Source organism: Pseudanabaena mucicola FACHB-723 (genome assembly GCF_014696385.1).
Lineage (GTDB): Bacteria > Cyanobacteriota > Cyanobacteriia > Pseudanabaenales > Pseudanabaenaceae > Pseudanabaena.
In genome coordinates, this window is the sequence record NZ_JACJQB010000003.1 from 57,672 (window position 1) to 115,342 (window position 57,671).

At 44.3% G+C, this 57,671-nt stretch carries 54 protein-coding genes (2 of these 54 cut by a window edge); 26 read left to right on the forward strand and 28 right to left on the reverse strand.

The features are described from left to right. The 8 genes from lpxA to H6F41_RS03130 form a co-directional block, all read right to left on the reverse strand. Nucleotides 1-335, reverse strand: partial view of an acyl-ACP--UDP-N-acetylglucosamine O-acyltransferase gene (gene lpxA, locus H6F41_RS03095; RefSeq protein ID WP_190402020.1) — the 5' portion only. Its footprint begins 484 nt before the window's first position; only the first 335 of its 819 coding nucleotides appear in the window; its start codon is at nt 333-335; the stop codon falls past the left edge of the window. Nucleotides 336-456: 121 nt separating this feature from the next. Next, complete coding sequence (gene fabZ, locus H6F41_RS03100; RefSeq protein WP_190402021.1) at nt 457-963, reverse strand: 3-hydroxyacyl-ACP dehydratase FabZ; 507 nt, start codon at nt 961-963, stop codon at nt 457-459. Nucleotides 964-1,023: 60 nt separating this feature from the next. Continuing rightward, nucleotides 1,024-1,863 carry a UDP-3-O-acyl-N-acetylglucosamine deacetylase gene (gene lpxC, locus H6F41_RS03105; RefSeq protein ID WP_190402022.1) on the reverse strand — a complete coding sequence of 280 codons (840 nt, stop codon included), beginning with the start codon at nt 1,861-1,863 and terminating at the stop codon, nt 1,024-1,026. 2 nt (nt 1,864-1,865) lie between these two features. Continuing rightward, nucleotides 1,866-3,848 carry a BamA/TamA family outer membrane protein gene (locus H6F41_RS03110; protein ID WP_190402023.1) on the reverse strand — a complete coding sequence of 661 codons (1,983 nt, stop codon included), beginning with the start codon at nt 3,846-3,848 and terminating at the stop codon, nt 1,866-1,868. A 287-nt stretch (nt 3,849-4,135) separates the two neighbouring features. Next, a complete protein-coding gene (gene purC / locus H6F41_RS03115; RefSeq protein ID WP_190402024.1) occupies nt 4,136-4,861 on the reverse strand; it encodes a phosphoribosylaminoimidazolesuccinocarboxamide synthase in 726 nt (241 codons plus the stop codon). A 118-nt stretch (nt 4,862-4,979) separates the two neighbouring features. After that, nucleotides 4,980-6,200 carry a bifunctional phosphopantothenoylcysteine decarboxylase/phosphopantothenate--cysteine ligase CoaBC gene (coaBC, locus tag H6F41_RS03120; protein WP_190402025.1) on the reverse strand — a complete coding sequence of 407 codons (1,221 nt, stop codon included), beginning with the start codon at nt 6,198-6,200 and terminating at the stop codon, nt 4,980-4,982. Then, on the reverse strand, nt 6,197-6,913 hold the full coding sequence (locus H6F41_RS03125; RefSeq protein WP_190402026.1) for a hypothetical protein: 717 nt from the start codon (nt 6,911-6,913) through the stop codon (nt 6,197-6,199). Before H6F41_RS03125 ends, coaBC begins: the two co-directional genes overlap by 4 nt. A gap of 64 nt (nt 6,914-6,977) precedes the next feature. After that, nucleotides 6,978-7,481 (reverse strand): hypothetical protein, encoded by a 504-nt coding sequence (locus tag H6F41_RS03130; protein WP_190402027.1) that lies wholly within the window; start codon nt 7,479-7,481, stop codon nt 6,978-6,980. A gap of 127 nt (nt 7,482-7,608) precedes the next feature. On the opposite strand from H6F41_RS03130, the gene H6F41_RS03135 reads away from it, so the two are divergent. The 5 genes from H6F41_RS03135 to crtA all read left to right on the forward strand — a co-directional run bounded on the left by H6F41_RS03135 (nt 7,609) and on the right by crtA (nt 12,899). Continuing rightward, the gene (locus H6F41_RS03135) at nt 7,609-8,325 is read left to right on the forward strand and encodes a pyridoxine 5'-phosphate synthase (protein WP_190402028.1); all 717 of its coding nucleotides are present in this window, start codon (nt 7,609-7,611) and stop codon (nt 8,323-8,325) included. Nucleotides 8,326-8,539: 214 nt separating this feature from the next. Further along, nucleotides 8,540-9,520: a cytochrome c oxidase subunit II gene (locus H6F41_RS03140; protein ID WP_190402029.1), complete on the forward strand. Its 981-nt coding sequence runs from the start codon at nt 8,540-8,542 to the stop codon at nt 9,518-9,520. Between the two features lie 51 nt (nt 9,521-9,571). Next, the gene (gene ctaD / locus H6F41_RS03145; protein WP_190402030.1) at nt 9,572-11,242 is read left to right on the forward strand and encodes a cytochrome c oxidase subunit I; all 1,671 of its coding nucleotides are present in this window, start codon (nt 9,572-9,574) and stop codon (nt 11,240-11,242) included. An 84-nt stretch (nt 11,243-11,326) separates the two neighbouring features. Next, nucleotides 11,327-11,950 carry a cytochrome c oxidase subunit 3 gene (locus H6F41_RS03150; protein ID WP_190402031.1) on the forward strand — a complete coding sequence of 208 codons (624 nt, stop codon included), beginning with the start codon at nt 11,327-11,329 and terminating at the stop codon, nt 11,948-11,950. 61 nt (nt 11,951-12,011) lie between these two features. Continuing rightward, complete coding sequence (gene crtA, locus H6F41_RS03155) at nt 12,012-12,899, forward strand: cyanoexosortase A (protein ID WP_190402032.1); 888 nt, start codon at nt 12,012-12,014, stop codon at nt 12,897-12,899. A gap of 34 nt (nt 12,900-12,933) precedes the next feature. On the opposite strand, the gene H6F41_RS03160 is transcribed toward crtA, so the two are convergent. From H6F41_RS03160 to H6F41_RS03180, 5 genes are all read right to left on the reverse strand, one after another. After that, nucleotides 12,934-13,572 (reverse strand): hypothetical protein, encoded by a 639-nt coding sequence (locus H6F41_RS03160; protein ID WP_190402033.1) that lies wholly within the window; start codon nt 13,570-13,572, stop codon nt 12,934-12,936. A gap of 126 nt (nt 13,573-13,698) precedes the next feature. After that, on the reverse strand, nt 13,699-14,775 hold the full coding sequence (gene rsgA, locus H6F41_RS03165) for a small ribosomal subunit biogenesis GTPase RsgA (protein ID WP_190402034.1): 1,077 nt from the start codon (nt 14,773-14,775) through the stop codon (nt 13,699-13,701). A 13-nt stretch (nt 14,776-14,788) separates the two neighbouring features. Continuing rightward, nucleotides 14,789-15,022, reverse strand: coding sequence for a sulfurtransferase TusA family protein (locus H6F41_RS03170; RefSeq protein ID WP_190402035.1), 234 nt, complete (start codon nt 15,020-15,022; stop codon nt 14,789-14,791). 49 nt (nt 15,023-15,071) lie between these two features. Further along, nucleotides 15,072-16,196 (reverse strand): molecular chaperone DnaJ, encoded by a 1,125-nt coding sequence (gene dnaJ / locus H6F41_RS03175; RefSeq protein WP_190402036.1) that lies wholly within the window; start codon nt 16,194-16,196, stop codon nt 15,072-15,074. 154 nt (nt 16,197-16,350) lie between these two features. Then, nucleotides 16,351-16,650, reverse strand: coding sequence for a 2Fe-2S iron-sulfur cluster-binding protein (locus tag H6F41_RS03180; protein WP_190402037.1), 300 nt, complete (start codon nt 16,648-16,650; stop codon nt 16,351-16,353). A 143-nt stretch (nt 16,651-16,793) separates the two neighbouring features. Between H6F41_RS03180 and H6F41_RS03185 the strand changes: the two genes are divergently transcribed. From H6F41_RS03185 to H6F41_RS03195, 3 genes are all read left to right on the forward strand, one after another. After that, on the forward strand, nt 16,794-17,864 hold the full coding sequence (locus H6F41_RS03185) for an LOG family protein (protein ID WP_190402038.1): 1,071 nt from the start codon (nt 16,794-16,796) through the stop codon (nt 17,862-17,864). A gap of 157 nt (nt 17,865-18,021) precedes the next feature. Next, entirely contained in the window at nt 18,022-18,258 is a 237-nt protein-coding gene (gene rpmB, locus H6F41_RS03190) for a 50S ribosomal protein L28 (protein ID WP_190402039.1), read from the forward strand. Between the two features lie 138 nt (nt 18,259-18,396). Next, nucleotides 18,397-19,266, forward strand: a complete 870-nt coding sequence (locus tag H6F41_RS03195; protein ID WP_190402040.1) for a prephenate/arogenate dehydrogenase — start codon at nt 18,397-18,399, stop codon at nt 19,264-19,266. A 67-nt stretch (nt 19,267-19,333) separates the two neighbouring features. Here the strand turns inward: H6F41_RS03195 and H6F41_RS03200 are convergent, their stop codons facing one another. The 5 genes from H6F41_RS03200 to H6F41_RS03220 all read right to left on the reverse strand — a co-directional run bounded on the left by H6F41_RS03200 (nt 19,334) and on the right by H6F41_RS03220 (nt 24,084). Continuing rightward, nucleotides 19,334-20,038, reverse strand: coding sequence for a DUF1995 family protein (locus tag H6F41_RS03200; RefSeq protein ID WP_190402041.1), 705 nt, complete (start codon nt 20,036-20,038; stop codon nt 19,334-19,336). A gap of 97 nt (nt 20,039-20,135) precedes the next feature. Beyond that, a complete protein-coding gene (groL, locus tag H6F41_RS03205) occupies nt 20,136-21,794 on the reverse strand; it encodes a chaperonin GroEL (protein WP_190402042.1) in 1,659 nt (552 codons plus the stop codon). Nucleotides 21,795-21,918: 124 nt separating this feature from the next. After that, nucleotides 21,919-22,230 carry a co-chaperone GroES gene (groES, locus tag H6F41_RS03210; RefSeq protein ID WP_190402043.1) on the reverse strand — a complete coding sequence of 104 codons (312 nt, stop codon included), beginning with the start codon at nt 22,228-22,230 and terminating at the stop codon, nt 21,919-21,921. Nucleotides 22,231-22,413: 183 nt separating this feature from the next. Next, the gene (locus H6F41_RS03215; protein WP_190402044.1) at nt 22,414-23,007 is read right to left on the reverse strand and encodes a 5-formyltetrahydrofolate cyclo-ligase; all 594 of its coding nucleotides are present in this window, start codon (nt 23,005-23,007) and stop codon (nt 22,414-22,416) included. Nucleotides 23,008-23,019: 12 nt separating this feature from the next. Further along, on the reverse strand, nt 23,020-24,084 hold the full coding sequence (locus H6F41_RS03220) for a D-alanine--D-alanine ligase family protein (RefSeq protein WP_190402045.1): 1,065 nt from the start codon (nt 24,082-24,084) through the stop codon (nt 23,020-23,022). A gap of 230 nt (nt 24,085-24,314) precedes the next feature. On the opposite strand from H6F41_RS03220, the gene H6F41_RS03225 reads away from it, so the two are divergent. The 5 genes from H6F41_RS03225 (at nt 24,315) to H6F41_RS03245 (ending at nt 30,156) form a co-directional block, all read left to right on the forward strand. Further along, entirely contained in the window at nt 24,315-27,032 is a 2,718-nt protein-coding gene (locus tag H6F41_RS03225; RefSeq protein ID WP_190402046.1) for a DNA topoisomerase (ATP-hydrolyzing), read from the forward strand. A gap of 77 nt (nt 27,033-27,109) precedes the next feature. Then, nucleotides 27,110-27,739 carry a precorrin-8X methylmutase gene (locus tag H6F41_RS03230; RefSeq protein ID WP_190402047.1) on the forward strand — a complete coding sequence of 210 codons (630 nt, stop codon included), beginning with the start codon at nt 27,110-27,112 and terminating at the stop codon, nt 27,737-27,739. Continuing rightward, the gene (locus H6F41_RS03235; protein ID WP_199288640.1) at nt 27,736-28,488 is read left to right on the forward strand and encodes a precorrin-2 C(20)-methyltransferase; all 753 of its coding nucleotides are present in this window, start codon (nt 27,736-27,738) and stop codon (nt 28,486-28,488) included. Before H6F41_RS03230 ends, H6F41_RS03235 begins: the two co-directional genes overlap by 4 nt. 32 nt (nt 28,489-28,520) lie before the next feature. Beyond that, nucleotides 28,521-29,762, forward strand: coding sequence for an HD domain-containing protein (locus H6F41_RS03240; protein WP_190402048.1), 1,242 nt, complete (start codon nt 28,521-28,523; stop codon nt 29,760-29,762). A 145-nt stretch (nt 29,763-29,907) separates the two neighbouring features. After that, nucleotides 29,908-30,156 (forward strand): hypothetical protein, encoded by a 249-nt coding sequence (locus H6F41_RS03245; RefSeq protein ID WP_190402049.1) that lies wholly within the window; start codon nt 29,908-29,910, stop codon nt 30,154-30,156. A gap of 59 nt (nt 30,157-30,215) precedes the next feature. Here the strand turns inward: H6F41_RS03245 and H6F41_RS03250 are convergent, their stop codons facing one another. Continuing rightward, nucleotides 30,216-31,283: a pentapeptide repeat-containing protein gene (locus H6F41_RS03250; protein ID WP_190402050.1), complete on the reverse strand. Its 1,068-nt coding sequence runs from the start codon at nt 31,281-31,283 to the stop codon at nt 30,216-30,218. Nucleotides 31,284-31,467: 184 nt separating this feature from the next. Between H6F41_RS03250 and H6F41_RS03255 the strand changes: the two genes are divergently transcribed. The 10 genes from H6F41_RS03255 to trpE all read left to right on the forward strand — a co-directional run bounded on the left by H6F41_RS03255 (nt 31,468) and on the right by trpE (nt 48,348). Further along, entirely contained in the window at nt 31,468-33,654 is a 2,187-nt protein-coding gene (locus tag H6F41_RS03255) for a sigma 54-interacting transcriptional regulator (RefSeq protein ID WP_190402107.1), read from the forward strand. A gap of 247 nt (nt 33,655-33,901) precedes the next feature. After that, nucleotides 33,902-35,146, forward strand: coding sequence for a BMP family lipoprotein (locus H6F41_RS03260; protein ID WP_190402051.1), 1,245 nt, complete (start codon nt 33,902-33,904; stop codon nt 35,144-35,146). A 225-nt stretch (nt 35,147-35,371) separates the two neighbouring features. Continuing rightward, nucleotides 35,372-36,559, forward strand: coding sequence for a response regulator (locus tag H6F41_RS19215; protein WP_190402052.1), 1,188 nt, complete (start codon nt 35,372-35,374; stop codon nt 36,557-36,559). Nucleotides 36,560-36,617: 58 nt separating this feature from the next. Next, nucleotides 36,618-36,983, forward strand: coding sequence for a response regulator transcription factor (locus tag H6F41_RS03270; RefSeq protein ID WP_190402053.1), 366 nt, complete (start codon nt 36,618-36,620; stop codon nt 36,981-36,983). A gap of 13 nt (nt 36,984-36,996) precedes the next feature. Continuing rightward, nucleotides 36,997-37,533: a chemotaxis protein CheW gene (locus H6F41_RS03275; protein ID WP_190402054.1), complete on the forward strand. Its 537-nt coding sequence runs from the start codon at nt 36,997-36,999 to the stop codon at nt 37,531-37,533. A gap of 110 nt (nt 37,534-37,643) precedes the next feature. Continuing rightward, the gene (locus H6F41_RS18735; protein WP_199288641.1) at nt 37,644-39,968 is read left to right on the forward strand and encodes a methyl-accepting chemotaxis protein; all 2,325 of its coding nucleotides are present in this window, start codon (nt 37,644-37,646) and stop codon (nt 39,966-39,968) included. A 135-nt stretch (nt 39,969-40,103) separates the two neighbouring features. Beyond that, nucleotides 40,104-42,707: a methyl-accepting chemotaxis protein gene (locus H6F41_RS03285; RefSeq protein WP_190402055.1), complete on the forward strand. Its 2,604-nt coding sequence runs from the start codon at nt 40,104-40,106 to the stop codon at nt 42,705-42,707. Between the two features lie 32 nt (nt 42,708-42,739). Next, nucleotides 42,740-46,144 (forward strand): hybrid sensor histidine kinase/response regulator, encoded by a 3,405-nt coding sequence (locus H6F41_RS03290; RefSeq protein WP_190402056.1) that lies wholly within the window; start codon nt 42,740-42,742, stop codon nt 46,142-46,144. Between the two features lie 94 nt (nt 46,145-46,238). Beyond that, on the forward strand, nt 46,239-46,709 hold the full coding sequence (locus H6F41_RS03295) for a chemotaxis protein CheW (RefSeq protein ID WP_190402057.1): 471 nt from the start codon (nt 46,239-46,241) through the stop codon (nt 46,707-46,709). Between the two features lie 115 nt (nt 46,710-46,824). Further along, nucleotides 46,825-48,348, forward strand: coding sequence for an anthranilate synthase component I (trpE, locus tag H6F41_RS03300; protein ID WP_190402058.1), 1,524 nt, complete (start codon nt 46,825-46,827; stop codon nt 48,346-48,348). Between the two features lie 38 nt (nt 48,349-48,386). Here the strand turns inward: trpE and H6F41_RS03305 are convergent, their stop codons facing one another. Next, a complete protein-coding gene (locus H6F41_RS03305; RefSeq protein WP_190402059.1) occupies nt 48,387-50,165 on the reverse strand; it encodes an ABC transporter ATP-binding protein in 1,779 nt (592 codons plus the stop codon). Between the two features lie 110 nt (nt 50,166-50,275). Here H6F41_RS03305 and H6F41_RS03310 point away from each other — a divergent pair, with 110 nt between their 5' ends. Beyond that, a complete protein-coding gene (locus H6F41_RS03310) occupies nt 50,276-50,962 on the forward strand; it encodes a diacylglycerol/polyprenol kinase family protein (protein ID WP_190402060.1) in 687 nt (228 codons plus the stop codon). Nucleotides 50,963-51,020: 58 nt separating this feature from the next. Here the strand turns inward: H6F41_RS03310 and nuoK are convergent, their stop codons facing one another. From nuoK to H6F41_RS03335, 5 genes are all read right to left on the reverse strand, one after another. Then, nucleotides 51,021-51,326, reverse strand: a complete 306-nt coding sequence (gene nuoK, locus H6F41_RS03315; RefSeq protein ID WP_009627748.1) for an NADH-quinone oxidoreductase subunit NuoK — start codon at nt 51,324-51,326, stop codon at nt 51,021-51,023. A gap of 60 nt (nt 51,327-51,386) precedes the next feature. Then, a complete protein-coding gene (locus H6F41_RS03320; protein ID WP_190402061.1) occupies nt 51,387-51,998 on the reverse strand; it encodes an NADH-quinone oxidoreductase subunit J in 612 nt (203 codons plus the stop codon). Between the two features lie 65 nt (nt 51,999-52,063). After that, the gene (ndhI, locus tag H6F41_RS03325; protein ID WP_190402109.1) at nt 52,064-52,651 is read right to left on the reverse strand and encodes an NAD(P)H-quinone oxidoreductase subunit I; all 588 of its coding nucleotides are present in this window, start codon (nt 52,649-52,651) and stop codon (nt 52,064-52,066) included. An 85-nt stretch (nt 52,652-52,736) separates the two neighbouring features. Next, the gene (gene nuoH / locus H6F41_RS03330; RefSeq protein ID WP_190402062.1) at nt 52,737-53,855 is read right to left on the reverse strand and encodes an NADH-quinone oxidoreductase subunit NuoH; all 1,119 of its coding nucleotides are present in this window, start codon (nt 53,853-53,855) and stop codon (nt 52,737-52,739) included. Next, a complete protein-coding gene (locus tag H6F41_RS03335) occupies nt 53,855-55,036 on the reverse strand; it encodes an NAD(P)H-quinone oxidoreductase subunit H (RefSeq protein ID WP_190402063.1) in 1,182 nt (393 codons plus the stop codon). The genes nuoH and H6F41_RS03335 overlap by 1 nt, the downstream gene beginning before the upstream one ends. 414 nt (nt 55,037-55,450) lie before the next feature. Between H6F41_RS03335 and H6F41_RS19315 the strand changes: the two genes are divergently transcribed. Further along, nucleotides 55,451-55,519 (forward strand): hypothetical protein, encoded by a 69-nt coding sequence (locus tag H6F41_RS19315; RefSeq protein WP_408962528.1) that lies wholly within the window; start codon nt 55,451-55,453, stop codon nt 55,517-55,519. A 13-nt stretch (nt 55,520-55,532) separates the two neighbouring features. Continuing rightward, on the forward strand, nt 55,533-55,739 hold the full coding sequence (locus H6F41_RS03340) for a hypothetical protein (protein ID WP_408962529.1): 207 nt from the start codon (nt 55,533-55,535) through the stop codon (nt 55,737-55,739). 45 nt (nt 55,740-55,784) lie between these two features. Here H6F41_RS03340 and H6F41_RS03345 read toward each other — a convergent pair whose 3' ends face one another. The 3 genes from H6F41_RS03345 to H6F41_RS03355 all read right to left on the reverse strand — a co-directional run. Continuing rightward, a complete protein-coding gene (locus tag H6F41_RS03345) occupies nt 55,785-56,129 on the reverse strand; it encodes a type II toxin-antitoxin system RelE/ParE family toxin (protein ID WP_190402065.1) in 345 nt (114 codons plus the stop codon). Then, nucleotides 56,126-56,380: a hypothetical protein gene (locus tag H6F41_RS03350; protein ID WP_190402066.1), complete on the reverse strand. Its 255-nt coding sequence runs from the start codon at nt 56,378-56,380 to the stop codon at nt 56,126-56,128. The genes H6F41_RS03345 and H6F41_RS03350 overlap by 4 nt, the downstream gene beginning before the upstream one ends. Before the next feature lie 162 nt (nt 56,381-56,542). Next, nucleotides 56,543-57,671 carry the 3' portion of an ArsB/NhaD family transporter gene (locus tag H6F41_RS03355; protein ID WP_190402067.1) on the reverse strand. It continues 215 nt past the right edge of the window, so only the last 1,129 of its 1,344 coding nucleotides appear in the window; the start codon falls outside the window, past its right edge; its stop codon occupies nt 56,543-56,545.

Sequence of the window (57,671 nt, forward strand, 5' to 3'; positions counted from 1 at the left end):
GTAACTTCATGGGCTTCATTGGCTCGATTGATGGTGACATACTCACGGATGCGATTATCATTACCGATACTGACCAAGCTATCGGCTCCCGCATACTTTAAGTCTTGAGAATCTAAACCGATCGCCGCCCCAGGATAAATTTGGTTGCGATCGCCGATTTCTGTTCTTCCTTCGATGATGGCGTGGTGTCCAATGACAGTATGAGCGCCAATTTTTACCTGTTCACCGATGACAGCATAAGCTCCAACCTTAACCGTCGGATGTAGTTGGGCATCAGGATGCACTATGGCTGTCGGGTGAATAAATTCAGACACAGGCGCATGAGACACAGGCATAAAAAGTTTGGCTCGCTTGATACTAAGTTAGATCGCTAGATTTGCGATCGCTTGGATCGCCAGATAACAAAAGATGTTTACATAGAGCGCAAGGCTTTCTATATAAATTTAGATAGTAAGTTTAAAGATTAACTAATGAAAACATTAATTCGCCCTCACAGGCTAATTGACCATCGACTTCAGCACGTCCATGCATTTTACCAAAGCGTTTACGTGAAACTAGCAATTCGGTAGTAATTGTGAGCCGATCGCCAGGGACAACAGGACGACGAAACCGCACTTTATCAATACCCGCAAACAGGGACAATTGATCCTCCATGCCGGGTAAATGCCTTAACACGATACCGCCAACCTGTGCCATTGCTTCAACAATTAGTACGCCTGGCATAATCGGGCGTTCAGGAAAATGTCCTTGAAAAAATGGTTCATTGAAAGTGACATTCTTAATTCCTGTGGCAGACTTATTCGGAACAAAATCAATGATGCGATCGACGAGCAGAAATGGATAACGGTGGGGTAACAATTTCTGAATGTCTTCGATCATCAAAATTTGACTAGGCGTGCTATTAGCTGAGTCAGCATTAAGATCAGGACTATTGATAGTGGTTTCTTCGGTCAAGGTTGACATATTTGGATATTAATTGGCGGTGTTGGAGAACTATCACAGGAAAACAAAGCCTGCACCATCCTAGCTTTGGGCAACTTGCTTAGCAGCCAGTGCGATCGCAAATTCGGCATGGAGTTGGTGACTAGCTTTGTAGGCAAGAATATGCGCTCTTGGTAAAAATCCTAGCAAGCTTAGGTCACCAATGAGATCTAAAAGTTTATGACGACATGGCTCATTATCAAAACGCAAGGGTGGATTTACCCACCGCTCATCATCACAGACCAACGCATTGTCAAGGCTTCCACCCTTAATTAACCCTGCGGCTCTTGCTTGATCAATAAATGCGGCAAGGGTAAAAGTTCTCGCAGGAGCAATTTCCTCTGCAAACTTGTCACTCAAATTTGCGATCGCAGGTGACCAGCTAAACCACTGCTCACCGATCGCTTTAGTGGGGTATTCAATACCATAGGTAAATCGCAAAGTATCCGCAGGAACAGCAGTCACAAAACTATCACCTTTACGGACTGTAACCGCATCGGCAATATCAACCAAGCGATCGCCCTCAGTTTGCAGCTCAATCCCCACTTGGGCGATCGCCTCCACCCAAGGCAACGCCGAACCGTCGAGAATTGGCAATTCAGGGCGATCAAGCTGAATACAAGCATTATGTACACCCATCCCAAACAAAGCCGATAGCAAATGCTCAACAGTACGCACACCTGAGTCCATATGGCGTAATTCTGTCGATAGCTGTGAGGCTCTCACCACCGTTGTATCGGCAGGTATCCTCGCATCACCATAGATAAAATAGCGACCTGAATTAATGGGTGCAGGACTAACTGTCACAGAAACCTGCTCACCACTATGTAGCCCAATTCCAGACAGCGAAAATGGCGCTGCGATTGTTTGTTGACAAAGCATGGTTAGAACTTCTCTCCAAGCCCAAAGCTGAACTGAGTTCCGCCATTAGAAGAAAGTCCATAGTCTACTCTGATCGAGCCAAGGGGAGACTGTACTCGGATGCCAATGCCATAACCAGCACCACTGCCGGGTTTATTTCTTGCACCCGCGGGGTTGCCTGGTACAGCCGATGCCGAGCCTAGATCTGTACCGTAGTCAAAGAACAACACGCCACCGACAATATTGAACACAGGGAATCTATATTCTGCGGAGAAAATTCCAAAGCTGCGACCACTACCGATTTTGCCCTCATCCCAACCACGGACTGAGTTACTACCGCCAATTTGAAATGCTTCGTAGGGAGGTAAAGTACCAAAAACAGTCCCACCTTGGAAGTTAAAAGCCAGTGCCTGTGTGCCTTCCGAGAAATTCAAGAATTTAACAGGGATAAAATAGCTGTAACTGGCACGGATACGGTTTAAAAATACAGAGCCTAAACCGATAGGAATTGACTGCTCGGTGGCAACGCGAAATACCGAACCCGATGAGGGTTGCACAGGGTTATCACGTTGATCAGTTGCATAGGCAAACTGCAACAGTAACAAGTCGTCTTGACCAATGCCACTAGCCGATAGGGGGTTGCCAAGGGAATCCGTGGCAGTAATTGCATTGTTGCTGCTGTTGGTAATACTAACGCGCTCATAACGCAAACCGAGGGAAGCAGTGGTGGACTTGTCTAGGGGGCGCGAGAAGCTAAATCCAGTTCCTAGACGATTAATTCGAGGGCTAACATTATCAACACCAATACCAACTGGCTCATCAAATATGAAGCTAAATAAGCTGCGGTTAAAGATGTTGGCAGTGAAGGAGGTGCGATTTGGATCACCTGCTAGCCAAGGATCGGTGAAGTTAAGGTCAAACAATAATTCTCGTTCACCAACTTGAATGTCAAGACCGAGCTTTTGGTTGTTGCCACCAAGGTTTTGTTGCTGGAAACTAACCGTACCAAATAGTCCTGTCGATGAGCTGAGACCTGCACCTGCGGCAATCGAGCCTGTGTTGCGCTCTTTGACGTTGACGGTCACGACTACTTTACGGGGATCGGAACCAGGAGCAAGACCAATGTTGAGATCTTCAAATAGACCGAGGGCAAAGACTTTTTGGAGATCAGCTTGGACTTTATCGCGATTGAAAACATCACCTTCTTTGATAGAAAGTTCACGGGTAATGATGAAGTCGCGGGTCGTTCCCGTCACAGGTTTACCTTCATTGTCTACGGTTTTGCCTTCTTCATTGATAAAGGCAACCTTGATGCCTTCGATCGCGCCCTCCGAAACAACTAAATTAATGTCGCCTTCGGGAGTAGCCTTGATGTCAACGACTTGGGCTAATACATAGCCAGCATCTTGATAGTATTTCTCAAGTTCTTTAACCCCTGTTTGGATATCCTTGAGGTTGGTGATTTTGCCAATTTGGGAGCCAAAAATACGATCAACGACACCCTCTTCAAGTACCTGAGCGCCCTCAGTATTGACTGATTTGAGGATGGGGTTAGGCAATACAAAGAAGGTAACACGCACGCCGATATCAGTGTCTTCTGGCTCTGCTTGCACATTTGAGAAAAAGCCAGTGGCAAATACCGCATTGATGTCTGATTGCAGTTGCGTCCGCGTTACTGTAAGTCCGGGCTTAGTTGCGATCGCATCATAGATCTTCTGCTCTAGCTCTGGGGGTAAAGGTGGCTGCCCCTCTGGGGTCTTAATGGCAACTTCTCCCACTAATACCTGTGGTTCTGGCGCGGCAGTGGGCGCAGGTATACTAAACGAGGGGGCAGATGGAGTAGGCTCAACGGGAGGTTGTGGTGTACTCGGCTGAGCGGGTTCTTCAGTTGGGGTTGGTGCTTGAGCAATCTCTTGCTTTGCAGGATCAGCCTTTGCCATCAAAGGATTGGTCAGGAACGTGCTGGATGCGGCAATGGCTGTGAATACGAGCAAGTTTATACGCATAAAGTCTTCCAAACACCTACAGAATATTTAAATAGAATACTGAACAAGAGAGTAATGACGAACAAATACGGGCAGAAAGTTTCTGAAAATATTAATAAGTAACTATAACTTTCAACCCCTACATATTGCTAGCAGTAATTTAGTAAACCGACACTTTTGGACGCAGTAAAGGATGTTCAATCCTGTAGATAAGATTGGCTACAAGCATTATTTAGCAATACTTATAGCCGATCCTATGACATTTGTTTTTATGTCAATATCGAGTGGCATATAATTTAGCCAATTGTTTAGCCGATCGCAGCTAAAACTCTTTGCATTACTTCCTGATAGGCTTCGGCAACATTGCCGAGATCTTGCCGAAATCGATCTTTGTCCATAATTCGAGCAGTCGGATCGGCGATTGTATTGTCCCAAAGGCGACAGGTGTCAGGACTAATTTCATCGGCTAGAATCAATTTGCCGCTAGCATCAACACCAATTTCGATCTTGAAATCCACAAGGGTCAAGTTGCAGCGATCAAAAAATGCTTGCAGGTGTTGATTAATTTCTAGCGCCATCTGTTTTAGTTGAGCAACCTGATCGATTGTTGCCAGCTCCAGCATGGCGATATGGTCATCGGTGATTAATGGGTCACCAAGATCATCATTTTTGTAAAAGAATTCAACGAGAGGCTGCTGAAGTTGTTTGCCTTGCTCTAATCCCAGCCGTTTGCAAATACTACCTGCGGCGATGTTACGTACCACAACTTCGATCGGCAATATTTTGACGGCAGCAACTTGCATCTCGGTAGGTGAGACTTGCTTAATGAAGTGAGTTGGAATGCCTTTGGTTGCTAAATATTGAAAAATATGTGACGTAACCGCACAGTTCACTTCCCCTTTTTTGGTGATTGTGCCTTTTTTGAGGGCGTTGAAGGCAGTGGCATCGTCTTTGTAGCGCGACAATAGAATATTGGGGTCATCTGTTGTAAATAGAATCTTGGCTTTGCCTTCGTAGAGCTTAGTTCCACTCATGGATATATTGCGATATTGGTTGTGGGGCTATTTTACCGCTTTTTGCAGGTAAACAGGAAAGGCTTGGCTTCGCAAGTCTTTCCTGTTTAGAGTGAGATGTGGCAAGTCACACCACATCTCACTGCTTAGGGTTTGATTTGTTGTCAAGCAGAAAGTCAAATAGTCGATGACCTAGCTCTAGCTTGGAGCAGAGCGGCGTGGACTGGGTTCTACCATTTTTATCAATAAATGTGGCTTGATTGGTCTCTGTCCCAAATCCAGTTTGCATGGTATTTACAGTATTCGCAGCGATCGCATCTAGCCCTTTACGCTGCAATTTATCCTGTGCCGCCGCAAATACCTCCATCTTTGTGCCAGTCTGGGCGGCAAAACCCACCACAATCTGATCTTTGCATTTACGAGTTGATAGATCCGCCACAATATCGGGGATATATTCCAATGCTAGATTCAGGGGCAGTTCAGATTTAGGTAATTTGGACGTACTTTGTAATTGCGATCGCACATCCCCCACTGCGGCGGCGGCGATTGTAATGTCTGCCAAGGGAAATACCTCTAACATTGCTGCGTGCATTTCTGCCGCAGTCTGCACTCTGATCACCTTGAGATTGCTATGAAATAACTGGGTATTAGCGGCCGTGACCAATGTTACTTTTGCCCCCCGATGGAGGGCAGCTTGCGCGATCGCAATTCCTTGTTTGCCAGTGGAGGGATTACCGATAAAGCGCACAGAATCGATAAATTCGCGCGTACCACCTGCATTGACCAGTACCGTTTTACCTTGCAAATCTTGCTTGCCTTGGGTAAACAGAAAAGATTCTAAATATCCCAAAATCAATGCTGGCTCTGCCATCCGACCAGTACCCACCGCATCGCAGGCAAGAATGCCATCGGCAGGTGCAATTGCCGTGTAGCGAGGATCTTGTAAAGTTCGATGCCAATTATCTTGGACAGATGGTTGTTGCCACATAGTCGTATTCATGGCAGGCGCGAGCAAAATTGGACAGCTAGATGCCAATACGGTATTGGTCAGCAAATTGTCTGCCATGCCATAGGCTAGTTTGGCTAACGTATTTGCAGTAACAGGCGCAAGCAAAAAAACATCCGCCCATTCTGCTAATTCAATATGCAATGGTCTACCATTGCTGGGTTGCCAAAAATCAGCATCGGTATAGGCGGGCTGTCGCGATAGGGTGGCAAAGGTTAACGGAGTTACAAACTCTGCGGCACTCTTCGTCAAAATTACTTTGACGGCAATGCTAGATTTTGCCAAGCTCGAAACTACTTCGCAGACTTTATAAGCGGCAATACCACCAGATACGCCAATTAGTACATTATTCATGGTTGAGGTCTTAACTCAGTGGTGTTCAGCACTATTTGCGATCGCAAATCTACTTCCGAAGCCTTTAGCTTTTGGTTGGAAATATAAAGTACAGAGATACGATCAGCTTGATCTTTAATGGCGGTAACACCATTAAACCGATCCACCTGCTCAATCAGAACTTTAAACCGAGCGCCCGAAGAATCAGAAATGGCTATCTTTTTTTGATCATCCCGATCGATGCGTTGATCATTATTCGTATCTTGCTCCGCTAGCAAATAGATATAGGCAGTGGTCGGGACTTTACCAGCCTCAAAGTTGCTATCACTCAATTCAGGAAAAGCAGTTGATGATAATATTAAGCCTTTATTTTCAGGTCTTAGCCAAGTCGATGTTTTCTTGACGGCATCAAAAAAAACATAATTCTGAATCGAATTAGACTCCTTAGTACCAGAGAGATATTCATATTCCTGTATGAGGTATAGGGGAGCTTTCACGAACTCTGTTCCCGAAACTCTGGCAAATGTGCCAACTTCGTTTTTTGCCTTAACTTGATCCTTACTAGCAGGATTATTAGACACATTGACGATATCACTGACTTGCCTTGTCCTTGTGAACTGCCAAATTAGACCTACTGCCGTAGCCGCTATGGCAGCGCTAGCAAGGAGTCCTGCCATCAGAATCACGATCGCATTAATTCGCCACACATAGATAAAAAATTGACGTGATTTCATATTTTGCTCTAGCAATTTTCACGATGACTAAATTTAGGACGCAAATTATATTATTAGGACGCAATTAGGGCGCAACGTATCCCTGAATGTTCTCTGGTCTTAAAGGACGCATGATTTGATTGGCGCGAACTACCTGCTGGTCAGATCCTTGAACAACAATTAAATATTTGCCTTCCTCAAGACGATTGCGTAATGGTACAGAGTCACTACTAGTCGCTACTCCAACACCACCGCCCACAAAGATACTGCCCATTGCGCCACCAAACCCACCTAAAATACCGCCAATTAGATGGTTACCAATAGTACCTGCCCAAGCAAAAGTATGGAGATCCGTGACTAGACTAAAGCCAATTCCTGCCAAAAAGCCAAAGGGAACTAGCCAATAGGACATGAAATAAGCTTGTTTGCGACCTTGAACAATGGGATCAATAAATCCAAATTCTTCCGCACTCTTATAACCCTTACCCAAAATTGAGATCGCTTCCATCGGGAAATTTTCTGACTCTAAGCGTGTGTACACTTCCTCCGCCTTCATGCGATCGCTCCAAACACTAACCAAATAATTCATATATTCCGCAATTTGCTAACTTCTATTAGTTCTAGTCTTAAACGATCAATATCTCATCATGGCAATAGCGATACATATCGTAAAGTAAAGAGTAGAAATACTTTTTGAAATTTGTGAGGGGACTACTTTGCCTACGCTCGGAGTAAATATTGATCATATTGCGACTATTCGCCAAGCTCGCCGTGGTAGTGAACCAGACCCAGTGGCAGCAGCAGTAATTGCAGAATTGGCTGGAGCTGATGGCATTACCGTACATTTACGTGAAGATCGTCGCCATATTCAAGAGCGTGATGTGCGCTTGCTGCGACAAACAATTGCCACTCGACTGAACTTAGAAATGGCCGCCACTCCTGAAATGGTGGCGATCGCCCTTGATGTGAAACCCGACTACATCACCCTCGTACCAGAGCGTCGCGAAGAAATTACTACCGAAGGCGGATTAGATGTCAAGACCCAATGCGATCGCCTCGGTAAATTTGTGCATCAGTTACAGGGTGCAGGGATTCCTGTCAGTTTATTTGTTGATGCTGAGCTAGAGCAGATTCAAGCTTCAGCAAGGACTGGCGCAAAGTTTGTTGAATTGCACACGGGAACCTATGCCAATGCTAAAAATGAAGAACAGCTAAATCATGAATTAGATGTATTGAGCAAGGGGGGAGCATTAGCAATTGAGCTAGGGTTAAGACTTAATTCGGGACATGGGCTGACTTATCAAAATACCCGCGCCGTTGCTCAAATCGCAGGGATGGAAGAGCTGAATATTGGACATAGCATCATCAGTCGGTCTGTATTAGTGGGGCTAGACCGCGCAATTCGGGAAATGAAGGCGCTAATAACTGTGTAATCAAAAAAGGAGTGGCAGAGCTTCTCGCCGCCACTCCTTTTTTGATTGATCCCAAATAAATTGCTAAAAGATTCCAAACAATCGCCCTGCATTTAGGAAATAGATGCAATATAGACAGTATGTCAATCTGTCCTAGTTTAGAAAATGAGCTGCTAGTAAGCTGCAATTGACTCAGATCCACTCTATAGGAGCAGCACGATAGGGCAACCTAATCATGAAAAAAAATAACTTAATTTCAGTGGTCGTCATCATTGGGCTAATTGTTGCAGCTAGTATTTGGTACGGGCGTAATAATGGCTTGTTACCAGTTGCCGCAGGTGATGAAGCTATTTTGTATGATGGTCTCTTTAATACGATTTTAGCGATCGCATTTGGCTTTTTTCTAATTGTCGAGGGAGTCTTAATCTACTCAATTATCAAGTTTCGTCGTCGCAAAGGTGATGATACTGACGGCCCCGCTATTCATGAAAATCTGAGCCTAGAAATTGTTTGGACAGCGATCCCCACGGTGATTGTGATGTGGGTCGCTATTTATAGTTTTGATGTCTATACGGCTATGCAAGGCTCTCAAAACCTTGATGGCATGGCTCATGGCGGAATGCATCAAGTCGTTGCAAAGGCTGATCATCAAAGGGGTGGAATGCCAATGGCAAAAGCAACTATGGCATCCGTCAATAATGATGGCGTGATGATGGCTGGCACGTTGCCAACTGGCGGTGATGATACGGTGGCGATCGATGTTAGTGCGATGCAATTTGCATGGATTTTCAATTATCCCAATGAAATTGCGACTGCTGAACTGCATGTGCCTTTAGGCAAAAAAGTGCGCTTGAACATGAATGCCGTTGATGTACTTCATGCGTTTTGGGTTCCTCAGTTACGCATCAAACAAGATGTGATCCCCGGTCGTGAAACCTATCTGGAATTTACCCCCCGCGTACTTGGTGAATATCCTGTAGTCTGTGCAGAGCTTTGTGGTTCTTACCATGGCGGTATGCGTACCACCATGGTGATTGATACACCCGAAGACTATCAAGCATGGTTGAAGGAACAACAAGAAATCGCTAGTACCGATCCTGAAGCAATCGTGGCATCGCGTCCGATGGTTTCTACTTCTCAAATGACTGAACAGGAATATCTATCTGGAAAAGTCTCACAAATGGGCGGCACAAATCATATGGCTATGCACCATTAGTTGACATTAATATCAATCAAAAAACAGCAATTATTTCAAAAATATTCTCCTATGACCCAAACTCTTACACCAACGCAAAGTGCGGGCGCAATGGGATCAGAACCTCAAAAAACACCTTGGTGGGAGTTCTTTACCTTTAGCGTTGACCACAAAGTAATTGGTATTCAATATCTGGTTACTTCCTTTGTGTTTTATCTAGTTGGCGGTGCATTAGCTTCGGCGGTGCGTGTGGAACTGGCGACTCCAGACTCGGATCTGGTTGATCCCGCTTTTTACAACAGCCTGTTTACCATGCATGGCACGGTGATGATCTTTTTGTGGATCGTGCCTGCGGTTACGGGTGGCTTTGGAAATTACCTGATTCCTTTGATGATTGGGGCGCGAGATATGGCTTTCCCAAGATTGAATGCGATCGCATTTTGGCTGACGATTCCTGCGGGATTGTTGCTGATGAGTAGCTTCTTCTTTGGCCCAGCATCTACAGGTTGGACAGCCTATCCGCCTTTAAGCATTTTGACCAATGAACATCTTGGTCAAGCGGTGTGGATTCTCAGCATTATTTTGGTGGGAACATCGTCAATTTTGGCGGCGGTAAATTTCATTGTCACGATTTGGGCAATGCGGATGCCAGAAATGGATCTGTTCAGTATGCCCCTATTTTGTTGGGCAATGATGGCGACTTCGGTACTCGCACTGTTAGCTACACCTGTCTTAGCAGGGGCAATGGTGCTATTAGGTTTTGATCTATTAATTGGGACAAACTTTTTTAACCCGACGGGTGGCGGTGATCCCGTTGTCTATCAGCACTTATTTTGGTTTTATTCGCATCCTGCCGTATACGTGATGGTTCTGCCCGTATTTGGCATTATTTCTGAAGTATTACCTCCCCACAGCCGCAAACCAATTTTTGGATATAAAGCGATCGCTTATTCCAGCATGATGATTTGCGCTTTGGGTCTATTTGTATGGGCGCACCATATGTTTACCAGTGGTACACCCGACTGGTTACGTATTTTCTTTATGGTGGCGACCCTATTGGTTGCCGTACCCACAGGCATCAAGGTGTTTAGTTGGGTCGCGACCCTCTGGGGCGGTAAATTACGTTTAGAAAGCCCTTTACTATTTGCGATGGGTTTCATCTCCACTTTCTTGATTGGTGGCTTGAGCGGTGTCATGCTTGGCTCAGCACCGATCGATATCCATGTGCATGACACCTATTTCGTAGTTGCCCATTTCCATTACGTTCTCTTTGGGGGCAGTGTTTTTGGGATTTATGCAGGGCTGTACCATTGGTTTCCCAAAATGACAGGGCGGATGTTGAATGAGTTTTGGGGCAAAGTACATTTTGTACTTACCTTCATCGGAATGCATTTAACCTTTGGACCAATGCATATTCTTGGTTTACAGGGTATGCCTCGCCGCGTAGCTCAATACGATCCCCAATTTGCACCGATCAATGTGATCTGTACAATTGGCGCGTTTGTTTTGGCAATTTCCACAGTCCCCTTTGTGATCAATGCTGTTTATAGTTGGTTTAAGGGCGAACATGCTCCTGATAATCCTTGGAATGCTCTGACTCTGGAATGGACAACCTCTTCACCACCAATTCCCCATAATTGGGTTGGTGAACCTGTATTGACTACAGGTCCCTACGACTACGGTGAAGAATATCGCCTCGCTCGTCAAGATGCGATCGCAGATTCACAACAACCCGCAACTTAATTTCCAAGTTTCCTAAACAAGGGGCTTAAGCCCCTTGTTGGCAATCCTATCCCTATACATTTATCCAAATCCAAACATTAATCTATGCAAGGATCAATCGCTCCAGTCACTAGCACAGAACAAGCTAACGTTCTCGATCATGCCACTGAAGCAGGTCATGCTGAACATCCCGATTTACGGGTATTTGGTCTCATCGTCTTCCTGATTTCCGAAGGAATGCTTTTCTTTGGTCTGTTTGCCGCCTATTTAACTTTTCGCTCCGTAGCTACCGCTTGGCCCCCCGAAGGCACACCCGAACTGGAATTACTTTTACCAGGGATTAACACAATTATTCTGGTATCCAGTAGTTTTGTGATTCACCAAGCTGATCATGCGATCAAAGAAAATAAAGTCAAAGCTGCTCAGCTATGGTTCCTCGCCACCTTTATCATGGGGGCAATTTTCATTGCAGGACAAATCTATGAATACCAACACCTCGAATTTGGATTAACTACTAACCTATTTGCTAGCACTTTCTATGTGTTAACAGGTTTCCATGGCTTTCACGTAATTATTGGTTTGTCGCTGATTGCAGGAGTATTGGTGCGATCGCTCAAAACTGGTCATTACAGCGATACGAGTCATTTCGGCATTGAAGCCGCCTCTGTATATTGGCACTTTGTCGATATTGTCTGGATCGTCTTATTTTTACTTCTATATATTCTGTAGAATTTTTTAGATATAAAATAGAGGCGACGCACAGCGTCGTCTCTATTTTTATGGACTAGCCATGCTTGACAATATTTTGCGCGGTGATTTTAGCGAGTTACAAAGCAAACTTCTCAACGCAACCAGTAAATTAGAATTTTGGTTACTCGCCACATGGGCAAGCCTAATTGCGATCAACACCACACTTATTATTCGTCTTTCAAGTGATATTGACGAAATCGCCATTACTATATTGACTTGGGCGGTTGCCATTTTATTGGCTGTGCGTAATCGGTCAAGTTTTAAGTTTGAGAGTTCCCCAACTGCGATCGCAGTTGGGGTCTTGCTGATCGGCTGGGTTTTACTCAAAAGCCTCTTGACTCGGCGTATCTATGACATCTTGTTCATCCTAACCCCGATTATGGGAACGATTGGAGTTGCGTTGATTGCGTCCGGCTGGAAAGGGTTAAAGCCCTATTGGCAACCCATATTATTGGCGGCAACACTAGGTATTCCCATACCATTTTTATTTTCGGCCATTGAAAAAGTAATTCCCGTCAATGTCTTTACAGCGCAGTTTGCCAACTCAGCCCTGTGGTATGGCGGTGTGGATGTTGCACAGAGAGGAATTACGATTGTTAGTCAATTTGGGGCAGTAGATGTGGCGAGAGGTTGTGCAGGCTTACCCCCCATTTTGATGTTATTGAGGATTACCCTAATGTTTGTGCTAGTCTTCCCCGTGACCAAATTTCATCAATGGGTTTTATTTTCTTCAGCGGTTGTGATTGCTTTTATCGTTAACTCGTTGAGAGTTGCCCTATTGGTGATTGTATCTGCTCAAGACGATGCTTTTAAATATTGGCATACAGGCGATGGTGCTCAATTATTTTCAGTTGTATCTGTTTCGATTCTTTTAGGACTTTGCAATTGGCTGACTAGAGATGATGGCGATGAGTACGAAGAAATTTGAGCTAAAAAAGCGGGCAAAGCCCGCTTTTTTAGTTCTACTTATCAACTTTAAAAGATGCAATAAAGCGATCAACATCAGCAATAACCATCTTCTCGGCTGAGCCAAGGGTAAATACCTGATACAAGCGCTTGCCAGACAGACAGAATCTACCTTTCATCAAAACATCTGTAGCCTGCACTTTACCGGCCGCTTCAAAGTCACGACAAGGAATATTCCCCAATAAAGATTCTTTCTCAGACTTAACTTCCCCTTTCAGATTAGAAACTGAGCCTTTGACCGACTCCGCTAACCCCTTTTGAATATCGACAGGATTGGAAATTTCGTTGGGGAAATCTGCATAGCCCACAAAATATCCTGAATCGTTAGCTTCTGCAATTACCATATTTAGTTTGATTGTACCGACATCAGTGGCTTGATCTTGGGATTGCTCCTGTGGCTTGCTAGGCACTTGCACACTAAATTTGCCAGTTGATGACTTGTAATCCTGCCAACCATCGGCATTAGCAGCAGTATCAGTTTTTTGATCTGCTTTTGGTGAACTAGTAGGTTGCTCAGTCTTAGTAGTTGTAGTTGTGGAGGTTGTAGTGGTTGTGTTCTCAGTTACGGGAGTTGTGGGAGTACAAGCACTGGCTAATAATACTAAGCCAGCAGCAAGGGAAATATACTTTTTCATGGGTGATATAATATCCGACCTTCAAGTGAGGGAACAAGGGTGAAGCTGGTTAGATACTATATCGTGTAATGCTAAAAATCAAATGTATAGAAAGGAGTGGCAGCGCTTTACATTGCCACTCCTCTTTTAGGTTTCATCGTCATCGGTTTCTAAATTCTGATGCTCACTACGTCGTGACTCGCGGCGGTAACGCTTTTTCAAAAGTCTTGGTTCCTGTTGTTGCTTACCATCACTAGTATCTTTGACTTTAATTGAAGCATCGGCATTAGCTGTATTCTTGAGTTTTTGCTGATAAATAACCGCTTCTTCTAAATAGGCTAGGTAATGCTCATAGCGTTCCCATTCGCCCCGCACTACGCAGTCTGGCTCATCACGGCGATGGAGGCAATTATGAAAATGGCAAATGTTCTCCATCAGTTTTTGTCTTGCTTCTGGAAAACAATCGGCCAGATCGGGTGGCGTAACGGTCAGATTAGGCTGCATAAATCCGGGGGTATCAGCTAGATATCCCCCCGCAGGTAAGGCAAATAATTCAACATGACGGGTGGTATGTCTGCCATGTCCCAGTCGTTGCGACACTTCACCTACACGCACTTGGAGATTAGGAATTAGCAAATTAATGAGACTGGATTTGCCAACGCCTGACAAGCCTGCAACCACCGTTACACCTGTTTGTAAATACTGAGCAAGTTGATTGATGCCTTGTTGGGTATAGGTACTAATTGTGATCGCATTATATCCCCACTCCTTTAAGCGCTCGTACCATTGTTCCCAAACTTGATCGCTGACTAAATCTCGTTTGTTTAAACATAGCAATACCTCAACCTGAGTGCTTTCAGCCTTGACGAGAAAACGACTCAGTTGATGTGGATCAAGGCTGGGTTCAGCGAGGGAAAAAACTAATAAAATGCGATCAACATTGGCAACGGTGGGGCGATCGAGAAGGTTGCGACGTGCAGCAACCTCTGATATTGCGCCGCGTCCTCCCTGCCAGTCAGGTTCTTCAATCGTGACCCGATCGCCAACACAAATATTCTGCCCAATCTTTTTGAGCCGAGCGCGGCGAGTGCATAGTAGTTCGTTTACCATTTGGCTAAAGGGTTGCCCCGATTCATCAAGCAATTCTAAACAGAAAGCTTGATCGAGCATCACCCGATAAAAGTTGGCTTGTACAGCCAAGACTGTACCCATTAGAGCCAACATAGAACTACTTGCATCATGCTTTTTGAACTATTAAGGCAAAACTGCGATCGCGTTCTTCAATGACCTTAATCTGATGACCATCGGACATCAAGCTATTGGGAACTTGCTCAATTGGTTCACCACCATCCAGCAAGACCTCTAGCAACTGTCCTGTCTCTAGCTTTTCGAGGTGCAACTTGGCACGCACAAAACTGAGCGGGCAGGGGACACCGCGTAAATCGATGGATTTGCTTACCTGAATGGTCATTTGTTTACTCTAGTGAAACTATGGCGAGGATTGCGATCGCAATATTATGCTAGTGGTTGCCAAAGATACCACCAAGAATATCGCCGATACCACCTTTGCCAGCATTGCCAGTTTGTTTTTCCTTCAGTTTTTCAAGGACTTCACGCTCTTCATGACTGATCTTGGTGGGGATGTCAATTTTGATTTTAATTAAATGATCACCACGCGCCACAGGATTACCGAGTTTAGGTACACCCAATCCTTCGAGGGTCAAGACCGTATCTGGCTGCGTACCTGCGGGAATCGTCAGGGGCTTTTTACCATCAACAGTATTAATGGCAATTTTGTCACCCAGAATCGCCTGTAGATAGCTGATTCTAATATCTGACAGGATATTGATACCTTCCCGCTCAAATTCATTATCAGCTTGGACAAATAGATACACATAGAGATCACCCGATGGACCTCCACGCTGTCCTGCATCACCTTCATGGGAGACGCGCAACCTCGTGCCGCTATCCACACCAGCAGGGATCGTAATTTTGAGTTTTTTGGTAACTTGATTCAGTCCTAAACCATTACAAGTCTCACACTTATCCTCAATGGTCTGACCTGTACCATTACAGGTAGGGCAGGTAGAAACCTGCGTAAAGCTACCAAAGGGGGTGCGAGTCGCTCGGCGTACCTGTCCAGTACCACTACAAGTACCACAGGTGCGTGGTCTAGTTCCGGGCTTTGCGCCTGAGCCACTACAAGTGCCACAGGTTTCTAGGTGGGAAATCTTGATTTGCTTCTCACCACCAAAGACGGCTTCGCGGAATTCCAGTTTGAGATCAAAGCGCAGATCTTCGCCACGGGTTGGACCACTGCGACGACGCGCTTGTTGCTGCCCAGTACCTGAAAACCCACTAAAGAAGCTTTCAAAGATATCAGCAAATCCACCCATATCACCCATATCAGGTGCACCACCGCCACCAGATACACCAGCTTCCCCGAAGCGATCGTATCTAGCACGGGTTTCTGGCTCCGATAAAACTTCGTAAGCACGGTTAATTTCTTTAAATCGCTCATCTGCCCCCGCTTCTTTATTCACATCGGGGTGATATTTGCGAGCTAAACGTCGATATGCTCGTTTGATTTCCTCTTTGTCTGTATTTCGATCAACGCCGAGGATTTCGTAATAATCACGCGCCATAGGGGGTTTCTCTGTCGCCTAAAGGATTCATGGACAATTGTTCTAGTTTAACCTAGCACTTATCATTTACGTATGGATATTCGTAGAGAGTACGTTTTACCGCACATCATTTAGCTTTTAGCTGCTGGCTAAAAGCTAATAAAACTTAAAAGCCCTAGGGCTTTGTCTTAACGCTGACATCACCTTGATTAATCAAGGTCTGACAAGCAAGACGGTAGTTAGCAGGTTTGTTTTTGAGCTTTTTTTCTTCAAACTCGGTTTTAGGAGAGAGGTTCTCAAGCCCTTCGACAATTTCGACTACACAGGTAGCACATTGTCCATAACCATTACAGTTAGTGAGCTTCGCAACAAATTTGTAGATGTCAATGTTGTTTTCGAGAGCTTTAGTGCGTAAGTTTGCGCCGTCCATGGCGATCGCTTCTTTGCCTTCATTCACAAACTTAATGTTTGCCATAGCTGAGTATTGAGTTTTTTGTTAATTTTTATTGCACAACCATTATCTTACCTAAAGGTCTCAAGTCTCGAAAAAATTTCAAAACCTTGCTGTAGAACAAGGCGAAGGGCGATTGGGGACACAAAGGGCTGTAAAATACCAATATGGCTACAATTCCTTCAAGTTCCGACATTAAAGCTCTTGCCCAAGATTTATCTAAATTAGTTGAGAATCTCGAGTCAACTCAACATGGAGAGCTAATTTATAGTGCATTGCAGGCGATCAACCAATTGGCTCATCAAGATGCTGAGCGTCTGGATTGGAAGATTTTGACGGGTTCTTTGCACGATATGCAAAAGGCGATTGCCATGTTTTACCCGCATCGCTTTAAGCGCAAAGTGAGTATTTTTGGTTCGGCGCGAACCGATGAAGATGCTCCCGAATATAAACAGGCCTATGAGTTTGCTGAAAAAATTACCAAACAGGGATTTATGGTAATTACGGGGGCTGGTGGCGGCATTATGGCGGCGGGAAATGAGGGTGCTGGCAATAATTCCTTTGGCTTAAATATCTCCTTACCCTTTGAGCAGACTAACAATGAGTTTGTATCTGAGGAATCGAGGTTGGTAAAGTTCCGTTACTTCTTTACCCGTAAGCTATATTTCGTGAAGGAAAGCGATGCGATCGCACTTTTTCCGGGGGGCTTTGGTACACAAGATGAATTTTTTGAATGCTTGACACTCTGTCAAACAGGAAGAACCACACCTCGTCCATTGGTATTAATGGATAAACAGGGGGGCGACTATTGGCGAGACTGGGATCAATTTGTGCAGACTAATTTGCGCGATCGCGGTTGGATTACCCCAGAAGACAGCAGTCTGTATCACATTACTAACGATGTGGACGAAGCCTGTCAATTTATTAGCTCTTTCTATAGCATTTACCATTCTTGCCGATGGGTGGGCGACTTGTTTGTGATTCGTTTACATGCAGATATAACTGACGAGCATCTTGATCGCCTCAATGAGAACTTTAGCGATATTTTGATCAAGGGCAAAATTGAGCGCAGTCAGGCTTTGCCCAAAGAAGTCAATGAGCCACATATTTTTGATTTGCCACGCTTAGTTATGTATTTCAATCAGCATGGTTTTGGGCGGCTGTACGAATTAATTGCAGCGATTAATGATACTTGTGATAGCGGTAATCCAATGGTTTGCCATCCTGAGCAGCGTTAATTTCCCATTATACAAATTGGTTTTTTGAGATTGTCAGCATCTGCGACGCTGATAATCTCAAAATTGGTTTCATAAATAGAATTACTAGAATGGCTTTACTGTCATGGCAAGAGGTTGTAACATGGTTAGCTGGACTAAAAAATAGGAGACTAGTACCATGAGTCGCGTATGCCAACTAACAGGCAAAAAAGCCAATAATGCCGTATCGATTTCTTTCTCACACAAGCGTCACAAGCACTTACAACACGTAAACTTACAAGACAAAAGAATCTGGTGGGAAGAAGGAAAAAGATTTGTAAAATTACAAATCTCCACCAAAGCAATCAAGACTTTGCAAAAGAAAGGACTTGCTGCATTTGCTAAGGAAGCTGGTATTGACCTCCGCAAGTTTTAATCGACTTAATCGAAAAAAATAAAGAGGCGTAAAACGCCTCTTTATTTTTGTGAGCGCTACAGCGCTTTGCGCTTAATAAAAATCCCGATGAATTTTTAAAAGTGCCATTTTTAAAAATTTCTTCAATAGGCTGTATTTATGAAAATTGGCATCATTGGATTAGGGCTAATAGGTGGCTCGTTAGGATTAGATCTCCTCGCTACGCAACAGGAATCTACCTATGTGTGGGGCATTAGTCGCAATCCTGAAACCTGTAAACAAGCAGAAGCGATCGCAGCCGTGAATGTTGCGAGTACAGATATCGCAAATATTCCTGATCACATTCTTGCCGCCACCGATATCGTGGTCATCTGCACACCTATTGCGGCGATTTTGCCCACAATCACGGCGATCTCGCCCCAAATTCCTGCCAATGTTATTTTTACCGACGTAGGTTCTGTAAAAGCGGCGATCGTCGCACCTGCTACACAGCTTTGTCAAAAATTTAATCAGCGATTTGTTGGCGGTCATCCCATGGCTGGTACTGCTTTTCAAGGAATTCTGGCGGCGGAACGTAATTTATTTTGCGATCGCGCCTGTGTGGTTACACCCAGCGATGATCTCGATGCAGTCAATAAAGTGCGATCGCTCTGGCAATCGGTGGGTATGCGTATCTACGAATGTAGTCCTGAAGATCATGATCGCGCAGTGGCGATGATTAGTCATGCTCCTGTGATCATTAGTGCGAGTTTGATTGCTGCTTGTCAGTCAGAACCCGATCAAGTTGTTTTAGAATTGGCGCAAAATCTTGCTAGTTCAGGCTTTCGAGATACTAGCCGTGTTGGTGGTGGCAATCCTGAATTGGGGCGACTAATGGCTGAATATAATCAGTCGGCAATATTGCGATCGCTAGAAAATTATCAACAGTCTTTACAAACTGCGATTAACTTCATCAAGCAACAACAATGGCAAGAGCTAGAAGCATTTCTAGGAAATACACAACGCGCTCGTCCGCTGTACCTAGAATAAACCTGTTGCTAATTTTTCTGAAAATCCAAAAAGAGAGAGGTGCAAAGCGCCTCTCTCTTTTTGGGAACTATCTTGCGAGAGCATTAAAGAACTGTTGCAAACGTCCTAAAAATGATCCCGATTGTTTACCAGTTTTTTGTCGGAATAGTCGATCAATATCATCGCTAGATGGGCGCTGAGCAACTTCTGCCATCTGTTCCATTCCTGATTCGGTTTGTTGCCACACTTGCCATGTTTGCGGATAACAACGCCACAACGCACCTAGCTCTAAAGGCTTGATGTAATAAGCAGTTTCAAAGGTACTAAGAAACCGATCGCGCATTTGTCTTGCTGCCAGCCCTAAACCAACTTCACTATTTTCAAGTCGAGGATTGAGCATCACAAAGGGACGATCGCCAGCTAACTGTACTAGTTTCTCCACTTGTTCCACTTCAACGGAAGTTGGTTCGATTAAGAGAAATGCTTGATCCTCTTCTCGAATTGCGCGACGACCTTCATTCACACCACGCACTGATACATCAAGATCAGCCCATTCCCGCTTAGCGAGAGCCGCCGCCCCCGCATCGGCAAAAATTGCTTGCCACGCCTTGCCATAGCGTTGATTAAAACTTGCAGCAAATTCATAGGCAATTGGCATGGCTTTTAGTTCAGGAAACCGTAGATCGGCAATGACACGATTCGCCCCATCGGCAATTGCTTGATGTGTCGCGACGATCGCCTGTTCCGTGGCATCTTCTAAATTATTAGGCAGTAAGATCGGCTCTTGAGTCATAAAGAGAATTATTTTTAAAATTATTTGAGTTTAACGTAAAAAAGGCGAGGTTACGCTTAGCGTAACCTCGCCTTTTTTATGAATGTATGGACGATGATTACATCATGCCGCCCATGCCACCCATACCGCCCATGCCACCCATGCCACCCATACCAGCAGCACCAGCATCAGACTTAGGCTCTGGCTTCTCAACAACGAGAGCTTCTGTGGTCAATACCATGCCAGCTACGGAAGATGCGTTTTGTAGTGCCGAACGCACCACCTTAGCAGGGTCGATAATACCTGTCGCAATCAAGTCAACATATTCACCCTTGAGGGCATCAAAACCATGGCTGAAGGGAAGATTCTTGACCTTCTCAACCACAACTGTTCCTTCCAATCCCGCATTATCGCTGATTTGACGGAGAGGTGCAGAGAGAGAACGGGCAACGATATCAGCACCAATCGCTTCTTCGTTCTTCAAGGTTGCCTTAAAATCTTGCAATTCTACGGAAAGATGAGCAAGAGTTGCGCCACCACCGGGAACGATGCCTTCTTCAACCGCCGCACGGGTGGAGTTAAGAGCATCTTCGATGCGAAGCTTACGATCCTTGAGTTCGGTTTCAGTTGCTGCACCGACCTTAATAACAGCTACGCCACCAGAAAGCTTTGCAATCCGTTCTTGGAGCTTTTCTTTATCGTAGTCAGAGTCACTGAGATCCAATTCCTTGCGGATTTGAGCCACACGCTTGTCAACATTTGCCTTGTTAGCAACGTCAGAAACGATGGTGGTTTTGTCCTTAGAAATGGTGATCTTACGCGCAGTTCCCAGCATTTCGAGAGTAGCAGCACTGACTTCCAAGCCAGTGTCTTCAGAGATGACCTGACCATCGGTAAGTACAGCAATATCTTGCAACATTGCCTTACGACGATCGCCAAAGCCAGGAGCCTTGATTGCGGCGATGTTAAGAGAGCCTCTGAGCTTGTTAACAACTAGAGTTGCCAGAGCTTCACCTTCAACATCTTCAGAGATGATTACCAAAGGAGAACCAGAACGGGCAGCTTTTTCAAGGATTGGAACGAGATCTTGAATAACATTGATCTTCTTATCGGTGATCAATACCTTCGCGTTCTCAAACTCCACCAACATTCTTTCGTTGTCAGTGACGAAATAGGGAGAAATGTAGCCGCGATCGAGTTGCATACCTTCAACAACTTCTAATTCAGTTGTGAGGGACTTTGATTCTTCAACGGTGATTACGCCATCTTTGCCAACTTTATCCATGGCTTGGGCAATCATTGCACCAACTTCTTCATCGTTACCAGCCGAGATCGTAGCAATTTGAGCAATTTCAGAATTGGAGTCAACGGCTTTTGCTTTTTGAGCAATTACAGTAACCAAATGAGCAACTGCTTTTTCGATACCGCGACGAACACCGACGGGGTTCGCACCTGCGGCAACATTCTTTAGACCTTCGCGAATCATTTCTTGAGCTAAAACGGTGGCACTGGTGGTTCCATCACCTGCTACATCGTTGGTTCTCGAAGCAACTTCGCGAATTAGTTGAGCGCCAGCATTTTCTAGGGGATCTTCTAATTCAATTTCTTTAGCGATGCTCACACCGTCATTGATGATTTGAGGAGCGCCATATTTCTTTTCGAGAACAACGTTACGACCTTTTGGTCCAAGGGTAACACGGACTGCGTCGGCGAGGGCATTGACACCACGCTCAAGGGCGCGGCGAGAATCTTCATCAAATACTACGATTTTGGACATTTTCTTTTAATTTGGTAATTGGTTATGGGGATTTTGGCTGTTAGCTGTTAGCGATTAGCTTTTGACTCTTTTGAATTGCTTCTTTCTAAAGGAGCTAATAGCTAAAGGCTAATTGCTATAAGCTTTATTCAACGATCGCGAGAATATCTCTTTCTGCTAGGAGCAAATAGTCCACGCCGTCAATTTTGACTTCAGTGCCTGCGTACTTGGAGTAAAGAACCTTATCGCCTGCTTTTACTTCGAGAGCCACACGAGCGCCTTTGTCGTTGCGTGTGCCAGGTCCAACGGCAGTTACTTCGCCAACTTGGGGCTTTTCCTGTGCTGTGTCAGGCAAGAAAATACCGCCGACAGTTTTTTCTTCTTTTGTTGCTACCTTAACCAATAGACGATCGCCTAGGGGTTGTAATGAACCAGTATTTAGGGTTAACGATGCCACTATGCCATACCTCCTTAAAAATCTAATCAGAGTGGACTCGGCAATTGGGGACTTAATTTGTAGTCACAATTGCGTGCTTTAGCACTCTGTCTCACTGAGTGCTAATATACTGCCAAATGAGTAGGGAACTAGATCGGCTTACCGTACAAGTATTGCTTGTGTGGCTGTACCCATGGCGATGCGTCAAGAAATCAGGAGTCGGACATTGGTGATGATTGCATCTAAGGGAACATCCCAAATATCGTTCGGAATTTGATCAGTATAAAATTCATCAAAAATAATTCCTGCTTTAATTCCTATGGACTTGGGCAACCAACGATCATAGAATCCGCCGCCGTAGCCCAGTCGGTAGCCTTGACGATCGCACGCTAGGGCAGGTATCAAAATCAAGTCTATGTTTGTCAAGTCCATAGGCGGTAAGTTGTGAAGTGGCTCAAGAATATCAAAAGATCCCAACTGCATCTGGTTTGAGAAATTTGCGATCGCAACTTGATGCCAAATTAAGTCCTGACCAATACAACGCGGAAATCCCCAATTTTTAGCGGGGAATTGTTGCCATAGCGAGCTTAAATCTGGTTCTTGGCGAAAACTAGTGAAGGCAAGGATATTTTGTGATTTCTGGAAAACTTGCCAGTTAGAAATGCGATCGCAAAGGGCTTGACTTTTTTGTTGCCAAATCTCTAAAGGGATATGGCGACGTTGATGGAGTAATTCTTTCCTGAGTTGTTTTTTGGCTTGTTGTTTGATTTGTTGTTTGTTCTCCAGAAAATCTGTCATCACCAATTGCCATTACTTTCTTTCTAGGGCTAAATCGATCAAGCGATCGCAAAGCTCCGTAAAAGGAATCCCTGAATATTCCCATAGCTTGGGGTACATGCTTAACGATGTGAAGCCGGGGAAAGTATTGATTTCATTGATCAGCACTGTCCCCGTGGCTTCGACATAGAAAAAATCAACCCTCGCTAAGCCAGAACCAGCAACGGTTTGAAATGCTTTAACCGCCATGGACTGCACTGCTTGAGCCACATGGTCGGGCAGTTGGCTAGGAATGATCAGATCCGCCATGCCTGCGGTGTATTTGGTTTCGTAATCGTAGAAGTCACTGGTAAAGGTGATTTCGCCGATCGCTGAGGCTTGGGGTTGCTCATTGCCTAGCACCGCGCATTCGACTTCACGGGCAGTCACACCTTGCTCAATGATGATGCGTGGGTCATAGCTGGTGGCACTAGCAATTGCTTCTTGCAACTGTTTGCGATCGCGAACTTTAGAAATACCCACCGAAGAGCCAAGGTTAGATGGTTTGACAAAACAGGGATAACCAAGAGTGGCTTCAATATGCTCACTCCAGCCTTGCTGATCCTGTTGCCATTGCCAACGATTGAGCGCCACATACTTCACCTGCGGCAAACCAGCATTGGCAAAAATTGCTTTCATGGCGATCTTGTCCATACCTACTGATGAGGCAAGAACACCGTTCCCCACATAGGGCTTGTGCATCAGTTGCAACAGTCCTTGCACCGTGCCATCTTCACCATTTGGTCCATGCAGCACAGGAAACCAGAGATCAATTTGTTGCACTTCCGTGGGCAAGAAGAACGCCGCATTGGTTAATAATTCGGATTCCTCTAAGCCTTTGCCATTGTCTAAAACTTGTTGAGACACATCGGGGCTACGCCATGTGCCATCACGTTGAATGTAAAAGGGCTTGACCTGATAGCGAGGATTGTGACTGAGGGCGGAGGCGATCGCTTTGGCGGAGATAATGGACACATCATGCTCGCCCGACTGTCCACCAAATAACAAGCCGATACAGAGAGGGGACTTGGTTTCCATATCCATCGATCTACCTGTCATCTGTAAACATCCTCACCGTTGATAAATAAGACTTACGGAACTTTTTGTATTGAATACTGTAGCGCAAAGTTTCCCTTACAGCTATGAAACTGATTTTGGAATTTTCAGCGCCGAAGGTGCTGAAAATTCCAAAATCAGTTCATTGAAAGCCCGCCGTTAGATTGCCAACGTTTTGCTGTTACATTGTTTTCAAGTATCGTGATTATCTTGTAACAGCGTTCGTAGATTTTATGGCAAAGCAAGGGCAGCAACAGCTAGATTTTGGGTTGGAGTCGAATGGGGGAAATATCATTCCGACTTCATTGCACTCAGAAATGCAGCGATCGTACCTAGAGTACGCAATGAGCGTGATCGTTGGTCGTGCCTTGCCCGATGCCCGTGATGGTCTCAAACCTGTGCATCGCCGCATTATTTACGCTATGCATGAGTTAGGACTAGTGCCAGAGCGTCCCTTTCGCAAATGCGCCCGTGTCGTTGGCGATGTATTGGGTAAATATCATCCCCATGGTGATCAATCGGTTTATGACGCTTTGGTGCGTTTAGTCCAAGATTTTTCGAGTCGTTACCCTTTATTGGCGGGGCATGGCAACTTTGGCTCAGTGGATAACGACCCTGCGGCGGCAATGCGTTATACCGAATGTCGATTAGCGGCGATTGGTAATGAAACGCTACTCGGCGAAATTGAAGAAGATGTTGTTGATTTTGTCGATAACTTTGATGGCTCTGAGCAAGAACCTGCCGTACTGCCCGCTCAGTTGCCGATGTTGTTGCTCAATGGCTCGACAGGGATTGCCGTGGGCATGGCGACTAATATTCCTCCCCATAATTTAAGTGAGGTCGTGGATGGTGCGATCGCACTAATTGATAATCCTGATCTGCCCGATGAGCAGTTATTAAGTTTGATCCCTGCTCCAGACTTTCCCACGGGCGGAATCATTATGAATCAAGAGGGCGTACATGAGGCATACCTAACAGGTCGTGGCATTGTTACCATTCGCGGCGTGGCGGCAGTCGAGCAGTTTGGTGGCAAAGGCACAGGAAAGCGCCAAAAACTTGCCATTATTGTCACGGAATTACCCTATCAGGTTAATAAATCCGCATGGATTGAGAAAATTGCCGAGTTGGTAAACAATGGCAAAATTGAGGGAATTTCGGATATCCGTGATGAAAGCGATCGCACAGGGATGCGGGTCGTGATTGAGCTAAAAAAAGATGTTGTACCTGAAGTGATCATCGATCAGCTCTATCGTCAGACAGCGCTGCAATCTAATTTTGGAGTCATCCTTTTAGCTCTCAAGGGTTCTCAGCCCAAGCAAATGAGTTTGCGAGAACTTTTGCAGGAGTTTCTTTCCTTCCGTGAAGAAACACTGGCGAAGCGATTCCGTTATGAACTAAAAAAAGCACAGGAAAAATCGCACCTACTGGAAGGATTAGTATTAGTTCTACAAGATATTGATCGATTGATTCGGATTTTAAGATTTGCCAATAATAGCGCCCTTGCTAAGACGGATTTACAAACAGAATTTGACCTTTCCGAAACCCAAGCCGAAGCAATTCTCTCGATGCCTTTGCGACGCATTACCGCCATTGAGCAACAGAAGATTCGTGAGGAACTAGAAACTTTACAAGCACAGGTTACAAGATTAGAAAAGCTGCTTAGCGATCGGCGAGAGTTGATGAAGTTCCTTAAGAAAGAATTGCGCGACCATAAAAAACGCCATAGTGACGCACGGAGAACGCATTTAGCATGGGAGTTACTAAGCAATCGTCAAGAGACTAATGTTACTGATAGTGTTCCTACGGAATCATTAAAAGCATCATTATCAAAAGTAAAATCCAATCAGAGCGATCGCAATATTCCGCAAACTCAGCAAATTTTAGTAACTGAGTCAGCCAATAGTGATAGCAAGCGAGACAAAAAATCGCGCACTGTTGCCAATAAACCACCTCAACCCGTAGAAGTTCCTTTACTTTCTCTCACCACTGAGCTAAATATTCCTACCGTCGAGCCGCAGGATGTTCAGGTGCAGATTACCCACAAAGGCTATATCAAATCCTTTGAGGCAAATTTGAGAGCTTCGCAATCGATGGACTTAGGTGATGATGTGGTGATTGCCGCCTACGACACCCGCAGCGATCGCGAAATGGTGGTGCTAACCGCTTCAGGACGGGCTTTGCCCCTAGCCCTTGCCCATGTACCGATTTTGAAAGGAAAAGGCCGTGGCACTCCTTTGATGACGCTATTGGGTGACAGTGCCGAGCAATTTGTTTCGCAATTTGTATGGGAAAAGAATCCTGAATCAAAGGAAGGACTAGTATTGCTATCGAGTCAGGGCAAAATCAAACGTTCGCCATTGGCAGAATTTGCTGATATGACCGCAAGAGGACTAATTGCGGCAAAGTTTAAAGAAGATGATTCGCTATTCTGGGCAGATGTTGTTGATCTGGAAAAAGAACTTGCGATCGCAACTTCGGCAGGTAGAATTTTGCGTCTCCGCGCCGATGAAATGCAAATCCCCACGGTGGGACGCACTGCCGCAGGTAATATTGCTTTACGTCTCGGTAGCTCCGAAACTCAGATCGGTGTATCGGTTCTCGATTTGCAAAATAATCCTAATTCAGAATTGATTTTAATCACCACCGAAGGGTTTGCCAAACGCATATCCGCAAGCTATATTCGCTCGGCAGTTAGAGGGGCAATCGGTTCACAATGCTTCAAGTTCCAATCAAGGGCTGACAGGTTAGTAAGCATGACTGCGATCGCAAATCCTCGTCCTGATTTACCCGTGACTTTCTTAATTGGTCAAGCCAATGACATGGGGTTACGAACTGTCCAAATGCCTTTAGGTGCAATTCCGCTAGAAGTCCCTAATAGTCAAGGACGTTCGATTTTTGCGGGGGAAAGTGACCTATTGCGATCGGAAAAAGTGATTCGCGTAGTGGCTTGAATACAATAAAACCATATGCTGCCCGCTATGCGGGCAGCATATGGTTTTATACTAAAAATCGTTTCTCAAATCTTTCCATGCTTGACTATATCCGTGATGGCAATGAAATTTATCAAAAATCCTTTGCCACAATCCGAGCTGAAGCTAACCTGTCGATCTTGCCAAAAGACCTAGAGGTGGTCGCAGTTAGACTCATTCATGCCTGTGGGATGACGGATATTGTCAGTGATCTTGCTTATTCTGAAGATGTCGTAAAAATTGGGCGAAAAGCATTAAAAAATGGTGCAAAGATTTTCTGTGACGCGCAAATGGTAGCGAATGGAGTCACGCGCAAACGTCTGCCTGCAAACAACTCTGTGATTTGCACTTTGAATGAGCCTGAAGTGTCAGCCCTAGCTCAACAAATTGGCAATACGCGCTCGGCAGCAGCAATGGAGCTATGGCGATCGCAAATTGAGGGATCGATTGTGGCAATCGGTAACGCCCCCACCGCCCTATTTCGATTATTAGAAATGCTTGATCAAGGTTTGCCTAAGCCAGCCGTTATACTAGGATTCCCTGTTGGTTTTGTCGGCGCGATTGAATCAAAAGCAGCCTTAGCAGAAAACAGTCGTGGCGTGCCTTTTTTGACCATTCACGGTCGTCGAGGTGGTAGCGCGATGGCAGCCGCAGCCTTGAATGCATTAGCGATGGAAAGTGAACTATGAATCCTATTGACGAGATCAATAAAAGTATAAATGTGCCAGAAGATTCAACGCCCAAGGGTAGCCTCTATGGTTTGGGCATCGGGCCTGGTGATCCAGAACTATTAACGATTAAAGCGCACCGCATTTTGACATCGGTTCCTGTAATTGCCTATCCAACCATGGAAAACGGCAAGGTTTTGGCAAGGGCAATTGTGGCTGATTTTATCCGCCCTGAGCAAATTGAAATCCCCATGCCCCTACCCTTTAGTGTGGAACGTTCCTCGCAGCCCTATTACGATCTTGGCGCAGAAAAGATTGCCGAGCATTTAGCGGCTGGTCGTGATGTTGCGGTACTATGCGAGGGCGATCCGATGTTGTACGGCTCTTTTATGTACATTTTCAATCGTCTTGCCGATCGCTTTCACACGGAAGTAATTCCCGGCATATCTTCGACATTCGCCAGTGCCGCGATGTTGGGCGCACCCCTCACCTATCGCAATGATGTGTTGAGCATCATGCCCGCAACCTTAGATGCAGATACTTTGCGCGATCGCTTGGCGGTTGCCGATGCGGCGATCATCATCAAGTTGGGTAGACATTTTGCCAAAGTGAAATCGGTGTTAGAAGAGTTAGGACTCTTTGATCGCGCTCTATATATTGAGCGGGCAACTTTACCCAATCAAACAATTAAGCCGATCGCATCGGTAGAACCCGATCAAGTTCCCTATTGGGCAATTGTGATGATTCCTAGTGAAACCAAGCCAAGCTAGTATCTTTTAGAAATATTCCTGAAAATATCCCTATGGATCTGGGCAAATCTCGCACCTATAACGATCCTATTCACGGCGCAATTACCCTTGATAGTGGCGATTGCACGGAGGCGTTATTAATTCAACTAATTGATACACCTGAATTCCAGCGTCTTAGGCGGATTAGTCAACTCGATATTGCCTACTTTACCTTCCACGGTGCAGAGGGTTCGCGGTTTACGCATTCCTTGGGGGTGATGCATTTAACCCGTCGCGCCTTTGATGCGATCGCCATTAAATATCCTTATTTGTCAGTACATCGGACGGTGGTGCTAGTGGCAGCTCTGCTCCATGACCTTGGTCACGGCCCCTATAGCCATGCCTCAGAAGAAGTTTTTGGCAGCAATCATGAAGTTTGGACGCTGCGACTGCTCCAGTCTGGCAATATTGCAGATATTTTAAAGAGATTTTCGCCAGATTTAATTACTGATTTAGAAAAGATATTTACCAAAAAATATCCTGTGCCATTAATTTATCAATTAGTTTCTAGTCAAATTGATTGCGATCGCCTTGATTACCTCGAAAGGGACAGCTATTTTACGGGGGCAAAGTATGGACAGATCGATCTTGATCGCATTTTATTGGCGCTCAGGTTTGACCCGATTTCTCAAAATCTAGTGATTGGGCGCAAAGGGATGGTGGCAATCGAGCATTATTTGACGGTGCGCTACTTTATGTATGTACAGGTCTATAACCATCCTAAAAATTTGGCGGCAAGGTTTTTATTAGAGAGTATTTTTCGACGGGCAAAGTTTTTAGTCAATGCTGATGCTGCCCAGATTTCGGAGCCAATATTTTGCGATCGCACTATGACAGCGTGGCTAACGAAAGATCCGCATTTACTGACCTGTGCCGAATATTTCAACTCCGATGATGTGGTATTTGCTTACCATATCCATCAATGGCGCAATAGTTGCGATCGCCATCTTGCCGAACTCTGCCGCCGTTTTCTCGATCGCGATTTATTTCATGCCACGGATATCTCTAACTTAGATGATTGCCAACAACAGGAAAGCCTCAATAGATGTTACGAAAAGTTAATCTCACAGGGGCTAGATTCGCGAGATCTTAAATATTATTGCGGCATCAGAGTATCTCGCACCAAGGGCTACAGTACCTATCGTCAAGGAATTAATGTGCAGACAGAGCAAGGCTTACAGGATATTGCGAGATTGTCTCCTCTTGTGCAAGCAATCGTGCAGCCAGTACAAAGGGCATGGCTCTTACATCCATAGGAGACAAGGCTTTGCGGTTCTTGGATAAATCAAAAATGTAAACATAGGGTATTTAAAATGAGTATTGTGGCAAACATGATTTTGAGAAATTTCATGATTATAATCATCTAGTAAAGCAATTCCCCCTCTCCACAGAGTAAATAAAATGAGCGAAGAACAAAAATCAGGTCTTGGTGGATTTGTCAGCGACTTACAGGAAAAAGCAGGTGAAGTTGCTGAAAATGTTAAGGGCAAAGTTGAAGATGTCGTTGGCAAAGAGAATGTCCAAAAAGTAAGTGATGTCCTCAATACCGATGTTGGTGCGATCGCAAAAGATTCAGCAAGTAAGGCAGTTCATGGTCTAGAAAATCTAACTGGTCGTGATATTGATGGCGATGGTAAGGTTGGCAGCTAAAGCTATCCCGCCCCAAATTAAAAAAGACTGGCAAAAGCCAGTCTTTTTTAATTTGGAGGCTAAGCTTCAACATTGCTTAGTTCTAGAGCCTGACCTACCGCAGCCATGGGCTTCTTTCTCTCTTTGTAATTACTAACAGAGCCATCAGGCATAATCGTGCCAAACATTGTCGTTTCCATTAGACTCACGCCATTAAGACTAGCCAATCTGAGATTTGCTTTAACCAAGTTAGTCCCAATCAAGAAGGCAGCATCTAACTTGGCGGCAACTAGCTGCGCTCCTGTTAAGACCGCTCCATTTAAGATGGCATTGCTTAATACGGCATCACTAAAAATCGTATCTTCTAAATTGCTATTACTTAAATCTGCATTGCTAAGAATGGCATTGCTTAACACCGCACCCTTTAAGATGGCATTGCTCAAGTTAGCATTACTCAAATTAGCATTACTGATAATTGAGTCAGTTAGATTCGCATGGCTGAAATTGACCTGATTAAGCGCCGCATTACTCAAATCACATTCCTGTAAGTTGGCATTGCTCAGATTTGCACTAGATAGCTTTGTATCTGACAAATTGCTATTGCTCAGATCGGCAAACTCTAAATTGGCACCACTCAAATCACTCCGACGTAAATCCACATTAGTAAGATTAGTGTTTGTGAGAACCGCATTGCTCATGTTGGTCTCACTCAAGTTGGCATTACTGAGATCACTTTCATTGAGATCTGCACCGCTCAAGTTTGCGCCATTAAAGTAGGCTTTGGTCAGGTCAGTCCCATTCAAATTTGCCAAACTTAGATCGCATCTCTCCAAGCAGGCTTCGCGCAAGTGAGCTTTACTCAGATAAGCGCCACTGACTTCGGCATCTTTGAGGTTGGCTTTGTATAGATCAGCCTCTCGCAAATTGGCTTTGACGAGATCAGAGCCGCTCAAGTTTGCGCCCAATAGATTGGCATTGCTCAGATTTGACCAGCGTAGATTGACACCACTTAAATCTGCTTCACGGAGATTGGCTCGTCTCAAGTTCGTGCCACTCAAGTTGGGAATAATCTCAGGATTTTCTACCCGCCATCTATTCCAACTAGCTACTCCTTGATTGAGTATTGCAAGATGTTCTGAGTTGCCCATAGTCCTTATCCCTATCGGATCATAATCACTTTAAGTGTAGTAATTATAAAAAAGTTGTGAATGCCATATAATCTCACCAAGCTATCTTTGGTGAAACAAGAAAAAGTCAGTAATTATGTCAACATAATTCGGCATAAGTATTTATGCTTGGGCAACCCAAACATAGTTGTCAATCAAATTAATCATGGGGCGGTTAAGATTTATGTCTGCTAATTATTCCGAAACTTCTGTCGAATGGATGCAAATGCGATCGCAGATTTTGCAACCCTACCTCGTTACCAAGGCAGAACGGGGAATTATTGGTAAAAGCCGCTATGCCACACGTTTACGCCAACAAATCAAGCAAGCCAGTGAAGACCATCAATCGGTGCTGATTTTGGGTGAACCGGGATTAGATAAAGATAATATTGCCGCCCTGATTCATTTCAACTCTGCTAATCGGCGGGAATCGATCGCCAAAATCAATTGCAGTCTGATTCAAGCAAATGGCGCTGAGCTATTTGGGCGGACAGGGATGAATCAAGGTCTATTGGCATATTTGGGTAAGGGAACTTTAGTTTTAAATAATGTGCAGGAGTTGCCCAAGGAGCTAATTCCGCAAATCGAACAACTGCTAGAAAAGGGAACATTTAAGCCTGTTGGTAGTGATGAGTTGGCGAGCTGTGAAGCAAGGATCATCATGGTTTCAGAGAAACAAAAGTCCTTACGCAATTCATTGATTCACCATTCCATTAAAGTGCCATCATTAAGGGTGCGAAAAGTTGATATTCAACCCCATGTGGAGTATTACATTAGTTTATTCTGTCGCGATCGCGGGATTCCTAAACCCACCATCACCGCCGAAGCCCTTCGCAGTCTCCAAAGTTATGACTTTATCGGTAATTTACAAGAGCTACAACTTTTAGTCGAACGAGCGATCTTACAAGCACAGGGATCACAATCGCTAGACGAATCAGTATTTTGGGCAACTCAACCCAAGGGTAAAAAGTTTCGCTTCAATCTGCTCAATGCCTATCCCAATCTTCGCAATTTCTTACGCAGTGATTGGTTTCCTACCCGTATCAACTATGGATTTACCTTAGGTTTTTTCGCGATTGTGGTCGCCACCCTATTTCTGGCACCCCAAACTCGCGATCGCAATATTGCTTTAAACATGTTTTGGGCATGGTGGTGGCCCATAATTTTAATTGCTTTTCCCTTTGTCGGGAGGCTCTGGTGTTCTATCTGTCCATTCATGATTTATGGGGAGGTCGTGCAGAAATTATCCCTATGGCTATTTCCCCGTCAACTGCAACCATGGAACCGAGATCTGTCTGAGCGATGGGGTGGCTGGTTTCTATTTGGTCTATTTGTAATCATTTATCTATGGGAAGAGCTATGGGATTTACAAAATACTGCCTATCTGTCTGCCTATCTATTGTTACTAATTACCGCAGGTGCAGTGATTTGCTCACTCATTTTTGAGCGTCGATACTGGTGTCGCTACCTCTGTCCAATTGGTGGCATGAATGGATTATTTGCCAAGCTCTCGATGACCGAACTCCGCGCCCAGCAAGGAACTTGTTCGGCGGAATGTACCACCTATCAATGCTATAAAGGGGGCGCACAAAAAGGAGAAGGATTAGAAACCAATGGATGTCCGCTCTATTCTCATCCTGCCCAACTGCAAGAAAATCGCGACTGCGTGCTGTGTATGACCTGTCTCAAGGCATGTCCCCATCGATCGGTCGAGTTCAATCTTCGCCCTCCCGCGATTGAATTGTGGACTACCCATATTCCCCGCACCTATGAAGTTGCGCTATTGCTATTACTGCTTGGTGGTGCATTTTTGCACCGATTGCCAGAGATTTCCCTCACATTGGGTTTATCTACTAGCTTTACACCATTCTTTCCCCATTTAGGTCTATCCATCACAATCTTGCTCATGACTGCGGCAATCCCTTTAGCGGCTCACCAAATAATGCGATCGCTATATTGGTTCACTATCATTTTGAAAAAGAACTGTGAATCTTGGCAAATGCCGATCCCCCTCAATGTCTACAAGCCGAAACCCTTTATCCAAGTTGCCTACGGATATTTACCCCTCGCCTTAGGCGCAAATCTTGCCCATTATCTGCGTCTCTTTTTAGAAGAATCTGGTCGATTACTGCCCGTCACTTGGGCAACTATTGGTCTTGATGGTGCAACATTACCAGTGGTCGTCGCACATCCTGCTGTCATTGCATTCTTACAGGCAGTCACCTTAATTTTTGCAGTATTGCTCACATGGATACTCACTCAAAAGATTGCCCGCCAACCTTGGCAATCACTGTTACCTCACCATGTCAGCACATTGCTTTTTGCGATCGCATTATGGACAATTGTTATTTAAAAATCATCCATATTTTTTATTTTTATAAGAATCTATAGAAACATCAGCACAATAAAAAAGTAAGATCAAAAGAGATTTGCGGCGCGAAGCGCCGCAAATCTCTTTTGGTTTACACCTTAAAAATCTAATTAATATTAAATCTCAAACTATAACAACTTTAATTTTCAATAACTTTCAGGCATATTTGCCAATCCTGTAATATAGTGTCGATCAATACAAAACATGACAATAAAACTTAAATTAATCCATGGGGCTAATCACTAATAGACTTACATCTTTAGTTTCCATCAAGCAATTATGGCTACCAGCGCTGGTGGGAATACTCGCTGGAGCATGTAACAACACTTCTTCAAATACTTCGTCAATAGATGCATCTAAGGCTAATAAATTTGATGTGGCAATGATTTTAGTTGGACGTAGAAATGATTCGGGATGGAATCAAGCGCATTATGAAGCTACACAATATGTAGTTGAAAAACAACCAGATATTCAGTTTAAGTATGTTGATCAAGTCAATCCTGGCGATCGTCCTAACCTCAAAGCTTCTGAAGTTGCTGATGATCTGATCGCCAAAGGTGCAAAGCTAGTAATTTTTAATTCCGATGACTTTAAAGACGACGCACTAGCCACTGCAAAAAAACATCCTAACGTTTCTATAATTCATTCCAGTGGCGACTACGCTTGGAAAGAAGGAAAGAACTTTAAAAATCAACCCAATCTGGGCAATGTCATGCCTCAAATCGAGTATGGCAAAATGATCGCAGGTTGTTCTGCCGCGCTTAGCTCCGAAACAGGCAAGATCGGTTATGTTGGCCCTGTAATTAATGATGAAACTCGTAGATTAGCATCGGCTAGCTATTTAGGTGCGCGATATTGCTGGCAAAACTATCGCAAAAAGAATCCCAATGATTTAACCTTTAAAGTCGTCTGGATTGGGTTTTGGTTCAATATTCCAGGCAAGACTCTTGACCCAAGTAAAGTAACTAGCGATTTTTACAACAGTGGTTTTGACGTAGTGTTAAGTGGTATTGATACCCCAGAAGTATCAATTCAAACCAAGAAAGCTGTAGAAGCTGGCAAAAAAGTTAAGTTCCTACACTATGACATCAAAACTGGTTGCAACCTCGCACCAGAGCTTTGTATCGGAGTTCCCTATTACAACTGGGGGCCTGCTTACCTTGAGCAAATCACTAAAGCTAAAGATGGGAAATTTACAGGCGAATTTATTTCAGGTGCGCCAGATTGGAAAGATTTAAACAATGTTGATACTTCAGCAGTTGGCTTTGTAAAAGGAAAAGCCCTAACCCCTGAAAATGACAAGTTATTAACAGGATTTATCACTGGTTTAGGCAATGGCAGCATCAATCTTTACAAGGGGCCTCTCAACTATCAAGATGGCAGCCCTTTTCTCAAAGAGGGGGAGACTGCTACACCACAGCAAATTTGGTATTTCGGCAAACTATTGCAAGGTATTCAGGGAGCTAGCAAATAATCATAATAATTAAAACGATTAACTTTTTTATGATTAATTTGTCTATAAATCATCTCATAAATATAATTTATAGGATGGTTTATAGGTGGACTCTAGATTAATCTTGCAATCAGGCTTGTATAGTGAATACTTTTCATAATTATATGGGTATGATCTTATTCTAAATCTACAAATTAGATTTATACCCTTTAAAATCTATACTAAACATTTACCATAACCGTTTAAGTGGACACATCAACTAACACTCAACTTACGTTTATTCAAGATTTGAAACATCTCCATACGATGTTTCAAAAAGATACTGGTGAAGTGGTGGTGACTGTAGCGGGCGAAGAACTACTTATTTGGAATATATATTTTTATCTTGGACGTTTGGTGTATGCCACAGGGGGGAATCATCGCGTTCGCAGATTGGTAAGAGCATTGCGTCAGCATTCTGAGAATGTGAATATTCAGGAGCTGCTTGATGCTGCTGACCCTAATATTGATGCGTGGGAAATTTCGGTGATTGAACACGCAATTCAATCTCAACAAATAACTACCGATCAAGCTCGATCAATTATCCAAACGAGTATTCATGAAGTCTTTTACAGCCTAAGTGACCAAAAGAAAACTAAGGCAGCATGGAATTCCTTAGAATCTCTCAGTTTTAAGCCGATTGTGGCTTTGTCTACTGTCCAAACACTAGATAATGTTGCTGCGGCTCAGTTGCGATGGCAACAGGCTGGGTTATCCCATGTCCAGAATATGATTCAGGGATTTTCATTTGAACTGGCTCCCTACATTGCGAATCCAGATCAGCTAGATGTGATGGTTAAGGCTGAAGCAATTACCGAAAAAACCTACAAAACCCTCAAGAAGATCCTCAACGGCAAAAATACGCTGTGGGATTTGGCGATTTTGATGCACTGTTCAATGATTGCCGTCATGCGATCGCTATTACCCCTAGTGGTCGATGGAATTGTTGCTTTTAAGGAGGTTTCGGACTGGTCATCACTTAATAAAAAAACACGTACTAGCGCAAAACCTGAAAGTAGCCGAGGACTAATTGCTTGTATTGATGATAGTCCACAGGTGGCTCTGGAAATGCGTAGTATTCTGGAGCCAATGGGCTATGAGGTTCTAGGAATTACTGATCCTTTACAAAGCGTAAGTACCCTATTACAAAGAAAACCAGATTTGATTTTTCTGGATTTAGTGATGCCAAATACCAATGGTTATGAGTTGTGTACTTTCTTAAGAAAAACGACAACTTTCCAAGACATTCCCATTGTCATTCTCACAGGTCGGGATGGCATGATTGACCGAGTAAGGGCAAAAATGGCGGGATCTTCAGATTTCTTAAGTAAACCGCCAGACCCTACCAAGGTTTTGCAGATTCTCGGTAAGTTTCTACCAGTGGAAACAAAATAGTTTGCTTAATAACACTTGATTCAAAAACGATTAAAAAACATAAGGAAATAGCTTAGATATGAGTATGATCTTGGTCGTCGAAGACACAATGACTCAAGCAGAAATTATTACAGGTGGCTTGAAGAATGCTGGCTTTATTACGGTTTTAGCGATGAGTGGTGATGAAGCTAGGGCAAAAATTAGCCAACAGAAACCCAGTGCGATTATTTTGGATGTAGTTTTGCCAAATGAGAGTGGATTTGAGTTGTGTCGAGATTTGAAGGATAAGCCTGAAACTAAAGATATTCCCGTTATTCTTTGCTCAACCAAGAGTGGTGAGATGGATAAATTTTGGGGTATGAAGCAGGGAGCTTCGGCTTATCTGACTAAGCCCGTTGATGTGGCGGAATTGGTTCGCACAATTAAATTACTAGTGAAAGATTAGGATTGCGATCGCTATGGCTAATCAGATCGTTGAAAGTCAAACAAAATCGACGGGGCTTGTTGGTGCTCGACCGCAAAACTCTAGGGAGAATGACCAGTTTTTGACGTTTACGCTTGCTTCAGATCAGCAGGGTTTGTTGCCCACAAGTCAATTATTAGAAATTGTCAGAGTTGATTTGTCAGAGATAACTGCGATCGCAGGTTTGTCGCCTAGTGTGATGGGTATATATAACTGGCGTGGCGATGTGACTTGGGTTGTTGATTTAGCTAGCCTATTGGGATATGCACCTCTGTATACCCAAGCATACAGACTCAAAAAATTTCAAGATAAGTGCCACGTTCTATTTTTGAAGAGTCAGGACATGGTGATTGGAATAGCTGTACAGCAAGTTGGTCAAGTGATGAAATGCGACAGCTCAAAACTGCAAAAGTCAGGGATTTCATTTAGTAATCCCATCTTGGCAGATGTTTGCCATGGTTACTGGCTCAACCCTGACAACGAAGCGCTGTTGGTGCTAGATGGTCATGCAATTATGCGAAATGTGCAATAACTCTGTTTGCCCAATATTTTTAATGGAGTTTGTAGTTTTTATATAAGTTTTTATATTTTCCGTGTTTCTAGATTTTTTAAGAAATTTGAATAACTTGAGGAGACAAACCAATGCTAACCCAAAACAACGCGTCCGCCAATGAAGAAGCCAGTGGGTCAATTTCAATTGGAGATTTAGGAACGGAACTAGAGGAGGTTCTAATTGATGACGATAGCTTATTTCAGTCTGAGCCAAAACCGAGGAAAATCAAATGGCGATCGCTGACCTTACGCACTAAAGCCACATTACTAGCAATTGCGATTAGTACAGTGCCTGTGGTTCTCATTGGTGGTGTGGCGGCTTATCTATCTAGTGTGTCCCTAGAAGAAAGAATTCGGGCAACACAACTACAGAAAACTAATGCGATCGTCGATAAAATTAATCGCTTTGTGTATGAGCGGTATGGTGACATTCAAGTGTTAGCAGCTCATCCCATTATCACGAATTCTAAGGTACAGGCAGTTTTGCCCCAGACAGAAAGAGAAGCTGTACTCAATGACTATACTGCAACTTACGGAGTCTATGACCTAGTTGCTTTTGCAAATCTAAATGGGATCACCACAATTCGCTCCACGTCTACCCAAGACCCCAACGCTAGCATTAAAGATAGTGACTTCTTTAAAAATGTAATTGCCAAAGGAACTCCATTTATTACGCAGCCAGTGCAGTCTTCCACTGACAAAAGTGTCAGTTTAATCATAGCTGCGCCAGTAAAAGAAAATGGCACAGATAAGTTGATTGGGGTAATGCGATCGCAAATTCCTGTTGATCGTCTGAGTGAAATTGTCGAAGGAAGTATCACTGAGCAGGATGAGTACCATATTCTTGATGGTAATGGCAAAATCATTCTCGCTAAGGAAAAATCTCAAGAGAACCGCCAAGCTCAAGATGACTTTCCTAAACTCGCTGCCGCAATCAATGCTAAAACCACCACAACCGAGCAACTAGTCGATCAATTTAATGGTAAAGAGCAAGTCGTAACCTATGTACCATTATCCACCTATCGCAATATGCCTAATCTCAATCTGGGGATTTTAATTGCGCTCGATGTTGACTTTGCATTTAGATCTAACAGAGATATCATCATCGCTTTTGCCACAGGTACAGGCTTAACCGCTCTAGTCGTCGGTTTCCTTGCGACCTTATTGGTTAATCGGGGCTTGAAGCCAATTCAGAACGCTGCGGATGTGGTTACCAAAATTGGTCAGGGTGATCTAGATACGCGCATGGAAGTAGCCAGTGAAGATGAGCTAGGCATCTTGTCTATCAACATCAACGCGATGGCAGAGCAGCTCAAATACCTCAGTGACATCCAACAGCAGGAAGCGGAAAGGTTGGAAAATGCACGTCAAGAAGCTAGGGCAGAAGCCGATGAACGGGCGGAGCAACAAAGACAGGAAAAAGAATTCTTGCAGCGTCGAGCTTTGGAATTGTTGATGGAAGTAGACCCCGTTAGTCGTGGTGACTTGACGATTCGGGCAAACGTAACTGCTGACGAAGTTGGCACGATCGCCGACTCCTATAATGCGATTATCCGTAACCTTCGTAAACTGGTAATGGAAGTACAAGACGCTTCTACCTCTGTAAGCCAAACTGCAACCAGTAAAGAAATGTCAGTGCGATCGGTATCTAATGAAGCGCTGAAGCAGTCAGAATCGATTAACTCGGCACTTCAAGAAGTTAAGTTAATGGCAGAATCGAGCCGAGGCGTGGAAAACAAAGCAAAACAAGCAGAACAGGAAATGCAAGTGACTGTGACCTTCCTACAAGAGGGGAATGAAGCCATGAACCGCACAGTGGAAGGGATTTCCGAAATTCGCGAAACTGTGTCAGAAACAGCGAAGAAGGTAAAACGTTTAGGTGAAACCTCTCAAAAGATTTCGCGGATTGTCAACTTGATTAGTAACTTTGCTGCCCAAACCAACCTGTTGGCACTGAATGCCGCGATTGAGGCAGCTCGTGCTGGTGAAGAGGGTCGCGGTTTTAGTGTCGTTGCCGAAGAAGTCCGAGACCTAGCTGAACAATCAGCCGCATCGACAGCGGAAATCGAACAACTTGTGGAAGAAATTCAAGCCCAAACCAATGAAGTCGTATCGGCAATGGAAACAGGTACAGAACAAGTTGTGATGGGTACAAAACTAGTCCAAAATGCCCGTGAGAAATTGAATCAAATTGCGACGGTTAGTAGACAAGTTAACTCGATTGTGCGCGAAATTGCGATCGCAGCAGATATGCAAACCCAAACCTCGGATCGGATGGGCGAAACCATGCAGGGTATCGCGGCAATTGCTGAAGATACATCGAAACAATCAGAGGATGTAGCAAAGTCCTTCGCAGAATTGCTGCAAGTTGCTCAAGACTTACAGGTGAGCGTTGCTCAGTTCAAGGTCGCCTAATCTCCTCAATCCGATAGATTCTCCATTCATTTTTGAGAACTCAAGGAGATTTATAAAAGTAAGTTCTCTTGATTAAATATGGAATTTAGGGAATCTAAACTTATCCAATATTGAATATCTGTCATAGAGCGCATTATGTTAATTCAAGACAAGCCAGAGATTCCAGCCTCAGACAATCTAGAAAACAAGGACAAAGTAGCCAATAAATCCGCAACTCGAATTTTATCCACGCCGCCAAAAACGACAGTCATTCCCAAACTCCCATTCTGGAAAGCACCAGCCCAAGCTTGGAATAACTTGAGTGTACGCTGGAAACTATCGGCAGTCATGCTACTCGTTGCTGGTTTACCTGTAGTTGTTGTCACCCAGACCCTAGTTAAATCCTCGGAGCAGTCCGCCCTCAAGGAATTAAGAACTTCTGTGAAGGAAAAGGGTTCTTTCTTTGTGTCGGAATATGTGTTGTGGACAAATGCCGAAGCAAAGCAGGATGCTGAGGAAATTGTCACTCAGCTTGAAAGCGCAAATTTTAATCTGAGTGATCCTGCGGAAATAGCATCAAAACGTGCCACCTTACAGCCATTATTGCAACTAACTGGCGAAGGTCGAGATCCTGAATCCATCAAGAATGTCAAACTAGTCACCGATGCCAATGGGCGCAGCATTGAAGGCAATAGCTTGATTCTTGATGATGACTTGACAAAACAGCCTACCCTTGCGCCCAAGGATCAACAGGACTTTAGCCAAAAATATATCCAGAAAACTATTCCCGCAGGTAATGACCTCTCAAGTTTGCCGATTTTGAAAACTGCGATCGCAACGGGCAAACCGATGTATGGCATTGAATTTTTGCGATCGACAGATTTACAAAAACTAGGATTGCAAAAGCAGGCAGCAATTGGCACTCGTCCGCAAGCAATACAGGGACTCAGTGCTGCAAAGCAACCTGCGCCAGAGGGAACCTATGATATTGAACAGGGGAAATCTGGTCTGGTGAGCATGGCAGTATATCCCATTAAAGTAAATGGTCGCATCGTCGGAACTGCGGTAGTGGGCGCATTACTCAATCGTAACTACGGCATTGTCGATAAATACTCTAAGCAATACAACATGCCCACCGCCACGATCTTCGCGCAAGACTGGCGCGTTACCACCAACGTTCCCTATGTTGATCCGAACACCAAAAAGCCTGATAACACCAGAGCCGTCGGTACTCGCGCCTCCAATGAAGTATCGGAGGCAGTTCTCCAACAAGGGCAAGAATATGTTGGAGAAGCGAATATTACAGGGATCAACTACCTAACATTCTATGCGCCGCTCTATGACCATCGACAACTACTTGATCCTCAAGTTAAACCTGTTGGCATCGCCTATGTCGGCCGCCCACTCTCCGAAATTCAAGAGCTACTGTCAGTATTATCCAACTCTGGCTATGCGATCGCAGGTATTTCAATTGTGGTTGCAGGCGCAATTGGTTTACTTATTGCTACATCTTTTGCTAGTCCCTTGCTCCGTTTATCTGCTTTCACCAAAAAAATTGGACGTGGTGAAACTGGTGAAAGATTAGCAGGTATCGACCGTCGCGATGAAATTGGCACATTATCGCAAGAGCTAAACAGCATGGCAGAACAGCTAGAGGTGCTGATTGTCGAGAAACAATTAGAAGCGGAACGGATTGCCGAGGCACGACAGGAGGCATCACAAATAGAGGCTAACTTGCGTACTCAAGAACAACGCCAAGCGAAGGAATTTCTGCAAAAGCGAGCCTTGGAATTGCTGATTGAAGTTGATCCGATTAGTCGCGGTGATTTAACCGTTCGTGCGCAAGTTACAGAGGATGAAATTGGCACAATTGCCGACTCTTACAATGCCACAATTAGAAACCTCCGTAAGCTGGTATTAGAAGTGCAGACAGCTTCCCAATCTGTATCCGAGACCGTTCTCGAAAACCAAACCACTATGCAGAACGTATCAATAGGTACATCAGAACAGGTACGAGCCATCTCGGAAACCCTTAACAAAATTCACACCCTCACCGAGTTAATTGCAGGGGTAGAAACCCGCGCCATCGAAGCTGAAGCACAGGTAGACTCAGCCAACCAAGCATTGCTCGAAGGGGATGCGGCCATGAACGTGACCGTTGAAGGGTTTACCGCCATTCGTGAAACCGTTGCCGAAACCTCTGCGAAGGTACAACAATTAGGTGAAGCTTCCCAAAAAATCTCGAAGGTCGTCAAACTGATTAATGGTTTTGCAGCGCAAACCAACATGCTCGCGTTAAATGCTTCCATTGAAGCCGCCAGAGCTGGCGAAGAAGGACAGGGTTTTGGTGTGGTTGCCAATGAGGTACGAGCTTTGGCTCAGCGTTCGGCAAAAGCAACCACAGAAATTCGTCAATTAATTGAAGAAATTCAGGCACAGGTTAATGATCTGATCAAGGTAATGGCAATTGGGACAAAACAGGTCGACAGTGGTTCACGTCTAGTCGAAGAAACTCGCAAGCGTCTCACTGACATTTCTGTATCCAGTCAACAGGTCAACCAACTTGTAAAGGAAATCGCCCAGTCGGCTTCGTTGCAATCAGAGACATCAAACCAAGCAAGTCAAACAATTCAAAACGTAGCAACCATCGCTAGCTCTAACTCTAGCTATGCCCAAAGTCTCAATGAGGCTTTTAATGAGTTGCTACAGGTTGCTCAAGAATTGCGAGTCAGCGTAGCGCAGTTTAAAGTCAGCGATTAAGAGAGTCAGGATAGCAATTTAGGATAGCAACCATGTACAGTACAGAAACAGAAATTCGCGATCAAGCCTATCAATTTTTTAAGCAAGAAGCACCTGAATTTTTGCAGACCATTGAGACTGGCTTGCTATCTCTAAGGGAAGATCGCAGCACTGCGAATGTGCACGCAATTATGCGAGCCGCACACTCGATCAAAGGTGGCTCCGCTAGCCTCAATCTTGAGGGCATCAAGACAATCGCTCACCAATTAGAAGATGTCTTCCGATCGCTCTATCGTTTTGAAGGGGAGATCGATGGCGATGTGGAAGGTCTATTATTACAAGCCTATGACTGTTTGCGTTTGCCATTGATGGAGCAATTGCAAACGGGAAGTTATGATTCTGAAGCAGCAATCGCTGCCGCCGAGCCAATCTTTGAAGTGTTAAAGCTCTATCTTGGTGATATCGACGAAGATGTCGAATTGCCAACCTCAGCAGAGCTTGGAGTAGACATTGTTCAGATTGTGTTTGATGGTGATGTGCAGCAGGGCATTACCCGCTTGCAAGGTGTCCTTGCTGACCCTGTGGGTATTCCTGTGGCAGGTGAAATTCGCGCACAAGTCGAGGTGTTTTGCGGCATTGGTGAGTTATTAAATTTATCGGGATTTAGTGCGATCGCAAATACAACTCTGCAAGCCCTTAACCATCATCCTGACGCTCCCATTTTAGTAGGACAGGTTGCCGTAGCCAACTTTGTTGCCGCCCGTGAGGCAGTATTGGCAGGCGATCGCACTCAAGGGGGGCAGCCCAGCCCAGAGCTAATTGCTCTTGCTAGCGAAAATGAACAGCCTCAAAACGAAAGCTCCTTAGCAGTGGCTACAACAGAACCGTCTGATCACAATTCTCCCTTTGAACAAGAACTGATAGAATCTGAAGCTTGGTTTCAATCCTTAGAACAGGAAATTGATGACATTAGTTTCTCCAATCCGCAAACAGAAGCATCCATAGGCTTCAGTTTAGAGGCAGTATCAGCACAAATTTCAGAAGAATTAGCAGATGACAGTATTTTACCGTCGAATGATTGGGATGATGATCTAGACATAAATTTAGATCAACTAGAAATCGCTCAAGACGATGCTGATTTTTATTTTGATGATCTAGATATAGAAAATATAGATGAAATTGATCAAGAATTTAATGTTGTGCAGATAGATGCTAATGATGAGATTTCTATACAGAGTTCTGCACAAAAGGAAGTTGTAAACACAAATGCTTTTGATGGATTTCATCAAGATGATGAAATGGCGGACATATCGGAATTATCACATTTCTTTGAACCTGCAGAATCAGCATTAGCTAAGCCTTATCAAGTAGAAAAGTCACTGCCTGAAACAGTACAGACTGATCAAGTAACAGATGCAAAAACTATTAACTTAGATAAATATGTTGTTAAAGAGTCAAGCAATGCCCCTAAAAATGCGACTCCCTATATTGCGGAAACAATTCGCGTTGATCTGCCAAGATTAGATCGATTAAATAACTTTTCTAGCGAATTAGTTACCCAAGAAAATGCTTCTATTCTCCAAAATCAACAACTGCAAGCAAAAATCCAACGTATTCAAAAACAATTCAAAAACTTTGATCAACTCTCTAGAAATCTCCAGACTTGGCTCGATCAAGCTCAGAAATCACAAGTTAGAACCCAATCCCTAAGCACAGGTAGTCAGAAATCAGGTAGCAACAATAATGAGGCAGGAGATTTTGCGATCGCAAATACTCCTACATCCAATGAAATTGATCTCCTCGCCGACTTCGATCCATTACAAATGGATTCCTATAGTAATCTCCATGTATTCATTCAAGAAGCGCTAGAAGATATTGCTCAAATGGATGAAGGGATGCGCGACATGACCGTGTTGATGCAGCAAACACAGCAAACTCAACGGCGTAAGCAACAGATTCTCAAACAATTGCGCTATGACTTACTATGGGCGCGGATGTTACCCTTGGGCGATATTCTCACGAGTCTACCCCGCATGGTGCGGGAGATGTCGAATAAATATAACAAACAGGTCAGTCTCAAACTATTTGGAACGGGAACATTAGTTGATAAATCAGTATTAGAGAAGCTGTACGACCCCTTTGTACATTTAGTCCGCAACGCCTTTGATCATGGTACAGAATCAGCTCAAGAACGTGCCGCCAAAGGTAAAGCGCCGATTGCTTCCATTGAAATTCGTGCTTACTATCGCGGCAACCAAACCTATATCGAAATCAAAGATGATGGTCGGGGAATTAATCTTGACAATATTAAAGCCAAAGCAATCGCAGTCGGTTTATTAGATCCTAGTCAAGCCGATCAAATTAAAGATGAAGAAGCGTATCAACTGCTATTTGCACCGAGTTTTTCGACTGCCGATGTCGTTTCCGAAATTTCTGGTCGCGGCATGGGGCTATCCACAGTACAAGAGCAAGTCCGTAGCCTTAAAGGCTCAATTGAAATTAAATCAGAACTAGGGCAAGGAACAACTTTCATTATCAAATTGCCCCTGACCCTCAGTATTGCCAAGCTGATGATTTTCAGCATCCAAGAGCGACTAATCGCCATTGCCATTGACAGTCTCATCGGCATTGTGCCTGTTGAGGCTCAAGACATCCAAATTATCCAAGGCAAAGAATTTTATCGTTTTGAAGATCGCCTAATTCCTCTATATCCCATCTCTATATTTGCCGATGGTTATCCGCTACCCAAACAATCTATCGATATATTTAGCACCGAGTCTTTTATTGATGAAGAAAATCAGACAACATTATTATTATTTGCCAATGGTAATGACGTAATGGCGTTGCCCATCGATCGGGTACTGAGTGAGCAGGAACTAGCCATTAAACCCTTTGGTAAAGCGATCGCACCACCACCCTATTTCTATGGCTGTACTGTTTTAGGGAATGGAACGCTTGTGCCTGTTATCGATAGTGCGGCATTATTCTCAACCAATTTTGCTGTTCCGAAACAAACCCTCAAAGCATCTGTCACGACATCTATTACACCGTCAACATTAGAGCCTAAACCGAAATCAATTACCAGAAAGACAATTCTGGTGGTCGATGACTCACTCACTGCCCGTCAAGCCCTCTATTTGACCTTAGAGAAATTTGGCTATCAAGTGATTCAAGCAAGCGATGGACGTGATGCCCTTGAGCAACTGGCGAGATCTCCCGAGATTCAAGCAGTGATGTGTGATGTGGAAATGCCAAATATGAACGGATTTGAGTTTTTAGCCGCCTGCCGTAAGGATAGCCGCTATCTCAACATCCCCATTGTAATGATCACCTCACGCGGTGGGGCAAAACATCGTGGTATCGCGCAGATGCTCGGTGCATCAGGATATCTCACCAAACCCTATCTCGAACAGGAACTATTTAAAACTATTCAAGGACTTTTGAGTAGTTCTAGTTAAATCCAAAAATAGAGTTTGTGTCGCCCGCTAAGCAGGCGACACAAACTCTATTTTAATGAGGCAGTCATAAATTTATTCATTCACCTAAACCAATATGCTGAGCAACAAAAAAAAAGAAGAAACTCGTAAATTTATGATCTTCACGATGGGGAATCTCAATTTTGCATTGGCAATTGACAACGTGGTGAGGATTATTCCGATACCACAGATTCATCGCAGTGGTGACAAATTATTGGGCATCGCTACCTACGAAAATCAAGAGGTGCTAGTAATTGATCTTTACAAACATATCTATGGTCAAGAAATTGATCAGAAAATAAGTATTACTAATAAAGGCTTTTTAGTGATTTTTTCTAAACAAACAGGCCTATACGGCATTACGATCGCAACTTTGCCCAACGTTGAAGATGTGCCAGTCCAAAGCGTGCAACCCCTCCCCGCCGAATATCGCGATCGCGACAGTTTGGGCATTGCTAGCCACATGATGCAGGCATCAATTAAGAAGTCTGAACCTCAAACTGTATTTTTATTAGATACAGAATTATTGCTGCAACTAGCTGCATGATCCAAACTCACCGCACTGTTACTACCAATTTTGATAGGGCTTTTTGTTTAGCATGGCTGAAAACCAAGATAAAATCTTAGCTAGTTGATGCAATTTATTGAGAAGTCCCGATCGCATGATTTTCCCTGAGTATTCTGACTTTATAAAGCTGGCTGGACATGGCACTGGCGATGATACTAGCAAGGGCAACTTTATACCTGTGTACATGGAGCTAGTTGCGGATCTCGATACGCCTGTGTCAGCTTGGTATCGCGTATGTCAAGGTCAACCCTATAGCTTTTTATTAGAGTCAGTCGAGGGTGGCGAAAGGCTAGGGCGCTATAGCCTGTTAGGTTGCGATCCGCTCTGGGTATTAGAGGCAAGAGGCGATCGCACGACCCAAACTTTTCGAGATGGCACAGTCAAAGAATTTACTGGCAATCCTTTTCAGCATTTGAACAATTGCCTTGCGCCGATCCATCCTGTGCATTTACCAGAGTTACCGCCGAGCTTGGGTGGGCTGTTTGGCTATTGGGGCTATGAGTTAATTAATTGGATTGAGCCAAAAGTGCCTGTGTATCCTTGCCAAGAAGGTGATACGCCCGATGGTGTGTGGATGCAGGTGGATAGCCTCTTGGTATTTGATCAGGTCAAGCGCAAGGTTTGGGCGATCGCCTATGCTGACCTCAGCAATGGTCATGACCTAGAAACTGCCTATAAATCTGCTTGCGATCGCTTGACGGTATTGGTAGACAAATTGCGATCGCCATTGGATCGCCAGAAAACCGCGATTACTTGGACAAATCCTCGTCTCCAGCCACCTGTAAGCTATACGAGTAATGTTACCCGTGAAAAGTTCTGCAAAGCCGTAGAACTGGGTAAGGAGCATATCAAGGCTGGGGATGTGTTCCAAGTCGTTCTTTCCCAACGCTTGACCGCCGAATTTAAAGGCGAGCCTTTTAGCCTCTATCGCTCTTTGCGTGTGGTTAACCCTTCGCCCTATATGGCATTCTTTAATTTCAAAGATTGGCAACTAATCGGCTCTAGTCCTGAAATCATGGTCAAAGCCGAAAGTATCAATGGTGTATCGCGCACAGTCCTCCGCCCAATCGCAGGTACGCGACCCCGCGGCACAAATCCTGCGGAAGACGTGGCACTGGCTAAGGATTTGCTCGCTGATCCGAAAGAAGTTGCCGAGCATGTGATGTTGGTGGATTTGGGTAGAAATGATCTGGGGCGCGTCTGCAAAAGTGGCACGGTGAAAGTCGATGAGTTAATGTCGATTGAACTCTATTCCCATGTAATGCATATTGTCAGCAATGTTGTTGGCGAGATTCGTCCAGAAAAGACGGCTTGGGATTTGCTTCAGGCTTGCTTCCCTGCGGGAACGGTGAGCGGTGCGCCAAAGATTCGGGCTATGGATATCATTCACAACCTCGAAGGCGATCGTCGTGGTACTTATGCAGGAGCCTATGGCTATTATGACTTTGAAGGTCAGCTCAATACGGCGATCACAATTCGTACGATGGTGACCAAGAATGGAACGGCGAGTGTGCAAGCTGGCGCTGGTGTGGTTGCCGATTCTGACCCTGAGAAGGAGTATCAAGAAACTCTAAATAAAGCGAAGGGAATGCTGGAATCCTTACGTTGTTTAGGCTAAGTGAATTGCGGCGCGAAGCGCCGCAATTCACTTATTTATTAGATATCGTGGGTTTGCCCCGTTTGTAAATTCCAAAGACTCGTATAAATGCCATTTGCCGTCACTAACTGATCATGAGTCCCGACCTCGGCAATCTTGCCATGATCCATCACATAAATGCGATCGGCATTGCGAATGGTCGAAAGGCGATGGGCGATCGCAATCGTAGTGCGATTTTTGGTAATACGGTCTAAGGACTTTTGAATTGCCGCCTCTGTCTCGTTATCAACTGCCGAAGTTGCTTCATCGAGAATCAAAATTGGTGGATTGCGTAACACTGCCCTTGCGATCGCAATTCTCTGGCGTTGACCACCTGAAAGCTTTTGACCCCGCTCACCAACGATGGTGTCATAGCCCTTGGGCAGCGCTTGAATAAACTCATGGGCTTCCGCAATCTTGGCAGCTTCAACAATTTGCTCAACGGTTGCCTCAAAGGAGCCATAGGCAATATTTTCTAAAACTGAGCCATGGAATAGAAATACATCTTGACTGACCCAGCCCATACAGGAGCGTAGCGATCGCAATTCTAAGTCACGAATATCAATGCGATCGAGAAATATATGACCTGACTGCACTTCATAGAGTCTTAACAATAATTTGACTAAGGTGCTTTTGCCTGAACCCGTTGCGCCAACTATGGCTGTAGTTTTATTCGCCGCAATTTCTAAGGATAGATTTTCGATAATGGGGAAGTTAGGGGCATAGCCAAAAGTGACATCTTTTAATTGAATCTCACCCTGTACGGGATGCTGTGTAGATAAAGTTTTCGAGCCTGAGTGAATCGTGATCGGCGTATCTAATAAATCTAGAATCCGATTTGTAGAAGCCATGGCACGTTGATATTGATCAAGGGTTTCACCGAGGCGAGTTAATGGCCATAGTAAACGCTGAATCAGATAAATCATCACGGAGTAATTGCCAACCGACAGCCGATTTGCCTGTACTTCTAGTCCGCCGTAATACAGAATCGCAATAAATCCGCCAAAGATGAGAATTCTAATTAAAGGTACAAAGGCAGCGCTATAGGAAATCGCACTGCGATTACTTTGGCGATAGCGGTTACTTTCAATCTCAATGCGCCGACGTTCATAGTCTTCGGTCACAAAGGCTTTGATCGTGGTAATGCCACCAATATTATTCGAGAGTTGTCCATTCAATAAACCAACCTTATCGCGGACATCGGCATAGCGTGGCGCAAGAAATTTCTGAAACCAAATCGACCCCCAAAGAATAAATGGCATCGGTGATAGCGCTAACCAAGCAACATTAGGGGTAATTACAAAAAATGCGCCCCCAATCAACAGCACGGTTGCCGACACCTGAATCACTTCATTTGCGCCACCATCCAAAAAACGCTCCAATTGATTGACATCATCACTCAAGATCGACATCAGCCCCCCCGAACTGCGCTCTTCAAAAAAAGAAAGCTCCAAGTCCTGCAAATGTTGATAGGTATCTAGACGCAGATCATGCTGGACTGTCTGTGCCAAATTTCGCCATTGCAGCGCATAGGCATACTCAAAGATTGATTCCAATCCCCAAATTACAGCACTGATCGCTGATAGAACAAACAATTGCGCTCCCAATCCCTCCACGCCCAAGGGATTCGCCCAAAAATTTTCCTTTTGCAATACCAAATCGATCGCTGCCCCAATTAAAACGGGTGGTGCTAAATCAAAAAACTTGTTGAGGATCGAGCAAATTGTTGCTGTCCAAATTTGCGATCGATAGTTACGGGCATAGCGAGTCAGACGGATAAACGGGTGGACATTAGACATTGCAAAATGCTGTATAGCGGTTGCTATAGTATATCAATATTTAAAATTCACCAAATTAGCGCCAATCATGAGCATTTCCATTTGCCTATGTAGCCCCAAGGGTTGTGCCAATGCCTAATAACGATGTTTCTGCAATCAATCCGCTGGCAATTCAGATTAGTGCGGTTGCTATTTGGCTCGGACTAGTATTTTTAGCATCAGAAGTTTTGCATCGCCTCGATCAAGATCCTGAACTGGTTCGCAAAGTTGTGCATATTGGCACGGGAAATGTATTGCTGATCGCATGGTGGTTACATATACCGACATGGATCTGTGTGAGTGCTGGCATATTATTTACTGCGATCGCATTCGCGTCTCACTATACAAATATTTTGCCAATGCTTAATGATGTGGGGCGAAAAACCTACGGTGTATTTTACTATGCTCTCAGCATTACGATTTTAGTCGCATTTCTATGGGAGCAATATCCCGAATATGCCGTGATTGGTGTAATGGTGATGTCATGGGGCGATGGCATGGCAGCCCTAATCGGTAAGCGCTTTGGGAAGCATACCTTTATTCATTTAGGCAATAGGCGTAGTTATGAAGGTTCTTTTGCCATGTTTGCCACAAGCTTGTTAGTAATGCTTGGTATTTTTGGGATTACTCATGGTATTCAGCCCCGTGACATTGGTGTTGCGATACCTGTAGCAGCGATCGCAGCATTACTAGAAGCCTATTCCCCCGGAGGCACAGATAATCTCTCAGTCCCACTAGCCAGTGCTTTTCTAAGTTTAGCGATGCAAACGAACCTTTAAAAAATAAGGGTCGCGCTAAGCGCGACCCTTATTTTTAACCCAGTGCTTTGCGCTGCAATTACCAACGTAGTAAGTTGAACTGCTCCATATCGACAGTATCGCGACTGCGATAGATCGATAAAACAATCGCAAGACCCACAGCCGCTTCCGCTGCTGCGATCGAAATTACAAAAATTGTAAATACCTGTCCGCGAATACTAGCAGAATCTAAGAAGTTAGAGAATGCCATCAAATTTAAATTAACAGCATTGAGCATTAACTCCACGGACATTAATACCCGCACCGCATTACGGCTAGTGATTAATCCATAGATGCCAATACAAAACAATGCGGCGGCAATAATCAAAAAAGGTTCTAAAGACATATCTGTTTACTATTATTTTTCTATTACCCTTTTCTATGGGAAAGGAGAGAACGGATTAATCTATTTAGACGAGACAAGTTGTTCTTTTGGCTTTTCCAATAGTTCAAGGGATTCTTCATCATCACCTTGAGCAACATTGACCACATCAGGCACAAGTTCCCGACGGGCAAGTACAATCGCCCCAATCAGTGAAACCAATAGCAAAATTGATGCCAACTCAAAGGGTAGTAAATAATCACTAAAGAAATGCTGACCAATTACCACCATTGTCGAAGGTAATTTTGCGATCGCAGGACTAATTGCCCAACTAGTTGAAGTTACCGTCACGCCCAGTAATGCAAACAATCCCAGACAAACAACCCCTGTGACCACACTACGCAAAGCGCCATATTTAACATCTTGATAGTCTTGACGCTTATTGACTAGCATGATCGCGAATAGGATCAAGATATTGACTGCGCCAACATAGATTAAGACCTGCGCCGCCGCCACAAAATCAGCATTGAGCAACAGATATAGTCCCGCAATACTAATAAAAGTTGCCCCGAGCAAAAATGCTGCATAGACGATATTTTGCAATAGCACCACACCCATAGCCGAAGCAATCAGCATTGCTGTCAAAACAACTAGGGATACGGTTTGTGAACCATCACCTAGACCAATATTGTTCATTCCAATCTCCTTTAATAGTCTTACTCAAACCTAATTTAGATGATGACTAACATCATCTAAATTAGTTATTCCTTTGGTGCGGCAGCTTCAGCAATTTCTTCAGGAAGTCGCCCTGCCCGTTTAGCTGTATGAGGTACTTCATGCCCTTCGATAACACCTTTGGGTAAGTAGGCAAGCTCACGAATTGGTGTAACTAATGGATCTTCAGTCACCTTAGTGGGCATCCGTCCGAGGGCAACGCTATCAAAATTCAATTCATGGCGATCAAAGGTGGAGAGGTCGTATTCTTCGGTCATGGATAGAGCATTGGTGGGGCAGTATTCCACACAGTTACCGCAGAAGATACATACTCCAAAGTCAATGCTATAACTCTTGAGTTCCTTCTTTTTCATCTCTGTGTTGAACTTCCAATCAACTACAGGCAAGTTAATCGGACATACACGCACACAGACTTCACAGGAGATGCATTTGTCAAATTCAAAGTGAATTCGTCCACGGAAACGCTCAGAGGGAATCAACTTTTCGTAAGGATATTGCACCGTGATCGGACGACGACGCATGTGATCAAAGGTGACGGACATACCCTGTCCGATATACTTTGCTGCTTGGACAGCATCTTTGGTGTATTCACCAACTTTATTGAGAAATTTCAGCATTTTGGTAATTGGGGTTTAAGTTTCTGCTTTAAATTCAAAAATCTTGTCCCTCTCTCCTTATGAGAAAGGGGCTAGTGAAGGCTTATCCACCAAAAGCAAAGGGAAAAGCGAGTTTCAATGCTGCCGTAATCAGTAAGTTCGCTAAGCCAATCGGTAACAAGAACTTCCAACCTAGATCTAGCAATTGGTCAATCCGCACACGGGGGACTGTCCAACGTAACAGAATTGCAAAGAAGATAAAGGCGTAGGTTTTGACAAGGGTTGCAGTTAGTCCAATAAAAGCCGCCAGAACTTGCCACCATGCCGTATTTGCTTCAATACCCAGAGCATCACTAATTTTGTCGATAGGGAAAGGTAATTCCCAGCCGCCGAGGTACAAAATCGATGCTAGTAGTCCAGCGAGTAAGAGGTTAGCGTAGGAGCCACCATAGAAGAAGGCAAATCTGATCCCTGAATATTCAGTTTGATAACCCGCAACCAGTTCTTCTTCGGCTTCGGGTAAGTCAAAGGGCAAACGCTCGCATTCAGCAAGGGCAGCAATGATGAAAATGACAAAACCAATCGGTTGCCGCCAAATATTCCACGACAAAATTCCATACTCGGCTTGCTGATTGACGATATCAATGGTACTTAGTCCATTGGTCATGAGTGCGATCGCAAGTACAGCTAATGCTAGAGGAATTTCATAACTAATAGACTGTGCGGCAGCCCGTAAACCACCCAACAATGAGTATTTGTTGTTAGAGGAGTAGCCCGCCATTAGTAAACCAATGGGCGCAATACTCGAAATGGCAATAATGAAGAACACACCCGTGCCAATATCGGAAATGATCAAGTTCTGACCAAAGGGGATGACAAGATAACAGATAAATACTGATGTAAATACGAGGGCAGGTCCAATGGTGTAGAGCAAAGCATCGGCTTTGGCAGGAACTGTACCTTGCTTAATCAGTAACTTGCCCACGTCCGCAAGGGGAATTAGCAAACCAAATGGCCCCGCATACTCAGGACCAATCCGTTGTTGGGCAGCCGCCGAAATCTTCCGTTCTAGCCATGTGCAGACCAATGCGCCCACGGTCACGCCCAAAATCATCACTGCCATGGGCAGTACCATCCAAATTAATTTGGCAACATCCGTCGGTAGCCCAAGCCCCGACAAGATTTCGATTAAAGATCTTTGTAAATCAATTCCACCGTACATTAGCGATCGACCTCACCCATAATAATGTCCACACTGCCAAGGATTGCCATGATGTCAGCGAGCTTCATGCCCCGCACTAACTCTGGCAAAATTTGTAAATTGATAAATCCAGGTGGACGAATCTTGAAACGCCAAGGGAAGACGCTATCTTCGCCGATGATATAGACACCGAGTTCACCCTTGGGCGCTTCGACGCGAACATAATGCTCACCAGCAGCAACTTTGAAGGTGGGAGATGGTTTTTTGCTGATGAACTGATAGTCCATTGAGTTCCATTCACTCTTCGGCCCTGCAAGGACTCTCTGGGCTTCGAGGTTTTCGTAAGATCCCCCCGGAATTTGCTTGAGACATTGCAGGATCATTTTCGTGGATTCACGCATTTCGCGGACGCGCACCAAGTAACGCGCTAAGCAGTCGCCACCATTGTCCCACTGCACATCCCAATCGAGTTCATCGTAGAGTTCATAATGATCAACCTTACGTAAATCAAGCTTTACACCTGAACCACGCAACATTGGGCCTGATAAACCCCAGTTAATTGCTTCGTCACGGGTAATTGTGCCAAGTCCTTCAATTCGCTTACGGAAGATGGGGTTATTGGTAATTAATTTTTCGTATTCGTCGATGACAGGAGTGAAGTAGTTGCAAAAGTCTTCACATTTCTCGATCCAGCCGTAGGGGAGATCGGCAGCAACTCCCCCAATGCGGAAATAGTTGTGCATCATTCGCATCCCTGTTGCTGCCTCGAACAGGTCATAGATCATTTCCCGTTCACGGAAGACGTAGAAAAATGGGGTTTGTGCGCCGATGTCTGCGACGAATGTGCCGAGCCACAGTAGGTGAGAGGCGATGCGGCTAAGTTCTAGCATGATCATGCGAATGTAACTGGCGCGTCTCGGCACTGGTACATTCGCTAATTTTTCGGGGGCATTGACGGTGATTGCCTCGGTGAACATAGTTGCGAGGTAATCCCATCGGGTCACGTAGGGCAAATATTGGATAATCGTGCGATTTTCGGCAATTTTTTCCATGGAGCGATGCAAATAACCTAAGACAGGTTCGCAATCGACTACATTTTCGCCGTCTAGCGTGACGATAAGTCTAAGAACGCCGTGCATGGATGGGTGGTGAGGTCCCATATTTATGACCATGCGTTCGGCTTTGGTTTCAATCATCACCATGATTTGCGATCGCCTCTTTACTCTGTAAACTGTTGCTCTGGATTATTAGTGCTAGTTTTGCTAGGTTTGAAGATGTACTGTGCAGAACACGGCACATTCCAAATCTTTGTTATTTTAAGTCACAGCCTGAGCGATTGCTTCAGCAAATGACTCTATTGGTTATGTTATTTAAGTAGATATGCCTTGATGTTTATCAGTATATCGTCATGTTGGGGCGGGAATATGTGTTAAAAAGTGTCTAATTGCTGGTTTTGGGTTCAGGTTATCCTATCAAAATCATATACAAATATCTATGCTTTCCTGATCAATCATTATCTTTCAACTATATATGTGTAGCGATGTATGTCTTAAATTGCTTGGCTATAGATATAACTTAGAGTAGATGGTAGCCAAAAACCTCTTTATTACGGTGAGATCAAAGTCTTAAAAGCTACAGGTGAGTATCATGCAATCCCTCGTACCAGCCCTCGAAAAACAGGCTAAGACTTGGAAATTTATCGAACTTTGGGTTGATCCCATCCCTTTTCCGCCGAAAATTTTGATGCTTGTAGTTGATCACAATGACAAGTGTAATGTTTTCAATCCTGCGGCAGATTACAAATTGGTTGTCTCTCACTCAAATTATCAAACCGCCGAAGAGTGGTTTCTTGAAGATGAATATGAACGAGTCAAGGGCAAGCTTTTAGCTGAAGAAATTATGTAAGACTATGCGATCGCCTATTCATGAGAAATTAAACAAGGAGATCGCCTAAGTTTCGCCTAATTCTGGAGCTTCCCCAATTGTTTGCTGGTATGCGTGGCGAATATGAAGAATGCGGACTGTGGAGATTTCTGGTCTTTCCAAAATAGTGAAAATCACTCGATATGAATTACGCCCCCTACCATAGAGCAATTGACGGAGTTCTTGGCTAAAATGCTCATTCTCTCTTGCTAATGGACAACGCTTAGGCATTTGAGATAAAGATGCAATCGCTTCTAGCAAACCTGAATACCATTGACTAGCATTTACGGAAGATGAGATTTGAGACAGTCGTAAAAATGCACTATCTGCTTCAGATCCGGCAATACTTGAGATTTCGATGCGGTAGTTCATGAATTGGCTGGCAGATTGTACTTATAGCGTTGTTCTTCAGCAAAATCTTGAAAAGACCGATATCGTCCTGCCTCAAAGTCATCTAATCCTTTTTGAATGCCCTTAATAGCTTCCTCAGAATCTTTTTCTTCCCAATCTAAAATACTCGCTAATAATTCGGATGCAATAGAATTAATATCTTGACCTTGTTTTGCGGCTCTGCTGTGGAGCAATGCTTCTAATTTGGGATTAAGGGTAACAACTATTGACATAGAAAGCCTCTTCTAGCGCAAAGTTTCAAGGTGATTATAGCCTGAATCAATTACTCTCAGCGATCGTCTATTCACCAAAAATCAGTCATTGGTCAGTTAATCGGGTATTGGTGCTGAAACGCCATATTTAGAATTAGCGACCTCATTTAGATTTCAGTATGATTATGTCCAAATCAAAAATCGTAGGGTTATATAAATCGCAGCTACGACTAGTTGGATAATCATCACGGGGATACCATAGCGCAGGAATGTCTTAAACGAAATTCTGCGTCCATGCTGCTCGGCAACCCCTGCGGCAACAATGTTTGCTGAAGCGCCTACTAAAGTTCCATTACCGCCAAGGGTTGCGCCATACATCATTGCGTAAAACAGAGGCAGTACAATTTCAGGAAACTGTCCAGTAAAATCATTAGCAAGAACCGACGGATCTGCTAAGCCGACGTTTACTACATATTGCTTGAGTAAAGGAACCATTGCTACGACAAGGGGAATATTGGGGACAACGCTAGAAATTAACCCTACAAAGAAAACCACAATAATTGAGGCGAGGGCGATATTCTTTCCTAATACCACTGCCAAAATTCCTGACATACTCGCGATTACACCTGTTTTCTCTAGTCCACCAATCAGCACAAAAATGCACATAAAGAAGATCAATGTACTCCAATCCACATCGCTTAAAATGTGCTGGACAGTATCAATTTTGCTGTGGTGAGCTAGCATTAATGCGAGTCCTGCTCCTAGTAGCGCGACTGTGGCTGGCGATACTGGGATAGGCAATGATTCTCCGATCACGAAAAATGTAAGAACAAAAGCAGTGATTACTGCTCCAATAATCAGGGTACGCGGGTGATTAATTTTGGGGTGGGGAAGGCGTTCAAGATTCTCTAGTTTTGTCCGCCAGATTTTGCGGAATAAAAATGGCAGCAGTGCCACAATGACACCAACAGCAAGCGCCCCGCCAAGGCTTAGTTTGCCTAAATAATCGACAAAGCTCATATTGATAGAGTCCCCGACAATATAAGTTGCGGGATCGCCCACAATGGTTAACAAACCTGAGCTGTTAGCAACAAATACCATCAAGATTAGTAATGGCACAAAGTCCACACCGATTTCCTGAGCCATCGGAGGAATTAAGGGAGCTAGCAGCATCACAGTTGTGGCGTTAGGTAAAACTGCACATATGGGAGTGGTAATGCCGACTATTCCTAGGAGCAGTCGATCTCCTCTACCTCTTGCAAAGATCACCATTTTTGTCGCGAGATATTCAAAGACTTTAGTTGGCTCAAAG

Excerpts from the sequence above, each read along its gene's own strand:
- fabZ (WP_190402021.1), bottom strand. The coding sequence starts at position 963 with ATGTCAACCTTGACCGAAGAAACCACTATCAATAGTCCTGATCTTAAT.
- lpxC (WP_190402022.1), bottom strand. The coding sequence starts at position 1,863 with ATGCTTTGTCAACAAACAATCGCAGCGCCATTTTCGCTGTCTGGAATT.
- H6F41_RS03110 (WP_190402023.1), bottom strand. The coding sequence starts at position 3,848 with ATGCGTATAAACTTGCTCGTATTCACAGCCATTGCCGCATCCAGCACG.
- purC (WP_190402024.1), bottom strand. The coding sequence starts at position 4,861 with ATGAGTGGAACTAAGCTCTACGAAGGCAAAGCCAAGATTCTATTTACA.
- coaBC (WP_190402025.1), bottom strand. The coding sequence starts at position 6,200 with ATGAATAATGTACTAATTGGCGTATCTGGTGGTATTGCCGCTTATAAA.
- H6F41_RS03125 (WP_190402026.1), bottom strand. The coding sequence starts at position 6,913 with ATGAAATCACGTCAATTTTTTATCTATGTGTGGCGAATTAATGCGATC.
- H6F41_RS03130 (WP_190402027.1), bottom strand. The coding sequence starts at position 7,481 with ATGAATTATTTGGTTAGTGTTTGGAGCGATCGCATGAAGGCGGAGGAA.
- H6F41_RS03140 (WP_190402029.1), top strand. The coding sequence starts at position 8,540 with ATGAAAAAAAATAACTTAATTTCAGTGGTCGTCATCATTGGGCTAATT.
- ctaD (WP_190402030.1), top strand. The coding sequence starts at position 9,572 with ATGACCCAAACTCTTACACCAACGCAAAGTGCGGGCGCAATGGGATCA.
- H6F41_RS03150 (WP_190402031.1), top strand. The coding sequence starts at position 11,327 with ATGCAAGGATCAATCGCTCCAGTCACTAGCACAGAACAAGCTAACGTT.
- crtA (WP_190402032.1), top strand. The coding sequence starts at position 12,012 with ATGCTTGACAATATTTTGCGCGGTGATTTTAGCGAGTTACAAAGCAAA.
- H6F41_RS03160 (WP_190402033.1), bottom strand. The coding sequence starts at position 13,572 with ATGAAAAAGTATATTTCCCTTGCTGCTGGCTTAGTATTATTAGCCAGT.
- rsgA (WP_190402034.1), bottom strand. The coding sequence starts at position 14,775 with ATGTTGGCTCTAATGGGTACAGTCTTGGCTGTACAAGCCAACTTTTAT.
- H6F41_RS03170 (WP_190402035.1), bottom strand. The coding sequence starts at position 15,022 with ATGACCATTCAGGTAAGCAAATCCATCGATTTACGCGGTGTCCCCTGC.
- dnaJ (WP_190402036.1), bottom strand. The coding sequence starts at position 16,196 with ATGGCGCGTGATTATTACGAAATCCTCGGCGTTGATCGAAATACAGAC.
- H6F41_RS03180 (WP_190402037.1), bottom strand. The coding sequence starts at position 16,650 with ATGGCAAACATTAAGTTTGTGAATGAAGGCAAAGAAGCGATCGCCATG.
- H6F41_RS03185 (WP_190402038.1), top strand. The coding sequence starts at position 16,794 with ATGGCTACAATTCCTTCAAGTTCCGACATTAAAGCTCTTGCCCAAGAT.
- rpmB (WP_190402039.1), top strand. The coding sequence starts at position 18,022 with ATGAGTCGCGTATGCCAACTAACAGGCAAAAAAGCCAATAATGCCGTA.
- H6F41_RS03195 (WP_190402040.1), top strand. The coding sequence starts at position 18,397 with ATGAAAATTGGCATCATTGGATTAGGGCTAATAGGTGGCTCGTTAGGA.
- H6F41_RS03200 (WP_190402041.1), bottom strand. The coding sequence starts at position 20,038 with ATGACTCAAGAGCCGATCTTACTGCCTAATAATTTAGAAGATGCCACG.
- groL (WP_190402042.1), bottom strand. The coding sequence starts at position 21,794 with ATGTCCAAAATCGTAGTATTTGATGAAGATTCTCGCCGCGCCCTTGAG.
- H6F41_RS03215 (WP_190402044.1), bottom strand. The coding sequence starts at position 23,007 with ATGACAGATTTTCTGGAGAACAAACAACAAATCAAACAACAAGCCAAA.
- H6F41_RS03220 (WP_190402045.1), bottom strand. The coding sequence starts at position 24,084 with ATGACAGGTAGATCGATGGATATGGAAACCAAGTCCCCTCTCTGTATC.
- H6F41_RS03225 (WP_190402046.1), top strand. The coding sequence starts at position 24,315 with ATGGCAAAGCAAGGGCAGCAACAGCTAGATTTTGGGTTGGAGTCGAAT.
- H6F41_RS03230 (WP_190402047.1), top strand. The coding sequence starts at position 27,110 with ATGCTTGACTATATCCGTGATGGCAATGAAATTTATCAAAAATCCTTT.
- H6F41_RS03235 (WP_199288640.1), top strand. The coding sequence starts at position 27,736 with ATGAATCCTATTGACGAGATCAATAAAAGTATAAATGTGCCAGAAGAT.
- H6F41_RS03240 (WP_190402048.1), top strand. The coding sequence starts at position 28,521 with ATGGATCTGGGCAAATCTCGCACCTATAACGATCCTATTCACGGCGCA.
- H6F41_RS03245 (WP_190402049.1), top strand. The coding sequence starts at position 29,908 with ATGAGCGAAGAACAAAAATCAGGTCTTGGTGGATTTGTCAGCGACTTA.
- H6F41_RS03250 (WP_190402050.1), bottom strand. The coding sequence starts at position 31,283 with ATGGGCAACTCAGAACATCTTGCAATACTCAATCAAGGAGTAGCTAGT.
- H6F41_RS03255 (WP_190402107.1), top strand. The coding sequence starts at position 31,468 with ATGGGGCGGTTAAGATTTATGTCTGCTAATTATTCCGAAACTTCTGTC.
- H6F41_RS03260 (WP_190402051.1), top strand. The coding sequence starts at position 33,902 with ATGGGGCTAATCACTAATAGACTTACATCTTTAGTTTCCATCAAGCAA.
- H6F41_RS03270 (WP_190402053.1), top strand. The coding sequence starts at position 36,618 with ATGAGTATGATCTTGGTCGTCGAAGACACAATGACTCAAGCAGAAATT.
- H6F41_RS03275 (WP_190402054.1), top strand. The coding sequence starts at position 36,997 with ATGGCTAATCAGATCGTTGAAAGTCAAACAAAATCGACGGGGCTTGTT.
- H6F41_RS18735 (WP_199288641.1), top strand. The coding sequence starts at position 37,644 with ATGCTAACCCAAAACAACGCGTCCGCCAATGAAGAAGCCAGTGGGTCA.
- H6F41_RS03285 (WP_190402055.1), top strand. The coding sequence starts at position 40,104 with ATGTTAATTCAAGACAAGCCAGAGATTCCAGCCTCAGACAATCTAGAA.
- H6F41_RS03290 (WP_190402056.1), top strand. The coding sequence starts at position 42,740 with ATGTACAGTACAGAAACAGAAATTCGCGATCAAGCCTATCAATTTTTT.
- H6F41_RS03295 (WP_190402057.1), top strand. The coding sequence starts at position 46,239 with ATGCTGAGCAACAAAAAAAAAGAAGAAACTCGTAAATTTATGATCTTC.
- trpE (WP_190402058.1), top strand. The coding sequence starts at position 46,825 with ATGATTTTCCCTGAGTATTCTGACTTTATAAAGCTGGCTGGACATGGC.
- H6F41_RS03305 (WP_190402059.1), bottom strand. The coding sequence starts at position 50,165 with ATGTCTAATGTCCACCCGTTTATCCGTCTGACTCGCTATGCCCGTAAC.
- H6F41_RS03310 (WP_190402060.1), top strand. The coding sequence starts at position 50,276 with ATGCCTAATAACGATGTTTCTGCAATCAATCCGCTGGCAATTCAGATT.
- nuoK (WP_009627748.1), bottom strand. The coding sequence starts at position 51,326 with ATGTCTTTAGAACCTTTTTTGATTATTGCCGCCGCATTGTTTTGTATT.
- H6F41_RS03320 (WP_190402061.1), bottom strand. The coding sequence starts at position 51,998 with ATGAACAATATTGGTCTAGGTGATGGTTCACAAACCGTATCCCTAGTT.
- nuoH (WP_190402062.1), bottom strand. The coding sequence starts at position 53,855 with ATGTACGGTGGAATTGATTTACAAAGATCTTTAATCGAAATCTTGTCG.
- H6F41_RS03335 (WP_190402063.1), bottom strand. The coding sequence starts at position 55,036 with ATGGTGATGATTGAAACCAAAGCCGAACGCATGGTCATAAATATGGGA.
- H6F41_RS03345 (WP_190402065.1), bottom strand. The coding sequence starts at position 56,129 with ATGAACTACCGCATCGAAATCTCAAGTATTGCCGGATCTGAAGCAGAT.
- H6F41_RS03350 (WP_190402066.1), bottom strand. The coding sequence starts at position 56,380 with ATGTCAATAGTTGTTACCCTTAATCCCAAATTAGAAGCATTGCTCCAC.